This window comes from Streptomyces sp. NPDC058308 (assembly GCF_042880275.1).
Taxonomy (GTDB): domain Bacteria; phylum Actinomycetota; class Actinomycetes; order Streptomycetales; family Streptomycetaceae; genus Streptomyces.
Window position 1 is genome coordinate 57672 of the sequence record NZ_JBHVZA010000011.1, and the last position, 57160, is coordinate 114831.

The 57160-nt window shown below is 70.4% G+C and carries 51 protein-coding genes, 1 pseudogene and 1 riboswitch (2 of these 53 only partly in view); of the genes and pseudogenes, 13 read left to right on the forward strand and 39 right to left on the reverse strand.

The genetic code is table 11. The annotated features are described in order from the left end of the window. Both ACFVYL_RS17000 and ACFVYL_RS17005 read right to left on the reverse strand, forming a co-directional pair. On the reverse strand, positions 1-691 hold the 5' portion of the coding sequence (locus tag ACFVYL_RS17000) for a spermidine/putrescine ABC transporter substrate-binding protein (RefSeq protein ID WP_389716492.1). 473 nt of this gene lie to the left of the window's left edge; 691 of the gene's 1164 nt are visible here — the first part of the coding sequence; the start codon lies at positions 689-691; its stop codon lies off the left edge, out of view. A 389-nt stretch (positions 692-1080) separates the two neighbouring features. After that, entirely contained in the window at positions 1081-2520 is a 1440-nt protein-coding gene (locus ACFVYL_RS17005; protein WP_389716494.1) for a gamma-aminobutyraldehyde dehydrogenase, read from the reverse strand. 165 nt (positions 2521-2685) lie between these two features. Between ACFVYL_RS17005 and ACFVYL_RS17010 the strand changes: the two genes are divergently transcribed. The 6 genes and pseudogenes from ACFVYL_RS17010 to ACFVYL_RS17035 all read left to right on the forward strand — a co-directional run bounded on the left by ACFVYL_RS17010 (position 2686) and on the right by ACFVYL_RS17035 (position 8790). Continuing rightward, positions 2686-3231, forward strand: coding sequence for an Lrp/AsnC family transcriptional regulator (locus ACFVYL_RS17010; protein WP_389716495.1), 546 nt, complete (start codon positions 2686-2688; stop codon positions 3229-3231). Then, positions 3216-4595: an aspartate aminotransferase family protein gene (locus tag ACFVYL_RS17015; RefSeq protein WP_389716498.1), complete on the forward strand. Its 1380-nt coding sequence runs from the start codon at positions 3216-3218 to the stop codon at positions 4593-4595. The genes ACFVYL_RS17010 and ACFVYL_RS17015 overlap by 16 nt, the downstream gene beginning before the upstream one ends. A gap of 198 nt (positions 4596-4793) precedes the next feature. Next, positions 4794-5504, forward strand: a pseudogene (locus ACFVYL_RS17020) (ABC transporter ATP-binding protein); the annotation flags it as partial. A gap of 380 nt (positions 5505-5884) precedes the next feature. Continuing rightward, positions 5885-7063, forward strand: a complete 1179-nt coding sequence (locus ACFVYL_RS17025) for a hypothetical protein (RefSeq protein WP_389716500.1) — start codon at positions 5885-5887, stop codon at positions 7061-7063. Between the two features lie 99 nt (positions 7064-7162). Next, entirely contained in the window at positions 7163-7567 is a 405-nt protein-coding gene (locus ACFVYL_RS17030) for a VOC family protein (protein ID WP_389716503.1), read from the forward strand. A gap of 71 nt (positions 7568-7638) precedes the next feature. Then, a complete protein-coding gene (locus ACFVYL_RS17035; RefSeq protein ID WP_389716506.1) occupies positions 7639-8790 on the forward strand; it encodes an LOG family protein in 1152 nt (383 codons plus the stop codon). Between the two features lie 31 nt (positions 8791-8821). Here ACFVYL_RS17035 and ACFVYL_RS17040 read toward each other — a convergent pair whose 3' ends face one another. The 9 genes from ACFVYL_RS17040 to rpsB all read right to left on the reverse strand — a co-directional run bounded on the left by ACFVYL_RS17040 (position 8822) and on the right by rpsB (position 18737). Next, entirely contained in the window at positions 8822-9862 is a 1041-nt protein-coding gene (locus tag ACFVYL_RS17040) for an ABC transporter ATP-binding protein (RefSeq protein ID WP_389716508.1), read from the reverse strand. Further along, complete coding sequence (locus ACFVYL_RS17045; protein ID WP_389716510.1) at positions 9862-11553, reverse strand: ABC transporter permease; 1692 nt, start codon at positions 11551-11553, stop codon at positions 9862-9864. Before ACFVYL_RS17045 ends, ACFVYL_RS17040 begins: the two co-directional genes overlap by 1 nt. Next, complete coding sequence (locus ACFVYL_RS17050) at positions 11529-12614, reverse strand: thiamine ABC transporter substrate binding subunit (RefSeq protein WP_389716512.1); 1086 nt, start codon at positions 12612-12614, stop codon at positions 11529-11531. Before ACFVYL_RS17050 ends, ACFVYL_RS17045 begins: the two co-directional genes overlap by 25 nt. A 77-nt stretch (positions 12615-12691) precedes the next feature. After that, positions 12692-12808, reverse strand: a riboswitch (TPP riboswitch). 42 nt (positions 12809-12850) lie between these two features. Further along, a complete protein-coding gene (gene rlmN, locus ACFVYL_RS17055) occupies positions 12851-13957 on the reverse strand; it encodes a 23S rRNA (adenine(2503)-C(2))-methyltransferase RlmN (protein ID WP_389716514.1) in 1107 nt (368 codons plus the stop codon). A gap of 103 nt (positions 13958-14060) precedes the next feature. Further along, on the reverse strand, positions 14061-15170 hold the full coding sequence (locus ACFVYL_RS17060; protein ID WP_389716517.1) for a phosphatidate cytidylyltransferase: 1110 nt from the start codon (positions 15168-15170) through the stop codon (positions 14061-14063). Between the two features lie 32 nt (positions 15171-15202). Further along, a complete protein-coding gene (frr, locus tag ACFVYL_RS17065) occupies positions 15203-15760 on the reverse strand; it encodes a ribosome recycling factor (protein ID WP_361720724.1) in 558 nt (185 codons plus the stop codon). A 156-nt stretch (positions 15761-15916) separates the two neighbouring features. Next, positions 15917-16678 carry a UMP kinase gene (gene pyrH / locus ACFVYL_RS17070; RefSeq protein WP_389716520.1) on the reverse strand — a complete coding sequence of 254 codons (762 nt, stop codon included), beginning with the start codon at positions 16676-16678 and terminating at the stop codon, positions 15917-15919. 185 nt (positions 16679-16863) lie between these two features. Beyond that, positions 16864-17700, reverse strand: a complete 837-nt coding sequence (tsf, locus tag ACFVYL_RS17075; RefSeq protein WP_389716522.1) for a translation elongation factor Ts — start codon at positions 17698-17700, stop codon at positions 16864-16866. 101 nt (positions 17701-17801) lie between these two features. Then, the gene (gene rpsB / locus ACFVYL_RS17080; RefSeq protein ID WP_389716524.1) at positions 17802-18737 is read right to left on the reverse strand and encodes a 30S ribosomal protein S2; all 936 of its coding nucleotides are present in this window, start codon (positions 18735-18737) and stop codon (positions 17802-17804) included. 450 nt (positions 18738-19187) lie between these two features. On the opposite strand from rpsB, the gene ACFVYL_RS17085 reads away from it, so the two are divergent. Further along, positions 19188-19736 carry a peptidoglycan DD-metalloendopeptidase family protein gene (locus ACFVYL_RS17085; RefSeq protein WP_389716526.1) on the forward strand — a complete coding sequence of 183 codons (549 nt, stop codon included), beginning with the start codon at positions 19188-19190 and terminating at the stop codon, positions 19734-19736. 78 nt (positions 19737-19814) lie between these two features. Here the strand turns inward: ACFVYL_RS17085 and ACFVYL_RS17090 are convergent, their stop codons facing one another. The 17 genes from ACFVYL_RS17090 to ACFVYL_RS17170 form a co-directional block, all read right to left on the reverse strand. After that, the gene (locus ACFVYL_RS17090) at positions 19815-20372 is read right to left on the reverse strand and encodes a TetR/AcrR family transcriptional regulator (RefSeq protein ID WP_389716529.1); all 558 of its coding nucleotides are present in this window, start codon (positions 20370-20372) and stop codon (positions 19815-19817) included. Positions 20373-20476: 104 nt separating this feature from the next. Beyond that, on the reverse strand, positions 20477-21319 hold the full coding sequence (whiG, locus tag ACFVYL_RS17095; protein ID WP_361720710.1) for an RNA polymerase sigma factor WhiG: 843 nt from the start codon (positions 21317-21319) through the stop codon (positions 20477-20479). Positions 21320-21717: 398 nt separating this feature from the next. Beyond that, on the reverse strand, positions 21718-22875 hold the full coding sequence (gene dprA / locus ACFVYL_RS17100) for a DNA-processing protein DprA (protein ID WP_389716531.1): 1158 nt from the start codon (positions 22873-22875) through the stop codon (positions 21718-21720). Continuing rightward, positions 22872-24491: a YifB family Mg chelatase-like AAA ATPase gene (locus tag ACFVYL_RS17105; protein WP_389716533.1), complete on the reverse strand. Its 1620-nt coding sequence runs from the start codon at positions 24489-24491 to the stop codon at positions 22872-22874. Before ACFVYL_RS17105 ends, dprA begins: the two co-directional genes overlap by 4 nt. Then, positions 24491-24898: a YraN family protein gene (locus tag ACFVYL_RS17110; RefSeq protein WP_389716535.1), complete on the reverse strand. Its 408-nt coding sequence runs from the start codon at positions 24896-24898 to the stop codon at positions 24491-24493. The genes ACFVYL_RS17105 and ACFVYL_RS17110 overlap by 1 nt, the downstream gene beginning before the upstream one ends. 103 nt (positions 24899-25001) lie before the next feature. Further along, positions 25002-25310 (reverse strand): DUF2469 domain-containing protein, encoded by a 309-nt coding sequence (locus ACFVYL_RS17115; protein ID WP_005311352.1) that lies wholly within the window; start codon positions 25308-25310, stop codon positions 25002-25004. 55 nt (positions 25311-25365) lie between these two features. Next, entirely contained in the window at positions 25366-25905 is a 540-nt protein-coding gene (locus ACFVYL_RS17120; protein WP_389716830.1) for an NUDIX hydrolase, read from the reverse strand. 31 nt (positions 25906-25936) lie between these two features. Further along, positions 25937-26692, reverse strand: a complete 756-nt coding sequence (lepB, locus tag ACFVYL_RS17125) for a signal peptidase I (RefSeq protein ID WP_389716537.1) — start codon at positions 26690-26692, stop codon at positions 25937-25939. Positions 26693-26772: 80 nt separating this feature from the next. Continuing rightward, on the reverse strand, positions 26773-27735 hold the full coding sequence (gene lepB / locus ACFVYL_RS17130; RefSeq protein ID WP_389716540.1) for a signal peptidase I: 963 nt from the start codon (positions 27733-27735) through the stop codon (positions 26773-26775). Continuing rightward, positions 27620-28705 (reverse strand): signal peptidase I, encoded by a 1086-nt coding sequence (lepB, locus tag ACFVYL_RS17135; RefSeq protein WP_389716543.1) that lies wholly within the window; start codon positions 28703-28705, stop codon positions 27620-27622. Before lepB (ACFVYL_RS17135) ends, lepB (ACFVYL_RS17130) begins: the two co-directional genes overlap by 116 nt. Next, positions 28698-29420 (reverse strand): signal peptidase I, encoded by a 723-nt coding sequence (gene lepB / locus ACFVYL_RS17140; protein ID WP_389716546.1) that lies wholly within the window; start codon positions 29418-29420, stop codon positions 28698-28700. Before lepB (ACFVYL_RS17140) ends, lepB (ACFVYL_RS17135) begins: the two co-directional genes overlap by 8 nt. Before the next feature lie 45 nt (positions 29421-29465). Further along, on the reverse strand, positions 29466-29816 hold the full coding sequence (rplS, locus tag ACFVYL_RS17145) for a 50S ribosomal protein L19 (RefSeq protein ID WP_389716549.1): 351 nt from the start codon (positions 29814-29816) through the stop codon (positions 29466-29468). A 170-nt stretch (positions 29817-29986) separates the two neighbouring features. Then, the gene (gene trmD / locus ACFVYL_RS17150) at positions 29987-30808 is read right to left on the reverse strand and encodes a tRNA (guanosine(37)-N1)-methyltransferase TrmD (protein ID WP_389716552.1); all 822 of its coding nucleotides are present in this window, start codon (positions 30806-30808) and stop codon (positions 29987-29989) included. Then, the gene (rimM, locus tag ACFVYL_RS17155; RefSeq protein ID WP_389716555.1) at positions 30808-31395 is read right to left on the reverse strand and encodes a ribosome maturation factor RimM; all 588 of its coding nucleotides are present in this window, start codon (positions 31393-31395) and stop codon (positions 30808-30810) included. The genes trmD and rimM overlap by 1 nt, the downstream gene beginning before the upstream one ends. A 92-nt stretch (positions 31396-31487) precedes the next feature. After that, positions 31488-31727, reverse strand: a complete 240-nt coding sequence (locus ACFVYL_RS17160; protein ID WP_014176063.1) for an RNA-binding protein — start codon at positions 31725-31727, stop codon at positions 31488-31490. A 2-nt stretch (positions 31728-31729) separates the two neighbouring features. Next, the gene (gene rpsP / locus ACFVYL_RS17165; RefSeq protein WP_150186450.1) at positions 31730-32167 is read right to left on the reverse strand and encodes a 30S ribosomal protein S16; all 438 of its coding nucleotides are present in this window, start codon (positions 32165-32167) and stop codon (positions 31730-31732) included. 190 nt (positions 32168-32357) lie between these two features. Continuing rightward, on the reverse strand, positions 32358-32990 hold the full coding sequence (locus ACFVYL_RS17170; RefSeq protein WP_389716558.1) for a hypothetical protein: 633 nt from the start codon (positions 32988-32990) through the stop codon (positions 32358-32360). Between the two features lie 601 nt (positions 32991-33591). Here ACFVYL_RS17170 and ACFVYL_RS17175 point away from each other — a divergent pair. Then, positions 33592-34452: an SAM-dependent methyltransferase gene (locus tag ACFVYL_RS17175; RefSeq protein WP_389716559.1), complete on the forward strand. Its 861-nt coding sequence runs from the start codon at positions 33592-33594 to the stop codon at positions 34450-34452. A 64-nt stretch (positions 34453-34516) separates the two neighbouring features. Here ACFVYL_RS17175 and ftsH read toward each other — a convergent pair whose 3' ends face one another. The 6 genes from ftsH to ACFVYL_RS17205 form a co-directional block, all read right to left on the reverse strand. Then, entirely contained in the window at positions 34517-36457 is a 1941-nt protein-coding gene (gene ftsH / locus ACFVYL_RS17180; protein ID WP_389716561.1) for an ATP-dependent zinc metalloprotease FtsH, read from the reverse strand. Positions 36458-36607: 150 nt separating this feature from the next. After that, the gene (ffh, locus tag ACFVYL_RS17185) at positions 36608-38161 is read right to left on the reverse strand and encodes a signal recognition particle protein (protein WP_389716562.1); all 1554 of its coding nucleotides are present in this window, start codon (positions 38159-38161) and stop codon (positions 36608-36610) included. A 146-nt stretch (positions 38162-38307) separates the two neighbouring features. Then, positions 38308-40785: a [protein-PII] uridylyltransferase gene (locus tag ACFVYL_RS17190; protein ID WP_389716563.1), complete on the reverse strand. Its 2478-nt coding sequence runs from the start codon at positions 40783-40785 to the stop codon at positions 38308-38310. A gap of 99 nt (positions 40786-40884) precedes the next feature. Then, entirely contained in the window at positions 40885-41223 is a 339-nt protein-coding gene (locus tag ACFVYL_RS17195) for a P-II family nitrogen regulator (protein ID WP_389716565.1), read from the reverse strand. Continuing rightward, positions 41220-42584: an ammonium transporter gene (locus tag ACFVYL_RS17200; RefSeq protein WP_389716567.1), complete on the reverse strand. Its 1365-nt coding sequence runs from the start codon at positions 42582-42584 to the stop codon at positions 41220-41222. The genes ACFVYL_RS17195 and ACFVYL_RS17200 overlap by 4 nt, the downstream gene beginning before the upstream one ends. Before the next feature lie 334 nt (positions 42585-42918). Further along, positions 42919-44394, reverse strand: a complete 1476-nt coding sequence (locus ACFVYL_RS17205; RefSeq protein ID WP_389716569.1) for a hypothetical protein — start codon at positions 44392-44394, stop codon at positions 42919-42921. A 421-nt stretch (positions 44395-44815) separates the two neighbouring features. Between ACFVYL_RS17205 and ACFVYL_RS17210 the strand changes: the two genes are divergently transcribed. Continuing rightward, complete coding sequence (locus ACFVYL_RS17210) at positions 44816-45478, forward strand: bifunctional DNA primase/polymerase (protein ID WP_389716572.1); 663 nt, start codon at positions 44816-44818, stop codon at positions 45476-45478. 175 nt (positions 45479-45653) lie between these two features. On the opposite strand, the gene ftsY is transcribed toward ACFVYL_RS17210, so the two are convergent. Continuing rightward, entirely contained in the window at positions 45654-46877 is a 1224-nt protein-coding gene (gene ftsY / locus ACFVYL_RS17215; protein ID WP_389716574.1) for a signal recognition particle-docking protein FtsY, read from the reverse strand. Positions 46878-47076: 199 nt separating this feature from the next. Here ftsY and ACFVYL_RS17220 point away from each other — a divergent pair, with 199 nt between their 5' ends. Together ACFVYL_RS17220 and ACFVYL_RS17225 are read left to right on the forward strand one after the other, a co-directional pair. After that, positions 47077-48537 carry a purine-cytosine permease family protein gene (locus tag ACFVYL_RS17220; protein ID WP_389716577.1) on the forward strand — a complete coding sequence of 487 codons (1461 nt, stop codon included), beginning with the start codon at positions 47077-47079 and terminating at the stop codon, positions 48535-48537. Positions 48538-48660: 123 nt separating this feature from the next. Continuing rightward, entirely contained in the window at positions 48661-49644 is a 984-nt protein-coding gene (locus ACFVYL_RS17225; protein ID WP_389716579.1) for an LLM class flavin-dependent oxidoreductase, read from the forward strand. Between the two features lie 53 nt (positions 49645-49697). Here ACFVYL_RS17225 and ACFVYL_RS17230 read toward each other — a convergent pair whose 3' ends face one another. The 4 genes from ACFVYL_RS17230 to ACFVYL_RS17245 form a co-directional block, all read right to left on the reverse strand. Continuing rightward, positions 49698-51122, reverse strand: coding sequence for a sugar porter family MFS transporter (locus tag ACFVYL_RS17230; protein WP_389716581.1), 1425 nt, complete (start codon positions 51120-51122; stop codon positions 49698-49700). Positions 51123-51329: 207 nt separating this feature from the next. Then, positions 51330-54890 carry a chromosome segregation protein SMC gene (gene smc, locus ACFVYL_RS17235; protein WP_389716583.1) on the reverse strand — a complete coding sequence of 1187 codons (3561 nt, stop codon included), beginning with the start codon at positions 54888-54890 and terminating at the stop codon, positions 51330-51332. A 236-nt stretch (positions 54891-55126) separates the two neighbouring features. After that, positions 55127-55330, reverse strand: coding sequence for a hypothetical protein (locus tag ACFVYL_RS17240; RefSeq protein WP_055551056.1), 204 nt, complete (start codon positions 55328-55330; stop codon positions 55127-55129). A gap of 403 nt (positions 55331-55733) precedes the next feature. Further along, entirely contained in the window at positions 55734-56015 is a 282-nt protein-coding gene (locus ACFVYL_RS17245; protein ID WP_389716586.1) for an acylphosphatase, read from the reverse strand. Positions 56016-56144: 129 nt separating this feature from the next. Here ACFVYL_RS17245 and ACFVYL_RS17250 point away from each other — a divergent pair, with 129 nt between their 5' ends. Both ACFVYL_RS17250 and ACFVYL_RS17255 read left to right on the forward strand, forming a co-directional pair. Next, complete coding sequence (locus ACFVYL_RS17250) at positions 56145-57050, forward strand: CAP domain-containing protein (protein WP_389716589.1); 906 nt, start codon at positions 56145-56147, stop codon at positions 57048-57050. An 81-nt stretch (positions 57051-57131) separates the two neighbouring features. Continuing rightward, positions 57132-57160, forward strand: partial view of a winged helix-turn-helix transcriptional regulator gene (locus ACFVYL_RS17255; RefSeq protein WP_389716591.1) — the start only. The gene runs 352 nt beyond the window's last position; 29 of the gene's 381 nt are visible here — the first part of the coding sequence; the start codon lies at positions 57132-57134; its stop codon lies off the right edge, out of view.

Genomic DNA, 57160 nt, shown 5'->3' on the forward strand with positions numbered 1-57160 from the left:
TCTCGACCCTGTCGCACATCCGGTGGAAGTCGTCCGCATCCCACTTGGTGATGTCCACGCCGTCGCCCTGCAGGAGGAGCGCGAACGCCTCGTCGAGGCCCGAGAGGAGCGTGACCCGGCCCTTGAGGTCGTCGGCCCACAGGTCGGAGACCTGCTTGATCTCGCGGCCGACCTTCCGCTTGTTGTACGCGATGCCGGTGATGCCCGACTGCCACGGGACGGTGTACTTGCGCCCCGGGTCGAAGTGCGGGGAGCGCAAGAGCGGGTCCAGGTACTTGGTGACGTTCGGCTGCCGGGCCCGGTCCATCTCCTGCACCCAGCCGAGCCGCACGAAGCGGGCGCACATCCAGTCGCTGATGACGATGAGGTCGCGGCCGGTCTCCTGATGGTTCATCAGGGACGGGCTTATCTTGCCGAAGAACTCGTCGTTGTCGTTGATCTCCTCCGTGTAGCGGACGTCGATGCCGGACCGCTTCTCGAAGGCGTCCAGCGACGGGCGCCTCGTCTTGTTCTCGTCGTCGGTGTCGATGTACAGGGGCCAGTTGGCGAACGTGAGCTTCTTGTCGCGCGCCGAGCGGTCGCCCGCGGAGCGTTCGTCCGGCGCGATGTACGCGGCGGGCACACCGCACCCCGCGAGCGCGCCGACGGCGGCACCGCCGCCCAGGACGCGCAGCAGGGAACGGCGGGACACGGAGGAGGCTATGGGGTTCGCTCGCACCCCGGCAGCATGCGCCCGCGCGCGGGGCGCCCGCAATGGACGCAGCGTCGAGCCGCACCGCGTGGAGCCGACACCTTGTCGATCAGCCGGCGCCCGACACACCGCGTCCCTTACCCGGCGTACGTCACGCGGGCTTCAGCCACACGGGGGCGGGGAGTGGGTGCGCTGCGGATCTTTTGCAGAGAAGAGAAAGAAGGAAGCACACCACGGAGCCGCCCCCGCGTACACGACGGTACGCGGGGGCGGAATGCGAGTCACACGGTTCTCGCCGGGCCAGGGATCGCCCCTCAAGGGGCGCGGGGAACTGCGCGAGCAACCCCCACGGGCCGCAGAGGCAAACAGCGAGCAACCCGGCAGACGGACTAGCCTTCGATGGACGTCATCACGTGCTTGATGCGCGTGTAGTCGTCGAAGCCGTACGACGAGAGGTCCTTGCCGTAGCCGGACTTCTTGAAGCCGCCGTGCGGCATCTCGGCGACGAGGGGGATGTGCGTGTTGATCCAGACGCAGCCGAAGTCGAGGACCTTGGACATGCGCATCGCGCGCGCGTGGTCCTTCGTCCAGACGGAGGAGGCGAGCGCGTAGTCGACGCCGTTCGCGTACTCGACGGCCTGCGCCTCGTCCGTGAAGGGCTGGACGGTGATGACGGGTCCGAAGACCTCGTTCTGGATGATCTCGTCGTCCTGCTTCAGGCCCGACACCACGGTCGGCGCGAAGAAGTAGCCCTTGTCGCCGACCCGCTGGCCACCCGCCTCGACCTTGGCGTGCGCGGGGAGCCGCTCGATGAAGCCGGTGACCTGCTTCAGCTGGTTGGCGTTGTTGAGCGGGCCGTAGAGCACGTCCTCGTCGTCCGGCCGGCCGGTCTTCGTGTCGGCGGCGGCCTTGGCGAGGGCCGTCACGAAGTCGTCGTGGATGGACTCGTGGACGAGCACGCGGGTGGCGGCCGTACAGTCCTGGCCCGCGTTGAAGAAGCCCGCCACCGAGATGTCCTCGACGGCCTTGGCGATGTCGGTGTCCTCGAAGACGACCACGGGGGCCTTACCACCCAGCTCCAGGTGGACCCGCTTGAGGTCCTTGGACGCGGACTCGGCGACCTGCATGCCGGCGCGCACGGAGCCGGTGATGGAGGCCATCGCGGGGGTCTTGTGCTCGACCATCAGGCGGCCGGTGTCGCGGTCGCCCGTGACGACGTTGAAGACGCCGGGCGGCACGATGGAGCCGATGATCTCGGCCATCAGGACGGTCGACGCGGGGGTCGTGTCCGACGGCTTGAGCACCACCGTGTTGCCCGCGGCGAGCGCCGGGGCGAACTTCCAGACGCCCATCATCATGGGGTAGTTCCACGGCGCGACCTGCGCGCAGACGCCGATCGGCTCGCGGCGAATGATGGAGGTCAGACCCTCCATGTACTCGCCGGCGGCACGGCCTTCGAGCATCCGGGCCGCACCCGCGAAGAAGCGGATCTGGTCGACCATGGGCGGGATCTCCTCGGACCGCGTGAGTCCGATCGGCTTGCCGGTGTTCTCGACCTCGGCCGCGATGAGCTCCTCGGCCCGCTCCTCGAACGCGTCGGCGATCTTGAGCAGGGCCTTCTGCCGCTCGGCGGGGGTCAGGTCGCGCCAGGCGGGGAACGCGTCGGCGGCGGCCTTCATGGCGGCGTCGACGTCGGCCTGACCCGACAGCGGCGCGGTCGCGTACGCCTCGCCGGTCGCCGGGTTGATGACCTCGGTGGTCCGTCCGTCGGCCGCGTCCCGGAATTCTCCGTTGATGTAGTTGCGCAGACGGCGCAGCTCGGTGGTCACTTCCGCGGCCCTCCAAGTCAGATGTCCAGTGGATGAGACACCCACCCTAGTCGCTGCACCGACGCTTTCAACATACCCAGCGGCCCAGAACTGCGGAATCCGTGACGATTGAAGTCTCAGACAACGAATTTCATCGATCTGGCCTTGCGTAAGTGACGAGACGTCGTGCAGAGTGAGCTCGTGGCCAGTCGCAGCGCAGACCCCAACAGCCCCCGCGGCTCCCGCACCGGAAACCCGGGCGGGAGCGGCAACGGGAACGGCACTCCCCCCGTGGACGCCGTCTCCCTGGCGATCATCGAGCAGCTCCAGGAGGACGGACGCCGTCCGTACGCCGCCATCGGCAAGGCCGTGGGCCTCTCCGAGGCGGCCGTGCGCCAACGCGTCCAGAAGCTGCTCGACCAGGGCGTGATGCAGATCGTCGCCGTCACGGACCCGCTCACCGTGGGCTTCCGCAGGCAGGCGATGGTCGGCATCGACGTCGAGGGCGATGTGGACCCGGTCGCGGACGCGGTGGCCGCCATGCCGGAGGCCGAGTACGTGGTGATGACCGCGGGCTCGCACGACCTCCTGGTGGAGATCGTCTGCGAAGACGACGACCACCTGCTCGAAGTCATCAACAAGCGCATCCGCGCCCTCCCCGGTGTGCGCTCCACCGAGAGCTTCGTCTACCTAAAGCTCAAGAAGCAGACCTATATGTGGGGAACCCGATAGCCGTGAGCAAGGACCTCAGCCGAACCGCGTACGACCACCTGTGGATGCACTTCACCCGCATGTCGGACTACGAGAACGCACCCGTGCCCACCATCGTGCGTGGCGAGGGCACCTACATCTTCGACGACAAGGGCAAGAAGTACCTCGACGGCCTCTCCGGCCTGTTCGTGGTCAACGCGGGACACGGTCGTCACGAGCTCGCCGAGACCGCGTACAAGCAGGCGCAGGAGCTGGCCTTCTTCCCGGTCTGGAGCTATGCCCACCCGAAGGCCGTCGAGCTGGCGGAACGCCTCGCCGACTACGCGCCGGGCGACCTCAACAAGGTCTTCTTCACCACCGGTGGCGGCGAGGCCGTCGAGACCGCGTGGAAGCTGGCGAAGCAGTACCACAAGCTCACCGGCAACCACACGAAGTACAAGGTCATATCCCGCGCGGTCGCCTACCACGGCACCCCGCAGGGCGCCCTGTCCATCACCGGTCTGCCCGCCCTGAAGGCCCCCTTCGAGCCGCTGGTCCCCGGCGCGCACAAGGTGCCGAACACCAACATCTACCGCGCCCCGATCCACGGCGACGACCCCGAGGCCTTCGGCCGCTGGGCCGCCGACCAGATCGAGCAGGAGATCCTCTTCGAGGGCCCGGAGACGGTCGCCGCCGTCTTCCTGGAGCCGGTGCAGAACGCGGGCGGCTGCTTCCCGCCCCCGCCCGGCTACTTCCAGCGCGTACGCGAGATCTGCGACAAGTACGACGTGCTGCTCGTCTCGGACGAGGTCATCTGCGCCTTCGGCCGCCTCGGCACGATGTTCGCCTGTGACAAGTTCGGCTACGTCCCGGACATGATCACCTGCGCCAAGGGCATGACCTCGGGCTACTCCCCGATCGGCGCCTGCATCATCTCGGACAAGCTCGCCGAGCCGTTCTACAAGGGCGACAACACCTTCCTGCACGGCTACACCTTCGGCGGCCACCCCGTGTCGGCCGCGGTGGGCGTCGCCAACCTCGACATCTTCGAGAAGGAGGGTCTGAACCAGCATGTCCTCGACAACGAGGACGCGTTCTACCAGACCCTGCGCAAGCTGCACGACCTGCCGATCGTCGGCGACGTCCGCGGCAACGGCTTCTTCTACGGCATCGAGCTCGTGAAGGACAAGGCCACCAAGGAGACGTTCAACGACGAGGAGACCGAGCGCGTCCTGTACGGCTTCCTCTCCAAGGCGCTCTTCGAGAACGGCCTGTACTGCCGCGCCGACGACCGCGGTGACCCGGTCATCCAGCTCGCCCCGCCGCTGATCTCCGACCAGAGCACCTTCGACGAGATCGAGGGGATCCTGCGCCGGGTCCTCACGGAGGCGTGGACGAAGCTCTGACCGTCCGTACGGCCCGTCGTACGATTGAGTGATCAACACCGGCCCCGGGGGCGCCCGTTCGAGTGAGAACGGACGCCCCCGGGCCGCGTCGTTTCCGGGCATGTCCGCCCGAATCCATAGCGTGCCCAGTGACCGATCGGCCCCGCCTTCGTTCCCCCGTACGGGGGAGTCGAGCTGATCTGAACCGAGGTGTACGCCATGGTGGCCCCGCCGGACAACGACGTGCTGTGGGCACGCGCACTGCACGTCAAGCACAACGGCTCCCCCGCCCTCACCGGCGTCTCGCTCGGTGTCCGCGAGGGCGAGATCCTCGCCGTCAACGGCCCGCGCGGCTCCGGCAAGACGACGCTCCTGCAGTGCCTGTCGGGACAGCTGCTCCCCCAGCAGGGCGAGGTGTGGTTCAACAGCACCCCCGTCCACACGATGGGCCCGCTCGTACGCGAACGCCTGCGCCGCGACCGCTTCGGCTGGATCGACCCCGAACCGCGGCTCGTCCCCGAACTCACCGCCTGGGAGAACGTCGCGCTGCCGCTGATGCTGCGCGGCGCATCCCACCGGGTCTCCAAGCCCGCCGCCCTGGAGTGGCTGGACCGCCTCGACATCGGCATGTGCGCCCGCAAGCGCCCGCACGCCCTGCTGCAGTCCGAACGCCAGCGCATCGCCATCGCCCGCGCCCTGGTCACCACGCCGTCCGTGCTCTTCGCCGACGAGCCCACCGCCACGCTGCACCGCGCCGACCGGGCCCACGCCCTGCGCACCCTGACGACGGCGGCCCGCTCGCACGGCATCACCGTCGTCCTGGCCACGCACGACGCGGACGTCGCCACCCTCGCCGACCGCACGGTGACGCTGCTCGACGGACGGCGCGTGAACACGGTGCACCTGCCGGGCGCGGAGGGGATCGCGGCGATCGTGGGGGGTGCGGGGCGGGGGGCTGCCTCGGGGGCGGCTTCGGGGGCGGCTTCGGGGGTGGCTTCCGGTGCTGGTGCGGTTGGTGAGAGTGATGTGGTCAGTGCGGCCGAGGCTGCCGGAGCATCTGGCGGGGCCGACGCTGCGTCTCCTGCCGACGCCACGAGTCCAGCCGATACACCAGAGACACCCGCGACACCCGCGACACCCGATGCACCCGGTGCACCCGATGCGTCAGGCGGACCCGACCCGGTCGGCGGCTCCGCGGCCGTCGGCCCGGCCGAGGCCACGACCACGGCCACCACCGGCACCACCGGCACTGGCACTGGCACCGGCACCGGCACCGGCACCATCACTCCCGCCACGGAAGGCCGGGCCGCGTGCTCGCTCTCCGTCTAGCCCGCGGGGCGCACCCCCTCGTCCAGCTGCGGCGCCTCCTCGTGGCCGCCGCGTCCGCCGGCACCGGCTTCCTGCTGCTGTGCACCCTGGCGTACGCGATGGAGCATCCGGGAGCGGGAGCCGTGCTGCGTCTCGCGTGGTGCCTCGCGCCGATCACCGCCACCGTGTACTTCGCCGTCGCCGTGGCCCGCACCGACCCCGGCACCCGGCCGCGCAGCGGGCTCTCCGCGGTGGGCCTCGGCCCCGGCCGCCTGATGGTGCTCGCGGCGATCTCCACGGCCGTGTCCTGCGTCCTCGGCTCCATGGTGGCCCTGCTCTTCTTCCTGCACCTGCGCGGCGACATCAGGGGCCTGCCCTTCGACGGGGCGGCGACCGACCTGCTCGCCGGCGGCGAACCGCTGCCGCTCGCGGGCGCGCTGACCCTGCTCGCCCTTGTCCCGGTCGCCGCGTCGGCCGCCAGCGCCCTCGTACTGCGGCCGCGGTCCGTCAAGACCACCGGCGCGGCGGACGGCGCGGAGCCCGCCGCGGACCCGGACGCTCCGGCCCGGCCGCCGGGCGGCCTGCCCTGGGGCGTCGCTCTCCTTGCGGCGGGCCTCGCCGTCGAGACGTACGCGAGCGGCTCCGGCGGCCGGGCGAGCGGCGGCTTCCCGATGCCGGGCGGCGGCGCCGACGGCAGCCCGGTGGGTGTCCTCGCGGGCTGGGCCCTGACTGCCCTCGGCCTCGTGCTCGCGGGCCCGGGCCTCACCTGGCTCAGCGGGCGGATCCTGCAGGCGGTGCGGCCCGGCGCGGTACGGCTGCTGGCCGGACGTGTCCTTCAAGAGGAGGCGCGGCGCATCGGACGGCCGCTCGGCGTGCTGTGCGCGGTGGCGTCGGGCGCGTACGCGTCGCTCATCCTGTACGCGGGGCCGAGCCCGCGGATGGGGCCGCTCACCACGCTCGGCGGGCTGCTCGTCGCGGGCTGCGCGGTCCTGACCCTGGCCACGGCGGCGGTCGAGGCCAAGCAGTCCCGCTCACACACGACGGGCGCGCTGCTGCGGCTCGGGGCGCCCGCGACGCTCCTTCGCGGTTCGGCGGCGCTTCGCGCGGGCGCGCTCGCCATCGTGTTCGGGCCGCTGACCTGGATCGTCGCGGAGCTGGCCGCGCTGCCGCTGGCGCGCTGAGGGAACGTCACGAGAAAAGTTCCCGCCGGTCGATGAGTTCCGAGTCGAACGGATGTCTACCCCTCCGTAAGACACACGCACTCACCGGGAGAGACACTCATGTACCAGCAGATGATCTTCGTGAACCTGGCCGTGTCCGATGTCGCCGCGTCGAGGAAGTTCTTCACGGAGCTCGGCTACTCGATCAACCCGCAGTTCTCGACCGACGCGTGCGCGTGCGTGACGATCAGCGACACCATCGTCGCCATGATGCTGAGCAAGGAGCACTACGCGAACTTCACGCAGAAGGAGATCGCGGACGCCACGAAGACCAGCGAGACGCTGATCTGTCTGAGCGCCGAGAGCAGAGAGAAGGTCGACGAGCTCGTCGACAAGGCGGTCGCCGCGGGTGGCACGGCCGGCAAGGTCCAGGACTACGGCATGATGTACGGCCGCGCGTTCGACGACCTGGACGGCCACACCTGGGAAATCATGTGGATGGACCCGTCGCAGGTCCAGGGCTGAGACGCGGGGCGGAACGGCCCCGGCGCACCCGCGGGACGAACCCCGCCGGACCCCCTGCTTAGCATGGGCGGATGCAGCCGACTTCCGAACGCACGTCCGCCCCGCGACTTCCCGGCGAGGATCGTGAGATCGAGACCCTCGCCGAGTTCGACGACGTCTCCGGCCGTGGCGCCCTCGCCGGGTGCCGCGTCCAGGCCGTCGACCTGACGGAGCGGACCGCCGCGCTCCTCGCGGCCGACGTCGCGGGCGCCGTCTTCCTCGGCTGCCCGATGCGCGAGGACGCGGCGGCGAAGGTGCGGGCCGGCGGCGCGCTGGTCTTTCCGCCGGTCCCGGGGCTGCCGTTCAACCCGTACCGCGGTCTGCTGTACTCCCCCGACGACCTGTTCGCCGGCCTCGCCGACGGCGGGTACGAGGCGACGCCGGACGCCCACGCGTACGCCTGGTTCCAGCGGACCAAGGCCGACGGCGACGTCTTCTCGTCGATGCTGCGCGCCATTCACGACGACTCCATCTCCGACGCCCTCGACGAGCACCTGGTCGGGGCCCGGGTGGTGGGCGTCATGGGCGGCCACGCGATGGCCCGCGGCACCGACTCCTACGCGGGTGCGGCGCGGCTCGGCCGCGCGCTGGCCCGCGCGGGGTTCACGGTCGCCACGGGCGGCGGCCCCGGCGCGATGGAGGCCGCCAACCTCGGCGCCTACGCCGCGCCCCTCGACGACGAGATGCTGGACGACGCCCTCGAACTCCTCGCCAAGGCCCCGTCGTTCACGCCGTCGGTCACCGACTGGGCGCAGGCGGCGTTCACCGTCCGCGAGCGCTGGCCCGCCGGTGGCTCCTCGGTGGGCATCCCCACCTGGTTCTACGGCCACGAGCCGCCGAACGCGTTCGCCTCCCACCTGGGCAAGTACTTCGCCAACGCCACCCGCGAGGACGGCCTCCTGGCCCGCTCGAACGCGGGCGTCGTCTTCCTGCCGGGCGCGGCCGGCACGGTCCAGGAGGTCTTCGACAACGCCACGCCCAACTACTACGAGTCGCGCGGCGAACCCACCCCCATGGTCCTGGTCGACCACACCCACTGGACCGAGCACCTGCCGGTGTGGCCGCTGCTCCAGTCACTCGCCCGCGACCGCTCGATGGAATCGCGGATCGCCCTGGTGGACCGGGTGGAGGACGCACCGGCCGCGCTGCGAAGGCTCGGGGCGGTGTCGAAGGTGACGGGGTAGCGGCAGCTCCCCCTCAGCCCGCCCCTCCCCCTCAGCCCGCCCCTCCCCCGAGCACCACCACATCCCCCGCATCGAACGCGACACCCACCGTCTCGCCCACCCCCGGCGCTTCGCGCAACGCGCAGGCCGCCTCCAGGCGTGGGCCCTCCTTCGGCTGCAGGCGCACGGCGACGTGCGTGCCGCGGAAGGTCCGGGCCACCACCTCGCAGGGCAGTCCGTCGTCGAGGGGGACCAGGCGCATCCCGGCGGGGCGGACCAGGATCTTGTGCCGTCCGGCGGGTGTGCCCGCCGGTACCGGGATCCGGCCCCACACGGTCTCGGCGGCCCCGCCCTTCACCGTCGCGTCGACGACGTTGTCGAAGCCGAGGAAGCGCGCCACGAACTCGTCCGCCGGGTGCTGCCACACCTCAAGTGGCGTGCCGGACTGGGCGATCCGGCCGTCGCGCATGACGACGACGCGGTCGGCGAGCGCGAAGGCCTCGCCCTGGTCGTGCGTGACGGCGAGCACGGTGGTACCCAACTCGTCGAAGAGTTCCCGCAGTTCGACGACCAGACGTTCCCGCAGCGAGCGGTCGAGCTGACCGAGCGGCTCGTCGAGCATCAGGAGGCGGGGCCGCGGGGCCAGCGCACGCGCGAGGGCGACCCGCTGCTGCTCGCCGCCCGAGAGCGAGGCCACCGCGCGCCGCTGCGCGTTCGGCAGCCCGACGAGCTCCAGCAACTCGGCGACGCGGTCGGCCTGTTCGGCCCGCGACGCGCCGTGCATGCGCAGCCCGAACGCGACGTTCCCCGCCACGTCGCGCTGCGGGAAGAGCTGGTGATCCTGGAACATCAGGCCCACGCCCCGCTTGTGCGCGGGCACCCCGCGCTGGTCGCGCCCGCCGAGGAGGACTTCCCCGCCGTCGAGCCCCTGGAGCCCGGCGACCACCCGCAACAGCGTCGACTTGCCGCTGCCGCTCGGCCCGAGCACGCAGACGATCTCGTGCTCCTCGACCTCGAGGCCGACGGCGTCGAGCGCGGCCCGCGCCCCGAAACGTACCGTCGCCTCCCGCAGGCTCAGCAAGGCGTCCGTCATCAGAACTCTCCCGTGGTACGGCTCGTCCGAACGCGTTCCAGGAGCAACAGCGACACCGCGCACACCACCATGAGTATCGTCGAAAGGGCCATCGCCTGGCCGTAGTTGAGGTCCCCGGCCCGGCCGAGCAGCCGCGCCACGGCGACCGGCAGCGTCGGGTTGTCCGGCCGCGCGATGAAGACGGTCGCCCCGAACTCGCCGAGCGACACGGCGAAGGCGAACCCGGCGGCGATCAGCAGCGCCCGCCGCACCATCGGCAGGTCGACCTCCCGCCACGCCCGCAGCGGCGACGCCCCGAGCACCGCGGCGGCCTCGCGAAGGCGCCCGTCCACCGCGCGCAGGACGGGCAGCATGGTGCGTACGACGAAGGGCACGCCGACCAGCGCCTGAGCCAGCGGTACCAGGATCCAGGTGGCCCGGAGGTCGAGCGGCGGCTTGTCCAGGGTGATCAGGAAACCGAAGCCCACGGTCACCGCGGAGACCCCGAGCGGCAGCATGAGCAGCGCGTCGAAGCCCCGGACGAGGCGCCCGGCACGGCGCGTGAGCGCGGCGGCCGCGAGCCCTCCGATGACGACCGCGATGGCGGTGGCCACGACCGCGTACTCCAGGGAGTTGCGGACCGCCTCGATCGGCGGCACGAGGAAGGCGCCGCCGTCCGCCGAGGTCAGCTCCTTGTAGTAGGTGAGGCCGAAGCCGTCGGGACCGTCGAAGGAGCGCTGGATCAGCACCCCGAGCGGCAACAGGATCAGCAGGGCGACCGTCGCCATGACGAGTCCGAGCAGCGTCCACTGCCCGGCGCCGCGCGGTCGCCGCGCGACGGCCGACGCGTCCACGAGCTTCAGTGCGCTCTCGCGCCGCCTCGCCGTCCACGCGTGCACGGCGAGGATCAGCCCCACCGCCACGAACTGCACGATCGTCAGGACGGCGGCCGTCGGCAGATCGAGCAGCTGGGCGGTCTGCCGGTAGATCTCCACTTCGAGGGTGGAGTACGCGGGTCCGCCGAGGATCTGCACGACGCCGAAGGAGGTGAAGGTGAAGAGGAACACCATGAGCGCGGCAGCGGCCACCGCCGGCCCGAGCGCGGGCAGCGTCACCGTCCGCCACGCCGTCCAGCGCGAGGCGCCGAGCATCCGCGCGGCCTCCTCCTGCCGCGGGTCGAGCTGCGACCAGAGCCCGCCGACCGTGCGGACGACGACCGCGTAGTTGAAGAAGACGTGCGCGAGCAGGATCGCCCAGACGGTGGTGTCCAGGCGCACGCCCCACAGCTCGTCGAAGAGTCCGCCCCGCCCGATCAGCGCGAGGAAGGCGGTCCCGACGACGACCGTGGGCAGCACGAACGGCACGGTGACGACGGCCCGCAGCGCCTGCTTGCCGGGGAAGTCGAAGCGCGCGAAGACGTACGCGCCGGGGAGCGCGATCAGCAGCGTCAGCGCGGTCGACGCGAGCGCCTGCCAGGTGGTGAACCACAGCACGTGCCGGATGTCGGACTCCCCGAGCACCTCCGTGATCCGCCCGAACTGCCAGACGCCGTCGATGTGCAGCCCGCGCGCGACGATCGCCGAGACCGGATAGGCGAAGAAGAGCGCGAAGAACGCGACGGGCCCGGCCATCAGACCCAGCCGCGCCGCGCTCCCCCGGCTGAAGCCCGCGCGGGAGCGGGACTTCGTTACTTCAGTACGAGCGAGGTCCACGACTTGATCCACGGCTCGCGGTTGTCGGCGATCTTCTTCGGGTCCATGGTCTGCGGCTTGTCGACGCGCACGCCGTGCTCCGTGAACAGCTCGGGCAGCTTCGTACCCTCGCGCACCGGGTTCACGAACATGTTCAGCGGCATGTCCTCCTGGAACTCCTTGCCCGCGAGGAAGTCCAGGAGCGCCTTGCCGCCCTTGGTGTTCTTGGCGTTGCTCAGCAGGCCCGCGTACTCGACCTGGCGGAAGCAGGTGCCGGTCGCGACGCCGGTCGGCGCCTGTTTCGGCTGCGGCTTGCCGAAGAGCACCTCGACGGGTGGCGAGGAGGCGTACGAGACGACGAGAGGCCGGTCGCCCTTGGCCTTCTTGCCTCCGGCAGACCCGGAGAACTCCTCGTTGTAGGCCTGCTCCCAGCCGTCGACGACCTTCACGCCATTCGCCTTGAGCTTCTTCCAGTAGCTCTCCCAGCCCTTGTCGCCGTACTTCGCGGCGGTGCCGAGCAGGAAGCCGAGGCCGGGCGACGAGGTCGAGGTGTTCTCGGTGACCAGCAGGTCCTTGTAGGCGGGCTTGGTCAGGTCCTCGAAGGACTTCGGCGGCGCCAGCTTCTTGTCGGCGAAGTACTTCTTGTCGTAGTTCACGCAGATGTCGCCGCTGTCCACGGGCGTCACCCGGTGCTTGTCCTGGTCGACGCGGAACTCCGGCTTGATCTGCGCCGAGCCCTTGGCCTCGTACGACTGGAAGAGGCCGTTGTCGAGCGCCCGCGACAGGAGCGTGTTGTCGACGCCGAAGAAGACGTCGCCCTGCGGGTTGTCCTTGGAGAGGATCGCCTTGTTCACCGCGGCGCCCGCGTCGCCGTCCTTGAGGACGTGGACCTGGTACCCGGAGCGCTTCTCGAAATCCTTCAGCACGTCCTTGGAGACGTTGAAGGAGTCATGGCTGACGAGCGTCACGCTCTTGGAGCCGGACGTCCCTGAACCGCCGTCGGAACTGCCGCACCCTGAGACGGCGACGAGCCCGAGGCCCGCCGCCAGCGCGGTGAACGTGACCTTCTTGGTGGTGCTCACTGAAACTTCCTCCTGGGTGTCCAGGAAGAGACGCGGCCCTGCCCGCCGGCCAGGTGGCCGCGGGCAGGGCGCTACAGCTTGAGTCGTGCCCGAACTCCCTACCCGGAATGACCCGGGCGAGGTTCAGAGGGTCTGCGGCCCACCTGTCCAAGGTGCCGCACTCTCAGCGCTGTGGCGCTCCCCTGTCGGAAATATGCAGATGTGTGTACGAGGCGTACGCCCGCACGCCCGTCAGACTACCTCTCGGCCGCGGCGAGCTGGCCGCACGCTCCGTCGATCTCCTGGCCCCGGGTGTCCCGGATCGTGACCGGCACACCGTGGGCGGCGATGGCCGCCACGAACGCCTTCTCGTCCTCGGGGCGCGACGCGGTCCACTTCGAGCCCGGCGTCGGGTTCAGTGGGATCAGGTTCACGTGCACCGGCTTGTTCTTGAGCAGCCGCCCGAGCCGGTCACCACGCCATGCCTGGTCGTTGATGTCGCGGATCAGCGCGTACTCGATGGAGAGGCGGCGGCCCGACTTGGCCGCGTACTCCCAGCCCGCGTCGAGCACCTCGCGCACCTGCCACCGGGTGTTCACCGGTACGAGGGTGTCGCGGAGCTCGTCGTCCGGGGCGTGCAGCGAGATCGCGAGCCGGCACTTGAAGCCCTCGTCGGAGAACCGGTGGATGGCGGGCACGAGCCCCACCGTCGACACCGTGATCCCGCGCTGCGACAGGCCGAGGCCGTCCGGCTCCGGGTCGGTGAGGCGGCGGATGGCGCCGGTCACGCGGTTGTAGTTGGCCAGCGGCTCGCCCATGCCCATGAAGACGATGTTGGAGAGCCGCGCGGGCCCGCCCGGGATCTCACCGTCCCTGAGCGCGCGCATCCCGTCGACGATCTGGTGCACGATCTCGCCCGTCGACAGGTTCCGGTCGAGGCCGGCCTGGCCGGTGGCGCAGAACGGGCAGTTCATGCCGCAGCCCGCCTGGGAGCTGATGCACATGGTGACCCGGTCCGGATACCGCATCAGCACCGACTCGACCAGCGTCCCGTCGAAGAGCCGCCAGAGCGTCTTGCGCGTCGTGTCGTCGTCACAGCTGATGTGCCGCACCACGGACATCAGGTCGGGCAGCAGCGCCTCACGGAGCTTCTCGCGCGCGCTGGCGGGAATGTCGGTCCACTCCGCCGGGTCGTGCGCGTACCGCGCGAAGTAGTGCTGCGAGAGCTGCTTGGCGCGGAAGGGCTTCTCGCCGATGGCGGCGACGGCTTCCTTGCGCTCGGCGGGCGAGAGGTCGGCGAGGTGCCGCGGGGGCTTCTTGGCTCCGCGGGGCGCGACGAAGGTGAGTTCTCCGGGTACAGGCATGGTCCTTCCAGTGTCGCAGACATACGACAAGGGGCTCGCCGCCCTGTGGACAACGAACCCCTCACGTACATATGCGCAGGTCAGACGGTGTACGCCGGAACGCTCATCCCGATCCGACGAAGAGCACGAGCAGCAGCCAGACCACCGGCGCCGTCGGCAGCAGCGAGTCGAGGCGGTCCATGATGCCGCCGTGTCCCGGCAGCAGCGTGCCCATGTCCTTGATGCCGAGGTCCCGCTTGATCATCGACTCGCCGAGGTCGCCGAGCGTGGCGCTCACCGCGACCGCGAAGCCGATCACCAGACCCTGCCACCACGCGCCGTCGTCGATCAGGAACTGCAGGCACAGCGCGCCCGCGGCCATCGCGAAGGTGACCGCGCCGACCAGGCCCTCGCGGGTCTTGCCGGGGCTGATGCGCGGCGCCAGCTTGTGCTTGCCGAAGCGCCAGCCGATCGCGTACGCACCGGTGTCGCTGACGACGGTCAGGAGCAGGAAGGTGAGCACCCGCTTCGGACCGTCGTCCGCGGTGAGCATCAGCGCCACGAACGTGGCGAGGAACGGGACGTAGAAGGCGGCGAAGACCCCCGCCGTGACGTCCTTCAGATAGCCCTCAGGGGGCTCGGTCATGCGCCAGACGAGGACCGCGAGCGCGGTGAGGGCCATCGCGACCCACGCGCCCTCGGGCCCGCGCACGTACCCGGCGACGACCATCGCCGCGCCGCCCACCGCGAGCGGCACGAGCGGCGCCTTGATGCTCTTGCGCTCCTCGAGCCGCGAGGTGAGCTCCCAGAGGCCGACCACGACCGCGACCGCTATGACGCCGATGAAGACGGCCTTCACGATGAAGAGCGACGCGATGATCAGCGCGCCGAGTCCCACACCGACTCCTATGGCCGCACCGAGATCGCGGCCCGCGCTCTTCTTCTGCGGTGCCACCGGGGCGGGCTGCGGCTGAGGTGCGCTGGGCATGGGCTCCTGCGGAGGCTCGTCACGGAACAGGGGGCCGCCCATCGGAGTGGCCCCCCGGTCGTCGTCCTGGTCTCCGCCGTTCACGGGTACGTCGGGCACGATGGGCATGGGCTGCGTCTCAGACGGAAACAGCGCGTCCTGCGCATCGTACGCGGGACCTGGCGGGGTCGCCCCCTGACCAGGTCCGTGGTCGGGCGGCCCCCAATACCCGGCTCTGGGCGGCGCCCCCCAGGAAGAGTCGTTCACGGATCGGTTCCCTGATTCCTCGGACTCGAGACTCAGACTTCGAGCAGCTCGGCTTCCTTGTGCTTGAGCAGCTCGTCCACCTGGGCGACGTACTTGGCGGTGGTGTCGTCGAGCTCCTTCTCGCCGCGGCGGCCCTCGTCCTCTCCGATGTCACCGTCCTTGATCGCCTTGTCGAGGGCCTCCTTGGCCTTGCGACGGATCGACCGGATCGAGATCTTGGAGTCCTCGGCCTTGGTCTTGGCGACCTTGATGTACTCCTTGCGGCGGTCCTGGGTCAGCTCAGGGAACGTCACACGGATGATATTGCCGTCATTGCTCGGGTTGACGCCGAGGTCGGAGTCCCGGATCGCCTGCTCGATGTTGCGCAGCGCGCTCTTGTCGAACGGGGTCACCACGGCCATCCGCGGCTCGGGCACCGAGAACGAGGCCAGCTGGTTGATCGGCGTAAGGGCGCCGTAGTAGTCAGCCACGATCTTGTTGAACATCGCCGGGTGCGCACGGCCGGTGCGGATCGCGGCGAAGTCCTCCTTGGCGACCACGACGGCCTTCTCCATCTTCTCCTCGGCCTCGAGGAGGGTCTCTTCGATCACCACTTGCTCCTGCGTGTCTTGAGTAGGCCCGGCCAGCACAGGGCGGCCGGCTGCGTCGCGTGTCTTTCCTGCACGGTGTCCGACCGGCAGGGCTTTGTCCATCCCCTCAAAGGCCGTCTCGTATACGTCCCTTGAGGCTGGTCCAGGTCCCGGAGGTCAGGCCCGGTTTCCCTGGTCGCCCACGAGTGTGCCGATCTTCTCACCCTTGACCGCCCGGGCGATATTGCCTTCGGAGAGCAGCTCGAAGACGAGGATGGACAGTTTGTTGTCCCGGCACAGCGTGATCGCGGTCATGTCGGCGACCTTCAGGTCCTGGGTGATGACCTCGCCGTAGCCGAGCGCGTCGTACTTCACCGCGTCGGGGTTGGTCCTGGGGTCGGAGTCGTAGACCCCGTCCACGCCGTTCTTGCCCATGAGGAGCGCCTCGGCGTCGATCTCCAGGGCGCGCTGCGCGGCGGTGGTGTCAGTGGAGAAGTACGGCATGCCCATGCCTGCGCCGAAGATGACCACGCGGCCCTTCTCCAGGTGCCGCACGGCGCGCAGCGGGATGTACGGCTCCGCGACCTGCCCCATGGTGATGGCGGTCTGGACGCGGCACTCGATGCCCTCCTTCTCCAGGAAGTCCTGGAGGGCGAGGCAGTTCATGACCGTGCCGAGCATGCCCATGTAGTCGGAGCGGGCCCGGTCCATGCCCCGCTGCTGGAGCTCGGCGCCGCGGAAGAAGTTGCCGCCGCCGATGACGACGGCGATCTGCGCGCCGTCACGGACGACAGCCGCGATCTCGCGGGCGATGGCGTGCACCACGTCAGGATCGACCCCGAGGCCGCCTCCACCGGCGAACGCCTCGCCGGAGAGCTTCAGCAGGAAGCGTCCGGCAACTTTGTCGTCGTCACTCTTCGAGTCGGCCTTGGTGGTCATGTGGTTCTCGCTTCTCTTACTTGGCACACATGCGAAGAAGGCCACTGCCGGTGGGGTGTCGTTCGCATCCCATGCTCGGCAGCGGCCTCCTCGTCAGATCCTGCGGTCGTACATCGCGCACGAGGACCGTGCGCGGGCGACCGCTGTCGACCCTAGCGGGGTCTACCGTCGATCGCGGTACGGACTCAGATGCCGACCTTGATGCGCGAGAAGCGCTTCAGGGTGACACCGGCCTCGGCGAGAACCTTCTCGACCGACTTCTTGTTGTCCAGCGCGTACGGCTGGCCGAGGAGGGTGGCCTCCTTGAAGAAGCCGTTGACGCGACCCTCGACGATCTTCGGCAGCGCGGCCTCGGGCTTGCCCTCGGCGCGGGTGGTCTCCTCGGCGACGCGACGCTCGGTCTCGACGACCTCGGCCGGGACGTCCTCGCGGGAGAGGTACTTCGGCGCGAAGGCGGCGATGTGCTGGGCGATGCCCTTGGCGACGTCGGCGTCGGCCTTGTCCAGCTCGACGAGGACACCGATCTGCGGGGGCAGGTCGGGCATCGTGCGGTGCATGTACGCGGAGACGTAGGCGCCCGAGAACTGCGCGAAGCGGTCCAGGACGATCTTCTCGCCGAGGTTGGCGTTGGCCTCGTCGACGTACGCCTGGACGGTCTTGCCGGCCTCGATCTCGGACGCGAGCAGCGCCTCGAGGTCGGCCGGGGTCGTCTTGGCGATGTGGGCGGCGAGGTTGTTCGCCACGGCCTGGAACTTGTCGCCCTTGGCGACGAAGTCCGTCTCGCACTTCAGCTCGACGATGACACCGGAGGTGTTGTCGTCGGCGATGAGGGAGACCACCGCGCCGTTCTCGGCAGAGCGGCCCTCGCGCTTGGCGACGCCCTTCTGACCCTTGATGCGGAGCGCCTCGACGGCCTTGTCGACGCTGCCATCGGCCTCGTCGAGCGCCTTCTTGCAGTCCATCATGCCGGCGCCCGTGAGCTCACGGAGCTTCTTGACGTCAGCGGCGGTGTAGTTCGCCATGATCGAAAATTCTCTCTCGAAGTCTGAAAGATCTACGGAGGTCTACGGGTGAACGGCGGGGGCCGATCGGGCCCCCGCCGTCAACTACCGAACCTGTGAGGTCAGGCCTGCTCGGCGTCCGCGGCCGCGGCGGGGGCCTCGGCCTGCTCGGCGTCGGCAGCCTTCTCCGTCTCGGCGGACTTCTGAACCTCGGCCTCGGCCTCGGCCTCGGCGGCCTTCGGCTCCTCGGCCTTGGCGGCGTCCTCGGAGTCCGCCTTCTTCTCGCCCTCGAGCAGGTCGCGCTCCCACTCGGCGAGCGGCTCGCCGGCGGCCTTCTCGCCCGGCTTCTGGTCGCCCGTGGCCACGCCGGAACGGGCGATGAGGCCCTCGGCGACGGCGTCGGCGATCACGCGGGTGAGCAGGGTGACGGAGCGGATCGCGTCGTCATTGCCCGGGATCTTGTAGTCGACCTCGTCGGGGTCACAGTTGGTGTCGAGGATGGCGACGACCGGGATGTTGAGCTTCCGGGCCTCACCGACCGCGATGTGCTCCTTCTTGGTGTCCACGATCCAGACGGCGCTGGGCACCTTGGACATCTCGCGGATACCGCCGAGGGTCTTCTCCAGCTTGGCCTTCTCGCGGGAGAGGACGAGCAGCTCCTTCTTGGTGAGGCCGGACGCGGCCACATCCTCGAAGTCGATCTGCTCGAGCTCCTTCAGGCGCTGCAGGCGCTTGTAGACGGTCGAGAAGTTGGTGAGCATGCCGCCCAGCCAGCGCTGGTTGACGTAAGGCATGCCGACGCGGGTGGCCTGCTCCGCGATGGCCTCCTGCGCCTGCTTCTTCGTGCCGACGAACATGACCGTGCCGCCGTGGGCGACGGTCTCCTTGACGAACTCGTAGGCGCGGTCGATGTACGACAGCGACTGGAGCAGGTCGATGATGTAGATGCCGTTGCGCTCCGTGAAGATGAAGCGCTTCATCTTCGGGTTCCAACGACGGGTCTGGTGACCGAAGTGGACGCCGCTTTCCAGCAGCTCCCGCATCGTGACGACGGCCATAGCCGTTCTCCTTGAGAATCTCGGTTGTGCCGCGTGTGCCGGACGGCACTCGCGCCTGACGCCCGCTCCGCGCCTTGCCCACGAGGGACCGAGAGGCGCTGACACCGGCTGTTTCATGGCCTGGTGCCGGGGCGTGCGAAGTCGACCCGGTGACCCGGATCGCCACGAGAAGTGTACGGGACCCACGGAGTGGCCGGTGACGCCGCCGTCGATGCCCAGGTGACGGCGGTATGCGGGGCGGCCGCGGCCCTCACGACAGCCCCCACGAGCGGGGGAGCCGTTGTCCCCGACCGGTGATGCCGTTGTCCACGGACCGGGTGACCCCGTTGTCCACGGACCGAGTGACGCCGTTGTCCACGACCGGGTGACGCCGTTATCCACAACCGCCCGGTCATCCACAGATCCGGACCATGATCCCCATGGCGGGGCCCGGCGCGGGACGGTTCTCCCATGCGCCTGGAACTACTGCTGCCGGTGCTGGCAGCCCTGCTCGCAACCGCTCTGCCCACGCCCCCGCCCGCGACCCCGTCCCCGTCCCCGGCCCTGGCCGACGCCTGGCCGGTGGGCAGCCGCCCCAAAGTCGTCCGTGCCTGGGACCCGCCCTCGACCTCGTACGGCGCGGGTCACCGCGGCGTGGACCTCGCCGCGCCGCCGGGCAGTGCGGTGCGGGCCGTGGCACCGGGCCGTATCGCCTTCGCGGGCCGGGTGGCAGGCAGAGGCGTGGTCTCGGTGGAACTGGACGGCACCGGCGATCCACCCCTGCGCACGACGTACGAACCGGTGAGGGCGTCGCTGAAGAAGGGTGACGAAGTGGGGGCCAACGATGTGGTCGGCACCATGGAGCTCCCGACGGGCCACTGCCCTGGAAGCTGCCTCCACTGGGGCCTGCTCAGAGCCCGGACCTACCTGGATCCCCTGTCCCTGCTGCCCCCATGGCTTCTGCACCGGGGGCAGTCCCGCCTGCTGCCGGTGACCACCGGAGGTGAGGACCGGAGGTGAGGGCAGGGGGTGAGGACCGGCAAAAAGCCCTAACGGGCGAACCCGGGCAGTCCGCGGACCTCAGCCCCGAACAGGACCTCAGCCCCGCACACCACGCAGAGCCATGGCCACGGCCGCCTCGGTGATGGCGGTGGGCTCCTCGGCGGCGCCCAGCTCGATCCGCCGCACCGCCGCGTCCACGATGCCCTGGAGCAGCATCGCCGCCATGCGGGGCTGCTCGTGCCCCAGGTCCTCGAGCGCCTCGACGATCATCGCGATGAGGCCGCCGTGCGCGGCGCGGATCTTCTCCCGGGCCCCGGCGTCGAGCTCGCTCGCGGAGATGGCGACCACGGCCCGGTGCCGCCGGTCCCCCACCAGGGCCAGCTGTCGCCGCACATAGGCCTCGACCTTGCCCTCGGCCGATTCCGCGCCTTCCATCGACGCCGACACCTCCGCCGCCCAGACGGGGAAGTCGACCTCGCACAGCTCCTCCACCACGGCCGCCCGTGACCGGAAGTACTCGTACACGGAGGACCGGGCGAGCCCGGTGCGCTCGGCGAGGGCGGGGAAGGTCAGCGCCTCCGTACCGCCTTCGGACAGCAGGGAACGCGCGGCGTCCAGCAGGGCGCCGCGCTGCATCGACCGGTGCTCGGCCACTGAGGCCGCTCGAATCCTTGGCACAGCTCCACTTTACGGACGGGACGCCGCGCGCGGGAGCCGCTCCCGCGCGCACGCCCTCGGGCAGGGACGATTCAGCGCGCTCAGCGCCCAAAACTCGCCAGTTTCGCCCGCAGCTGCAGCACGGACTTCGTGTGGATCTGGCTCACCCGGCTCTCGGTCACCCCGAGCACATTGCCGATCTCGGCGAGCGTGAGCCCTTCGTAGTAGTAGAGCGTCACGACGGTCTTCTCACGCTCCGGCAGCGTGTTGATCGCCCGCGCGAGCAGCCGACGCAGCTCCCGGTCCTCGGCGACCTCCACCGGGTTGTCGGCCGCGTGGTCCTCGAGCGTGTCCATCAGGCTGAGCCGGTCGCCGCCCTCGCCGCCGACGTGCAGCAGCTCCTCGAGGGCCACCACGTTCGCCAGCGACAACTGGCTGAAAACCGCGTGCAGTTCCTCCAGCGCGATACCCATCTCGGCGGCGACCTCCCCCTCCGAGGGAGTCCGCCGCAGCTGCGCCTCCAACGTGGCGTAGGCCCGCTCGACATTGCGCGCCTTCTGCCGCACGGACCGGGGGATCCAGTCGAGCGCCCGCAGTTCGTCGATCATCGCCCCGCGGATGCGCGTGATCGCGTACGTCTCGAACTTGATGGACCGCTCGATGTCGAACTTCTCGATCGCGTCGATCAGCCCGAACACCCCGGAAGAGACGAAGTCGGCCTGCTCGACATTGGGCGGCAGCCCCACGCTCACCCGGCCCGCGACGTACTTCACCAGCGGCGAGTAGTGCAGGATCAGCTGCTCCCGCAGCCGCCCGTCGCCCGTCTCCTTGTACGACCGCCACAGCTCGTCCAGCGACGACGGCGCGGGAGGCCGCTCCCGCTCGCCGCTACGAGCGGCGGGGGGAACCGCTGCCCGGTCGGACCCTGAGGTGTGCTGGGGCATTCGTCGCCTTGAGCCGTTCTGCCGTGAACCGGTGATGTCGCGTGACCCGGGGAGGTCACCTGAACTGGGGAGGTCGCGTGTACGGGGGAGGTCGCGTGGATCGGTGGCCGCGCGCGAACCGGTCGAGTCGCCGGTGTCGCTCGCGCCGGTGCGATGGGGAGCGTGCGTGGAATGAATGAGGTTGTCCGTCTGGTTGCCTGTCCGTGCCGGAATCCTTGTGAGCGTAGCGTGACTGAAGTGTTGCAGTGAGCGAAGAGTAGGGGATCGCGCGGGCGCAGATACGTTCCGCTGGGCGCCCCAGGGAGTCGCCCCGGTTGCTCTGCGTGACGCTCTTGAACCGTCAACTCCGCGATTTCCCAAGGTCGTCGGGGGTCATCCGTCCGGCGGAACACGCTCGGTCACGATCCACCCCCCTCGGCGAAGACAGGCGGATTCACCTGGCGTGTCAACTGCCAGCCGTCGCCGTGTCGTTCGACGAACCCCAACGACTGAAGCTCGTACAGTCGCCCTATCGCGTCGTCCTCGGTCGTCCCGGCGCCGACAGCGACGTCCCGCACCACGGCACACCCCCGTGCGGGCAGGGCGGCCAGCACGCGCTGGGCTCCGGGAGTGAGCAGGTCACGCGGTACGACGGGGCCGCGCCGGGCCGGTGCCAGCTCCCCCATGTCGCCGACCAGTTCGACGACTTCGGCGGCATCGGTCACCAGGACGCCGTCGCCCCGCAGCAGTTCGTGCACCCCGCCGGAGAGGCCGCTGGTCGCGGGGCCCGGAACCCCCATGGCGAAGCGCCCCAACTCCTGAGCGCTGCGCGCCGTGGCGAGCGCCCCGCTGCGGTAGGCGGCCTCGACCACCACCGTCCCCCTGGTCAGCGCCGCGATCACCCGGTTCCGCTGGATGAACCTGCTCGGCGTCGGATGCTCGCCCGGCGGTAACTCGCCGACGACCAGACCCTGTTCCGCGATCCGGCCGATCAGCTCGGCGTGCCCGCGCGGATAGGGCCGGTCGACCCCGCAGGCCAGCACGGCCACGGTTGCACCCCCGGCCCCGAGCGCCCCTCGGTGCGCGGCACCGTCCACCCCGTACGCCCCACCGGAGATCACGACCCAGCCGCGCTCCGCGAGCCCCGCGGCGAGTGCGGCCGCCATGTGCGCGCCGTACTCCGTGCAGGCACGCGCCCCGACGACCGCCACCGACCGCAGCGCCCACATCCGCAGGGACGGCCGCCCCCGGACCCAGAGCCCGACCGGCCGCGCGTCCCCCAGGTCGTCCAGCGTCACCGGCCACTCCGCGTCCCCCGGGCACACGAACCTCCCCCCGACACCCCGCGCCACCTCCAGATCCCGCTCCGGCCGCGCCTTCGCCGCCCGCGCCCGCAGCCCCTCCCACCGCCGCACGGTCACCCCCGCCAGCGGTTTCTCCTCCCGGAGCCGTCGCAGCACCTCACAGGACCCCACCTCGCGCAGCCACCGCCCACCGATCGGGTCCCCCGGCTCCAGCACCCGCGTCAGGGCGACCCGGGCGAGCCGTTCGTCCTCCGGCGGCGGGGCGGCGCTCACGTCGGCGCTCCGATCGCCATCGGCACGCCGCGTGAGATACCGGTGCGCAGTTGCAGCGCCAGCGCGACGTCCTGGGCCGTGGGCCTGCCGTGACCCGCGAGGTCCGCGACGGTCCAGGCCACCCGCAGGACACGGTCCAGGCCGCGGGCGGTCAGGACGCCTCGCTCCAGATCCAGTTCGGCCGCGTCCAGCGCACCGGGGTCGGCCGGCCAGCGGGTGCGCAGCGCGTGCCCGGGGACCTCGCTGTTGGTCCGCCAGCCGGTGCCGGTCAGCCTGGCCGCCGCTCGCTCCCGGGCGGCGCGCACCCGGTCGGCGACGGTCTGGGTGGACTCTCCGCGCGTGCCGTACCCGGCCAGCTCGGACCGGGTGACCGGTTCCGCCACGACCTTCAGGTCGATCCGGTCGAGCAGCGGGCCCGAGAGACGAGCCTGATAGCGGCGGATGACTGCGGGCGGGCACTCGCAGCCGTCACCCAGCAGTGTGTGCCGGCCGCACGGGCAGGGGTTGGCCGCGAGCACCATCAGGAACTTCGCGGGCAGCCGCACCACCCCCGCGCTGCGCGCGATCACCACATGCCCCGATTCGAGGGGCTGGCGCAGGGAGTCCAGGGTCCGGCTGCTGAACTCCGGCGCCTCGTCGAGAAAGAGCACCCCGCGATGAGCGAGGGACACCGCCCCTGGCCGTGGGACCCCCTTGCCGCCGCCCACGAGCGACTGCATCGTCGCGGAGTGGTGCGGTGCGCAGTACGGCGCGATGTCCACCAGCGGCTTTCCCGGGGGCAGCATGCCCGCCACCGAGTGGACCGCGGTGACCTCCAAGGCCTCCTCCCTGGTCAGCCGGGGCAGCACGGCCGGCAGGCGCTCCGCGAGCATCGTCTTTCCGGCGCCCGGCGGCCCCTGCAGGAAGAGGTGGTGCGCCCCCGCCGCGGCCACCTCGACGGCGGTCCTGGCCGGTCCCTGGCCGACGACGTCGGCGAGGTCCAGTCCGTGGGTGTCGTCCAGGGCGTCGCTGAGGCCTGTGCCGATTCCGGTGCCGGGGACGCAGAGTCCCGCGAGCATCGGATCGGGCCGGCCCGACTCGTCCGGCTCCTCCATGGGAACCGGCTCGTCGGTGAGCACCGCGATGAGCTGCCGCAGGCTGCGCACGCCGAGCACGGACACGCCCGGCACGAGGGAGGCCTCGGCTGCCGTGCACTCCGGGACGACCACCTGCTCATACCCCGCGTCGGCCGCGGCGAGGACCGCGGGAAGCACTCCCCGGACGGGCCGCACCCGGCCGTCGAGGCCCAGCTCACCGATCATCACGATGTCGGCGAGGACCTTCGGGTCGATCCGCTCGGCCGCCCCGAGGACGGCGCAGGCCACCGCGAGATCGAAACCGCTGCCGCCCTTCGGCACCGATGCCGGGCTCAGCCCGACCGTGAGCTTCTTCTGGGGCCATTCACCGCCCGAGTTGACCACGGCGGCCCTGACCCGGTCGCGGCTCTCGGTGAGGCTCTTGTCCGGCAGGCCCACCAGCGTGAACGCCGCGACACCCGGCTCCAGATCGGCCTGCACCTCGACGACCACGCCCTCGACGCCGACCAGTGCGACGGAACACGTACGCGCGAAACCCATCAGGCCACCCCCCGCGCGTGCTCGACCACGGGGACGCCGCGCTGGGGGATCAGGACGCCGATCAGATCGATGCGGACACCGCCGGGCGGTGGGCCGCCGCGCTCCTCGATCCAGCGCTCGGCCAGTCTCCGCAGCCGCTCCGCCTTGGTCCGGCCCACGGCCGCCATCGGATGCTCGAACGGCGCGGTGCCGGCCCGGCCCGCCCTGCGCGTCTTGACCTCGCAGACGACCAGGGCCTCACCGTCCATGGCCACGATGTCGATCTCACCGGTTCTGCCCGCGCGCCAGTTGCGCTCCAGAACCGTCATCCCCGACTCGACCAGCCGCCGCGCGGCCAGATCCTCGCCGTACCTGCCGATCGCTCCCCGTGCGTTCATGTCGGCACCACCTCCGGCACCCACAGTCACGCGTCAGGCCGCACCTATTGGATCTTGGTGCACAACTCACCGGTTGTGGATAACTCCGCCACCCCTGCGAGTGAACTAACTCCACCGCGCCCCGGCTCGCCGCTCAGCTGCCCGGCAGTTCGAGATCGCTCTTATTGAGCTCCTCGATGTTCACGTCCTTGAACGTGAGGACCCGCACCTGCTTGACGAAGCGAGCGGGCCGGTACATGTCCCACACCCAGGCGTCCGCCATGGACACCTCAAAAAAGACCTCACCCTGGACCGAATGCACCTGCATCTCATAGTCATTGGTGAGGTAGAAGCGCCGTTCGGTCTCGATCACATATTTGAACAGACCGACGACATCGCGGTACTCCCGGTAGAGCTTCAGCTCCATCTCGGTCTCGTACTTCTCGAGGTCCTCGGCGCTCATGGCATGTTCCCCTTCAGCCGTGCGTCCCCCTATTGTGCGTCAGCCCCGCGAACCGCTACACGATTTCCGTGTCGAGGATCTCGGGCCGATCCGGGGGCCCCTCGTCGAGCAGTCTGCGAAACAGCCCGGCGAGCCTGGTCGGATACACCGTCTCATGAGCCTCGGTCAGTTCTCGGCACGTCCACCAACGTGCTCCGGCGACACTGCGTCTTTCCAGGTCGGTGAGCCCCTCGGCGACGATCGCCGTCTGCGACGTACGGGCCAGGTAGTACCACTCGTCCTGCTCCCAGCGCCGCCCGGCGAACGGAAAGGCGCAGACCCGCCGCCACAGGACGGGGCCGAGCTCGACCTCCGTGATGCCGGTCTCTTCCCGCAGCTCACGCAGGGCGGCCTGCTCCCGGGTCTCGTCGCCCTCCACACCGCCGCCCGGCGTGAACCACCAGTCGTCCGCCGGATCCCCCGGCTCGTATCCGTGCAGCAGCAGGATGCGGTCGCTCGGGTCGAGCAGGATCACCCGCGCCACCTTGCGCAGCGGCCGCCCCGAAAGCGATGCCCCGCAATCCCCGGCGATCACGGTCTCCTCGGCCGAGGACATATCGGTCGACGCGCCCTCGGCGGAGGTGTCCTCAGCCGGCACTCGCGGCCTCTCGCGTACGGTTCCTGCCGCGTCCGCGGCCCAGGCGCTTGGCCACCGGGCCGTACGCCGCACCGCCAAGGACGAGCACCATGCCCACCACGATCGCGATCACCACCATGCGCAGCGGCCCGGGCTGCGAGATGCCGCCCGGCATGTCCGAGAAGCCCTGGGGCCGTGCCAGCATGCCGAACTTGTCCATCGGCCAGGCCACCGCGTCGACCCGCGCCCGCACGGCGCTGCGCGGCACCGAACCGTGGTCCCCGTCGCCCAGGTGCACGCTGGAGTCCAGGGAGCCGCTGCGCTCGTCGCCGAGCAGGAAGAGCCGCCCCTCAGGGACCGTCGTGGTCGGGATACCGGTGGCCGCCGCGCCCTGGCCTTCGGGGAGATACGGTTCTGCGACTTCCTCGCCGTTGACGGTCAGCTTGCCGTCCTTGCAGCAGGCGACCTTGTCGCCGCCTATGCCGACGACGCGCTTGACCATCGGCAGGTCGCCCCAGGTCGACTGCTTGAAGACGACGACGTCGCCGCGGCGGACGTCGTCACCGTCGATCCGCTGCGCGAGCACCCGGTCCCCCGAGCCGATGGTCGGCGTCATCGATCCGGTGGGGACGGTGTACGGCTGGTACTGGACGGCGCCCCAGGCGAACCCTCCGAGGAAGAGCACACAGCCGAGGGCCACGGCGACGCCCGACAGCACGCTGCCGAGCCGTCCGCGGCCCTCGTCCGTACGACGTGTCCTGCTCATCCCGGTGCTCCCCCGTCTCGGAGACGACCCCGCCGTCCGTAGTCACGGACGGCGGAAGATCGGCGATCTGGGACGGCACCCTACCTGTCGGTACCTCCGCCAGAAACCCTCGCGCCCTGCGCGGCCGCGACCGTCAGGCGCCGCCTGCGCCACAGCACGATCGGCACCGAGCCCGCGAGACCGAGGACGCCAGGCGCCGCGCTGGAGAGCGCGTTGATGCCCGGCTGGTCGAAGGTGTCCGGCTTGGGCAGCGTGGCCCAGCGGGTGGGCGGCCAGGCGACCACGATGGCGCGGCCCACGACGTTGTCCACGGGGACCGCGCCGCCGCCGGGCTGGTTCTGGTGGTAGCGGGAGTCGAGCGAGTTCTGCCGGTGGTCACCCATGACCCAGATTTTGCCCTTGGGCACGGTCACCTTGAACTGGCCGCCCTGGTCGTCGACGCTGCACGGGGTGTTCCCCGCGAAGACGTACGGCTCGTTCAGCGCCTTGCCGTTGACCTTCACCGGGCCGGTGCCCTTGCACTCCACGGTGTCGCCGCCGACGCCGATCACGCGTTTGATGAGGTCCTTCTCGTCGGCCGAGGGCATCAGGCCGACCCAGCCGAGGACCCGCTGGATCGCGTTCGGGTCGGGCGTGGGCTCGCCGTCCAGCCAGTGGCCCGGGTCCCTGAAGACGACAACCTCGCCGCGCTCGGGCTCGGAGCCGAACCACGGCGTCAGCTTGTCGACGAGGACGCGGTCGCCCTGCTGCAGCGTGTTCTGCATCGAGTCCGACGGGATCGAGAACGCCTGGACCAGGAAGGTCTTGATGACCAGCGCCAGGACCAGGGCGATGCCGATGAGAAGAGGCAGCTCCTTCCAGAAGGAGCGGGGCTTCTTCTGCCGCTTGCCATCCTGCTCGCGCGTCGCGCCGTCGCCCTCCGCGACGTCATTCCCGGGGGTGGCACCGCCTTCGACGCCCTCGACGCCCGGCTCGTCGGATCGTTCCGGCCGCTCCTCGGGCCCCTCGTGTCCGGATCGTGCGCCGACCGCCAAATCCCCCACATCCACTCCTCAGTCCGTGCCGCCGCCTGCCCCAGATGCGATGCAGGCCCACCACTCCCATAACGAGCGGGAGTTCCGCAGGGGTCGGGAGCCGGATCAATCCATATCGATCGTCGGTGGCCACCCTATGCGACACACCTGTGGCGGTGTCCGATGCCGCACGCGCGTCGGGAACCGACGCATACGTGGCGGGCTCTTCCAGTTTGCGCCAGTGGCCGAAGGGCCAGGCGATGACCATCGCGCGCCCCACCACCTCGTCCTCGGAGACGGTGCCGTGGAACTTCTCGGTGCGGTGGAAACGGGAGTCGGCCGAGTCGCTCCGGTGGTCGCCCATCATGAAGAGGCGCCCTTCGGGGACCTTCACCTCGAACGCGAAGGCGGAGGGCTTGTCCCCGGGGTGGATGTAGGGCTCGTCCAGGGGGACGCCGTTGACGGTGACCTTGCCGTTCTTGTCACAGCACTTCACGGTGTCGCGGCCGACGCCGATCACACGCTTGATCAGGTCCCGCTCGCTGTCGGAGGGGAGCAGACCGATCTGGGTCAGGCCCTCCTTGAGCTGCTTGACGACCACCGGGTCGTCCTTCTTCTTGCCCTGTTCCTCTTCGAGCCAGTTGCCGGGGTCCTTGAAGACGACGACGTCGCCGCGGTCCGGCTTCGACCCGAACCAAGGGGTGAGCTTGTCGACCAGGACCCGGTCACCGATCCGGATCGTCTGTTCCATGGACCCCGAGGGGATCACGAAGGCCTGCACGAGGAAGGTCTTCAGGACCAGCGCTATCAGCAGGGCCACGCCTATGAGGAGCGGCACCTCCTTGATCGCCGAGCGTCGCCTGCGCCGCTTCACCTTCTTCGCGAGCTTGCGGCGATCGGCCCGGCCTGGCAGTACGGGGCCGTCGGTCGGCCGGGACCCCGTGGGCAGCCGGGTGTCCGCATCGTCGCCTGCGCCACGCGTCCGTCCTCGGTTACCCATGCGGGCCTCCCGGGTCCGGCACGCGCGCGTAGCCGTCGGGCCGCTCCAGGGACGTCCAGTGACCGACCGGCCAGGCGATCCAGTCGGCCCTGCCGATGACTTCGTCGACGGGGATCATGCCGCCGCCGGGCTCCCCGAGGTGGTCGCGGGAGTCCCGGGAGTCACTGCGGTGGTCGCCGAGGAGGAAGAGGCTGTCCTCGGGGACGACGACGTCGAAGGGAACCTGGGAGGGGACGTCCCCCGGGTACAGGTAGGGCTCGTCGACGGGCTCGCCGTTCACCTTGACCCTCCCCCGCTTGTCGCAGCAGACCACCCGGTCTCCCCCTGTGCCCACGACCCGCTTGATGTAGTCGGCGTCTCCGAAGTAGCCGCTGCCGTCGAAGACGACCGCGTCACCCCGCTGCGGCTCGGAACCGAAACGGTACGCCAACTTGTTGACGAGTACCCGGTCCCCGGACCGGAACGCGGGCTCCATGGAGCCGCTCGGGATCTCGAAGGGCTGCACCGCGAAGGTGCTGACGGCAAGCAGGAGACCCATGCACAGCAGGAAGGACAGGGTGAGCCTGCCGCCCGGCAGCCAGTCGGTCAGGGACGCAAGAACGGAGCGCGACCGTTCCTCCCTCTCCCCGGATTCCTCGGCGACGTGCGGGACGTCTCCGGAATCGGAGGATGAGGAGGAGCGGTCGCGCTCCGTGTGCTGTGCTTCGGTGTCCATCGGGGCCAGATGCTATCCGGCCCCGCTGTGGACCCGAGCGCGAGCTCAGTTGTCGCGCTTCTCCTTGATCTTCGCGGCCTTGCCGCGCAGGTCACGGAGGTAGTACAGCTTCGCGCGACGCACGTCACCGCGGGTGACGAGCTCGATCTTCTCGACGATCGGGGTGTGCACCGGGAAGGTGCGCTCGACGCCGACGGAGAAGGAGACCTTGCGGACCGTGAAGCTCTCGCGCACGCCGGCACCCTGGCGACGGATGACTACGCCCTTGAACTGCTGCACACGGGAGCGGTTGCCCTCGATGACGCGGACGTGGACGTTGACGGTGTCACCCGGGCGGAACGCGGGGACGTCGGTGCGCAGCGAAGCGCTGTCGACGGAGTCGAGCAGGTTAGCCATGATCGTCTGCTTTCTTCACTGATGCCACAGGTCATCAGCGGAACGTGGTGATGAGGATTCGGTAGCTGATCGCGTCGGGCGGGCGTCTTGACCATCTCCCGCTGACGCGGAGAGAGAACTTCGGCCGGTCCCCCTGTGGCAGGGGCGCACGCTGGACGTACAGCAGCGGCCTATTCTTCCACGGCCTGGGGGTCTCGCCCAAATCGGCCGTCGGGCCCCGGCCGCCACCCCAGGATCGAGAGCATCTCGCGGTCCTTCTTGTCGAAGGCCCCGGGGTCGCAACGCTCGATGAGGTCGGGCCTGTTACGGGTGGTGCGCCGCAGCGCCTCGTCCCGGCGCCAGCGCGCGATCTTGCCGTGGTGACCGCTGACCAGCACGTCGGGAATGCCGTGCCCGCGCCACTGGGGAGGCTTGGTGTAGACGGGGCCTTCCAGGAGGTTGGCCATGGCTCCGGGGGCGAAGGAGTCGTCCTGGTGGGACTCCGCGTTGCCGAGGACGCCGGGCAGCAGCCGCGCCACGGCCTCCGTGACGACCAGGACGGCGGCTTCCCCGCCCGCGAGGACGTAGTCGCCGATGGAGACCTCGTAGACGGGCATGCGGGTCGCGTACTCGTCCGTGACGCGGCGGTCGATGCCCTCGTAGCGCGCGGGCGTGAAGACCAGCCAGGGGCGCTCGGAGAGCTCCACGGCGAGTTCCTGGGTGAAGGGGCGCCCGCTGGGGGTGGGGACGACCAGGACGGGGCCGTGGGCCCCTGCCTCGTACCCCTCGGCGAGGACGTCGTCGAGGGCCGCGCCCCAGGGCTCGGTCTTCATGACCATGCCGGGGCCGCCGCCGTAGGGGGTGTCGTCGACCGTGTTGTGCCGGTCGTACGTCCACTCCCTGAGGTCGTGCACCTGGACGTCGAGCTGCCCGCGCGCGCGTGCCTTGCCCACGAGGGAGACGTTCAGGGGTTCCAGGTACTCCGGGAAGATCGTGACGACGTCGAGCCGCATTACGCCTTGTCCTCCGACGCCGCGCCCTCGCCGCTCTCCGGGGCCGCCTCTGCGTCCCGGACGGAGGCGATCTCCGCGCGGTCGTCGATGAGGCCCGGGGGCGGGTCGATGACCGCGCGCTGTTCCTCGAGGTCGATCTCGGTGACGATCTCGCCCACGAAGGGGATCATGACCTCGCTGCCGTCGGGCCGCTCCACGATGAACAGGTCCTGCGAGGGCAGGTGCGAGATCTCCGTGATCCGGCCGACCTCGGTGCCGTCCTCCAGGACGACGTCGAGGTCCATGAGCTGGTGGTCGTAGAACTCGTCCTCTTCCTCGGGGAGCTCTTCGGGGTCCACCTCGGCGATCAGGATCGTGTTGCGCAGCGCTTCGGCCGCCGTGCGGTCGCGCACGCCCTCGAAGCGCAGCAGCAGACGGCCGCTGTGCACCCGGCCGGACTCGATCGTCAGCGGGCCGGTGGCGGCGGGGTCGGTGGCGAGGACGGCGCCGGGGCCGAGCCGCAGCTCCGGCTCGTCGGTGCGGACCTCGACGGTTACCTCACCCTTGATGCCGTGGGCACGGCCGATGCGGGCGACTACCAACTGCACTGCGTTTCTCCTCATCCACGACTACGGGCCGGGGAAGGCCCTTGAGCCCTCCCCGGCCCGAGCCGGTGCTGCTGTGGTTCTACGAACCCGGTTCAGCGAACCTGGTCCACGTCGACGAGGTCGACGCGGACACCGCGGCCACCGATGGCGCCCACGACCGTGCGCAGAGCGCGTGCGGTGCGGCCGTTGCGGCCGATCACCTTGCCGAGGTCGTCAGGGTGGACCCGGACTTCGAGGACGCGCCCGCGGCGCAGGTTGCGCGAGGCCACCTGCACGTCGTCGGGGTTGTCGACAATGCCCTTCACGAGGTGCTCGAGAGCCTCCTCGAGCATGCTCAGGCCTCGGTCGACTCGGTGGACGCGGCCTCGGCCTCGTCCGCCTTCTTGTCAGACTTCTTGGCCTTCTGGGTGATGGCCTCACCCTTGGCGTCGTCGCCCTCGAGACCCTTGGTGAAGGCCTCGAACGCAGCGCGCTTGTCCTTGGGCTCGGCAACCTTCAGCGGCGCCGGGGCGGGCAGACCCTTGTGCTTCTGCCAGTCGCCGGTGAGCTTGAGGATCGCCATGACCGGCTCGGTCGGCTGGGCGCCGACGGACAGCCAGTACTGGGCACGCTCCGAGTTGACCTCGATGCGCGAGGGGTTCTGCACCGGGTGGTACAGACCGATCTCCTCGATGGCCCGGCCGTCACGGCGGGTACGGGAGTCGGCGACGACGATGCGGTAGTGAGGCGAACGGATCTTGCCCAGACGCTTCAGCTTGATCTTGACTGCCACGGGAGTGGTGTCTCCTGGTCTTGACGTGGGTGGGCACAACAGTGATGCCGCGTGGGGTTGCGGTACTCGAGTGCCCGATGGACGCGTCAGCCGGAGGAGAGAGGGGTCCTGTGCGACTGTCGAGTACAGCTAGCCATTGTGCCATACGTCGCCGGGGCGCCCGAATCCGGGCCGGACGCCCCGCTCCAGCTCAGCCCACGCCCACACTGACCGCTTCCGGGATGCGGAACGGCTTTCCACAGCCGCCGCACATGATCGGCGCCTGGGCGAGTACGGAAGGCACCACGCGGACGTTGCGCCCGCAGTCGCAGACCGCCTTCACGCGCACGCCGCCTCCGGAGGAACCGTGCCGGGCGGCCGGTCCCCGGAAGCTGCGCGCGGTGTCCGCCGTCGTCGCTGCGGTGTGCGCCTTCAGTGCGCGCTGCAGGCGGTCGATCGTCGGGCGATAGCGCTTCTTCGCCTCCGGATTGAGCGTGACCAGGGAGAAGCCGCTGCTGGGATGTGGCTCCTCGGAGTGATCCAGACCCAGCTCCTCGGCGATCGCGAGGAATCTGCGGTTGTGATATCGGCCGGCACGTGAAGTGTCGCGTACACCGCGCGAGGCGGCGATGCCATGGACTGCCTCGTGAAGCAGTCGCTCGAAGGAGAGCTCGGCGCCGCAGGCGGACGACGACTCTCCGATCAGGGATTCGGGCGCGGCAAGGTCGGGCAGCTCGGGGTGGTGCCGCTGAATGTCGGCCCACGCCTGTGCCAGCTCTGCGGCGAGAACAGGTGGTGTCGTGCTCACGTCGTGACAACGAGCCGAGTGCCCTGGGGGTTCCATTCCGGGGCATCCCAAATAATTTGCACGTACCCGTCAGTTGCCATTGATGCGTCCGGACGAGGGCGGGTGCGCTGATCTGCGGAGAAGCCTCACAGCTCACACCAAGCCGGTACGTAGTGGCGCGTACGCCCCGGCGCGTAGACCATGTCCTCGCGCCGGGTCTCGTGTCGCACGGGCGGGAGCGCGGGCCGGGGGCGGATGCGCTGATACCGGAGCCGCATCTCTCAGTTCCCTCGGCAGGGGCAGGCCGTGTTGCTCGGTGTCGCTCGGTGTCGCTCGGCCGAAGGCGGGCCACGACAGTGACGTTACCCGGGGTCTCATCGGCGTCCGGCACCGCCCCGCCCTCAGAGCCTGTCCTTGCCCCCACCATGCGCCCCGACGCCCGGCGCGCATGGTGGGGGCGGGGCTGCCGGGGCGTGGATCTCCGCCCCTCAGGGGGCGCACAACGGTGGCACGCAAGCATTGCCACACAACCCCTGGACTCCACGACGGATGCGGAGTTCTCTGGCATACGGGGGGAGTGCGAGCGCACTGCACGGGGGCGGACGAACCGTTGAATTCCGGCACGGCACTTAACTCTCGTTGGATTGGGGCGCTTTCGATGACACCAACACTCGTGCAGTCGCACCTCCCCCGCACGGGCGCTTCGCCCCGTGTGGATCTGTGTGCACGCGCGCGTGACTGGGCGGAGATCCAGGAACGGATGCTGGTCCCGCTCTATGAAGCGGTGTACGAACGGCTCGAAGTGGGCGGAGGCACCCGGCTCCTCGGCCTCGGCTGCGGCTCCGGACTCGCTCTGCTGATGGCGGTCTCACGCGGCGCCGCGGTCACCGGCCTCGACCCGGCGCAACCCGAACGTCTCGCTCTGGCGCGAGGACGCCTCCTCCCGGACGGCGCACCGCACGCACGCACGCGTGCGGACACCCGCCTCGTGGAAGGCGGCCCTGCGGACGCGGTGGACCCGGACCTGCCCGCGTACAACCTCGTCACCGCCATGCAACCCATCGGCTGCATGGCGGGCGACTCCGAAGGGCTGTCCGAGCTCCTGGAGGTGGCGGCGCCGCTCGCCCGGCGCGGCAGCCCGGTGGTGCTCGCCGGCTGGGGCCCTCCGGAGCGGTGCGCGACCTCCTCCGTCCTGCGGGTGGCGACGAAGCTCGCCGAGCCTCTTCGGTCCACGGGCAGCTGGCGCCCCGCGCTCCGGGACGACCTGGAGAAAGTCGCCCACCGGGCCGGCCTCAAACCCGACGGCTCGGGCCGGGTGGCGTGCCCCTTCGGGTACGCGGACGTGGAGAGCGCGGTCCGCGGGCTGCTCTCCACGGGGCTGTTCGACGCGGCGGTGGGCGCGACGGACCAGGCGCAGGTCGACAAGGAGCTGACGGAGGCGCTGCATCCGCATCGGCGCGGGGACGGGACGGTGTGGATGCCGAACGTCTTCCGCTATCTGATCGCACGCACTCCGTAGCGGTCTCGTGCCCTCTTCAGCGGTCACGTGCCCTCTTCCGTAGGCCCTCACCAGAGATCCCCGGTTACGTGGCGGACTCCTTGGCCGTCCGCGTGATACCCGCCACCCGGTACGCCTGCGCCTCCTCCAGCGTCTCGTTCTCCAGCAACGCCGTGGCCAGTGCGTCCAGTTGGCCCCGGTGCTCGCGCAGCTGCCGACAGGCGCTCTCGTAGCACTCGTCGACGATCCGCCGCATCTCCGTGTCGATCGTGTCGAGGGTTCCGGGGGCGGCCGCGAGCCCGTACGCCTGCTGGGCGTCGTTCGGCAGGGCCGAGAGGCGGCCCACCAGTTCGCTCATGCCCCAGCGGCCGACCATGCCGCGCGCGATGTTGGTGACCTGCTCCAGGTCGTTCTCCGCGCCTGTCGTGATGACTCCGTAGACGACGTGTTCGGCGGCCATGCCGCCCAGGGCGCCGGTGATGCGGCCCCGGAGGTACTCCTCGGTGTAGGCGTACTTGTCGGAGTCCGGGGTCGAGAGCGTCACGCCCAGCGCGCGCCCGCGCGGCACGATGGTGATCTTGCGGACCGGGTCGGCGCCGGGCTGCAGCATGCCGAGCAGGGCGTGGCCGCTCTCGTGGTACGCGGTGCGCCTGCGCTCCTCCTCCGGCATCACGAGCGGCCGCTCGGCGCCGAGCTGCACCTTCTCCATGGCTTCGGAGAGGTCGGACTGCGTGACCGCCTGCTGCTTGCGCTTGACGGCGACGAGGGCGGCTTCGTTGGCGAGGTTGGCGAGTTCGGCGCCGGTCATGCCCGGTGTCGTACGGGCGACCTGGGCGAGGTCGACGTCGTCGGCCAGCGGGATGGACCTCGTGTGGATCTTGAGGATGGCCTCGCGTCCGCCGCGGTCGGGCGGCGAGACGTTGACGACGCGGTCGAAGCGGCCTGGCCGGGTGAGGGCGGAGTCGAGGACGTCGGCACGGTTGGTGGCGGCGAGCACGATGACGCCTTCCGCGCCGGAGAAACCATCCATCTCGGTGAGGATCTGGTTCAGCGTCTGCTCGCGCTCGTCGTGCCCGCCCATCCCGCTGCCACCGCCCCGGGCGCGTCCGATGGTGTCGATCTCGTCGATGAAGATGATCGACGGGGCGACCTTGCGGGCCTCGGCGAAGAGTTCCCGTACGCGCGAGGCGCCCACGCCCACGATCATCTCGATGAATCCCGAGGCCGAGGCGGAGAAGAAGGGCACGCCCGCCTCGCCCGCGACGGCGCGCGCGAGCAGCGTCTTGCCGGTGCCCGGCGGCCCCGCGAGCAGCACGCCGCGCGGCATCTTGGCGCCCATCCTGCGGTAGACGTCGGGGTTCTTCAGGAAGTCGACGACGTCGTTGAGTTCGCCCTCGACCTCGTCGATCCCCGCCACGTCCTCGAAGGTGGTCCGCTTCGCCCCGGGCTCCAGCTCGACCGGCTTGGGCGGCGTCTTGCGCCCGAGCATGCCGCCCCCGCCACCCATCCCGGCGCTCATGCGCCGGGCGATGAAGATCCACAGCACCACGAGCAGCAGCATCGGGGCGAGCGAGATCAGGAGGTTGGAGAGGAAGCTGCGCTCCTGCACCACAGGCTCGGCGGTGACCGTGACGTCGTGCTTGGTCAGGTCGTCCCAGAGCTTGTCGTCGGCGAAGGCGGGGCGCTGCGTCGTGAACTTGGTGTACTTTCCCTTGTCGCCGTCCGGCTTGGACTGCTCCTTCTTGAGCTGCCCCTGGATCGCGTCGCCCTTGGAGTAGATCTTCGAGACGTTGCCGTCGTCGACCTGCTTGCTGAATTCGGTGTACGAGATCGTCGGCTCGTCGCCGTCGTTGAAGAAGGACAGGACGAGGTTGGCGATGAGATACACGATCAGAGCCGTGAGGATCAGGCCTCCCCAGCCGCCCGGCATCTTCTTCTTCGGCGGCGGCGTGGGTGCGGGCGGCGGGGCGCCCTCGGAGCGCCACGGCTGATCGGGCGCCTGGCGCGGCGGCACAGGGTTGCTCATATCCGGACGTTACGTCAGAAAAGAGGCCCGGGCACCCGCTCCGCATCCCCTGGGAAACGCCGAGGGCGCCCCTCCGTAGAGGGGCGCCCCGGTGACGTACGAGACGGAACAGTCCGTGATCGGCGGGCGGCTCCGGCCGCTCGCCGGACGTCAGCCCATGAACTTCTTGAACTCGTCGGGGAGCTCGAAGTCCTGGCCTGCCTGGCCGCCCGGCAGGCCGAAGGCGCCGCCGGCCTGGCCCGCCGCCTCGCGGCGCGCGGCGGCCTCCTGCTCCTCCTGCTTGCGCTTCATCGGGTTGCCCGACTTGCGCTTGCCCTTGGCCTGCTTCTGCTTCTTCTTCTGCTTGCCCGGGCCGCCACCCATGCCCGGCATCCCCGGCATACCCGGCATGCCGCCGCCCTGGGCCATGCGGGACATCATCTTCCGCGCCTCGAAGAACCGCTCGACGAGGTTCTTCACCGCGCTGACGTCGACACCGGAACCCTTGGCGATACGGGCCCGGCGCGAGCCGTTGAGGATCGTCGGCTCCTGACGCTCGGCGGGCGTCATCGACTTGATGATGGCGGCGGTACGGTCCACGTCCCGCTCGTCCAGATTGTTGATCTGGTCCTTGATCTGCCCCATCCCGGGCATCATCCCGAGCAGCTTGCTGATGCTGCCCATCTTCCTGACCTGCTCCATCTGGGCCAGGAAGTCGTCGAGGGTGAAGTCCTGGCCCTTCTTGGAGGCCAGCTTCGAGGCCATCTTCTCGGCCTCTTGCTGCGAGAAGGTCTGCTCGGCCTTCTCGATCAGCGTGAGCATGTCGCCCATGCCGAGGATGCGGGACGCCATGCGGTCCGGGTGGAACGCGTCGAAGTCGTCCAGCTTCTCGCCGTTCGAGGCGAACATGATCTGGCGCCCTGTGACCTGGGCGATCGACAGGGCGGCGCCACCACGGGCGTCACCGTCGAGCTTCGACAGGACGACGCCGTCGAAGCCGACGCCGTCGCGGAAGGACTCCGCCGTGTTGACGGCGTCCTGACCGATCATGGCGTCGACGACGAAGAGGACCTCGTCCGGGCTGACGGCGTCGCGGATGTCCGCGGCCTGCTGCATCAGCTCCTGGTCGATACCGAGGCGGCCGGCGGTGTCGACGATGACGACGTCGTACTGCTTCGTCTTGGCGAACTCGATCGAGTCCTTGGCGACCTGCACCGGGTCACCGACGCCGTTGCCCGGCTCGGGGGCGTAGACGCCGACGCCGGCGCGCTCCGCGACCACGCTCAGCTGGTTGACGGCGTTGGGGCGCTGGAGGTCACAGGCGACGAGCAGCGGCGCGTGGCCCTGCCCCTTCAGCCAGAGACCGAGCTTGCCCGCGAGGGTCGTCTTACCGGCACCCTGCAGACCCGCGAGCATGATGACGGTCGGGCCCGTCTTGGCGAACCGCAGGCGCCTCGTCTCGCCGCCGAGGATGCCGACGAGCTCCTCGTTGACGATCTTGATGACCTGCTGGGCGGGGTTGAGGGCCTGGGAGACCTCGGCACCGGCCGCACGCTCCTTGACCTGCTTGATGAACGCACGGACGACGGGCAGGGCCACGTCCGCCTCGAGCAGGGCGATGCGGATCTCGCGCGCCGTGGCGTCGATGTCCGCCTCGGACAGGCGGCCCTTGCCCCGGAGGTTCTTGAATGTCGCTGCGAGGCGGTCGGAGAGAGTATCGAACACGGCGGTCGCGAATCCTCGGGTCGGGGGAAGGGGGACAGGTCGCCTTCCAGACTATCGGTCGACCGCGGGTGCCCGGGGCTCCGGGCGGCTCTTCCTTCGCGAGCGGGGGCGAGCGCCACCGGGCCGCGGCCGCCCCTGGCCCGCGCTCAGCCCCGCAAGACCCCCTCCACCTCCCGGGCCACTCCCGCCGCCCGCTCCCCCTCCAGAGGAACTCCGTCCGCCCCCGTCACATAGAACGCGTCCACCGCGTTCGCCCCCAGCGTCGACACATGCGCACTGCGCACCACCACCCCAGCGTCCTCCAGCGCCCGCCCGATCCGGCGCAGCAGGCCCGGCGCGTCCTGGGCCCGCACCTCGATCACCGTCGCGAGCCGCGAACCCGCCGGGGCCACCGTCACCCGGGCCGGCGGTGCCACCGTGCCGCGGCGGCGCGGGTACGCCGCCTCCCGTTCCGCGAGCCGCGCCTCGATGTCCAGGGAGCCGTCAAGGGCCCGGACCAGATCGGCCCGCAACCGCGCCGCCTGCGGCATCGAGCCGTACTCCGCCGCCACCCGCCAGCTGAGCAGCAGCACCGAGGACGACTCGACGCCCGACGGCAGCGTCACCTCCCGCAGCTCCGCGGTCCGCACCGCGAGCCGGTGCAGCGCGAGCACCCCGGCCACCGCGGACAGCACTCCCGGCTGGTCCGGCACGGCGACCACCAGCTCGACGCCGAGCGGCTCGGCCTCCTCCTCGGACCCGGCGGCCTCCGGCGCGCCCTCCACCCGCGCCCGGAGCGCGAGGACCGGTCCACCCGTACGGAACGCCTCCATCGCGAGCCGCTCCTGCTCGGCCGTCGGCGCCGCGTCCTCGGCCTGCGCGGGTTCGTCCCCGGACAGCAGCGCGGCGACCCGCCGCACCAGGTCGGCGACCAGTGCCCCGCGCCACGCCGACCAGGCCGCCGGACCGGTGGCCAACGCGTCCGCCTCGGTCAGCGCGTGCAGCAGTTCCAGCGTCCCCACCGAACCCACCGCCTCGGCGACCCCCCGTACCGTCGCGGGATCGTCGAGGTCACGCCGGGTGGCGGTCTCCACGAGGAGCAGGTGGTGGCGCACCAGGCAGGCGACGACCGCCACGTCGCCCCCGTCGAAGCCGATCCGCGCGGCGACGTCCCTGGCGATGATCTCCCCGGCCGCGGAGTGGTCCCCCGGCCACCCCTTGCCGATGTCGTGCAGCAGCGCGGCCACGAGGAGCAGGTCGGGCCGTCCCACCCGCCGGGTGAGCTCGGCGGCCCGCACCGCCGTCTCCACCAGGTGCCGGTCGACCGTCCAGGTGTGGACGGCGTTGCGCTGCGGCCGGCACCGCACCCGCTCCCAGTCCGGCAGCATCCGCGTGATGAGGCCCTCGGCCTCCAGCGCCTCCCACACCTCGACCGTCGGCCGCCCCGCGCCGAGCAGCGTCACGAGCTGCTCGCGCGCCTCGGCGGGCCACGGTGTGGGCAGGGGGCGCGCCGCCGCGGCGAGGCGGCGCACGGCGTGCAGCGACAAGGGGAGGCCTGCCTGCGCCGCGGCCGCGGCGGCCCGCAGCGGCAGGACCGGGTCCCGTTCGGGCCGGGCGGCGCGGGCGAGCACGGCCTCGCCGTCCTGTTCCACGACCCCTTCGGCCAGCGGCGACCGCTCGGCGACGGCCCCCCGGCCGCCGCCGAGCAGCGTGCGCAGCCTCGGCCGCCCGGCCCGCGCCCGCAGCACGCGCCCGACCTCGCGCCAGGTGACATCGCTGGCGTACGAGACGACGCGGGCGGCCTCGTACACCTGCCGCAGCAGGGTGTCCGCGTCCAGCAGGCCCAGTTCGGCAGCGACCTGGTCCTGCTCCTGGAGTGCGAGCCTGTCGGTGGCACGGCCGGTCGTCAGATGCAGTGCGTCGCGCACGTCGAGGAGTTGCCTGCGGGCGTCGGCGAGCCCCTCGCGGGGCGCGTCCGCGAGCCACGACGCGGCGACCGCCCGCAGCGCGGTCGCGTCGCGCAGGCCGCCCCTCGCCTCCTTCAGGTCGGGTTCGAGCAGATAGCTCAACTCGCCCTGCCGTTCGGCCCGTTCCTCGCACAGCTCGCGCAGTTCGGGCAGCCGCTTCACCGCCTGGTTGCGCCAGTCGGCGAGCACGGACGTGCGCAGCGCGGCGGTCAGTCCCGGGTCGCCCGCGACGTGGCGGGCGTCGAGGAGCCCGAGGTGCACCTTGAGGTCCTCGCCGGCCGTCCTGCGCGCTTGCTCGGGTGTCCGCACGGAGTGGTCGAGGGCTAGCCCGAGGTCCCATACGGGGTACCAGAGGCGGTCGGCGAGCGCGGCGAGGTCGCGCCCGTCGGCGTTCCCGTCGTGCAGGAGGAGCAGGTCCAGGTCGCTGCGGGGCGACAGCTCGCCCCGCCCGTAGCCGCCCACGGCGACCAGCGCGGCGCCCCTGGGCACCCGGCCGGCCGGGGAGGACCCGGCCCGGAAGAGCCCGGCCAGCCAGTCGTCCGTCAGCTCGGCCAGGGCGGAACGGCGCGGCGGCCCGGACCGCGACTCCTCGTGGAGGAGCCGCAGCCGGGCCGCCGCGTAGCCGCTGGGTCCGGAGTCTTCGGTTGTCGCTTCGGTCTCTACGTCCACACTCGTCACCCAGCAGCTCCTGTTCAGTCCCGCTCAGTTCCCTGCATCACGCCTCGCACCCCGCACCCCGCGCCCCACGCCTCCCGCCGACACCTCACACCTCACGCCTCACAGCGCGTCGGGCCCCCGCTCCCCGGTGCGCACCCGGACAGCCGTGTCGACCGGGACGCTCCAGACCTTGCCGTCCCCGATCTTGCCGGTACGGGCGGCCTTCACGACGACTTCGAGGAGTTGTTCGGCGTCGCCGTCCTCGACGAGGACCTCGATGCGAATCTTCGGCACGAGATCCACCGTGTACTCGGCACCCCGGTAGACCTCGGTGTGTCCGCGCTGCCGTCCGTAGCCGCTGGCCTCGGTGACGGTCAGGCCCTGGACGCCGAAGGCCTGCAGCGCTTCCTTGATCTCGTCGAGCCGGTGCGGCTTGACGACCGCGGTGATGAGCTTCATGCGTCCACCTTCTTGTTCTTCTTCTGGACAGGAGCACCCGCGCCGCCCATGAGCGGGGTGGGGAGCCCGGTACGCGCGGCCGTGCCGCCGCCCGCCCCGCTGAAGTCGTACGCGGTCTCGGCGTGTTCCACCTGGTCGATGCCCGCGACCTCGTCGTCCTCGTCGACCCGCATCCCGATCGTCTTGTCGACGAGGAGGGCGAGAACCGCGGAGGCGATCAGGGAGTACGCGAGGACGGCGCCGACACCCGCGAGCTGCTTCCACAACTGGTCGAGGCCGCCGCCGTAGAAGAGGCCCTGGGCCTTGGACTGGCCGCCGCCGGTGGCGAAGAAGCCGACGAGGACCGATCCCGCGATGCCGCCGACCAGGTGGACGCCGACGACGTCCAGGGAGTCGTCGTACCCGAACCTGAACTTGAGCCCGACGGCCATGGCGCACAGCAGACCGGCGATGGCACCGATGGCGATGGCACCGAGCGGCGAGCAGGAGCCGCCCGACGGGGTGATGGCGACGAGGCCTGCGACGGCGCCGGAGGCCGCGCCCAGCGTGGTGAACGCGCCGTGGCGGAGCTTCTCGTAGATGAGCCAGGCGAGCATGGCGGCGGCGGTGGCGACCTGGGTGTTGACGAACATGAGCGCGCCGACGCCGTCGTCGTTGCCGAGCCACGATCCGGCGTTGAAGCCGAACCAGCCGAACCACAGGAGGGCCGCTCCGAGCATTACCAGCGGCAGCGAGTGCGGCCGCATCGGGTCCTTCTTGAAGCCGACGCGCTTGCCGATGACGAGGATCACGCCGAGCGCCGCGGCTCCGGCGTTGATGTGCACGGCGGTGCCGCCCGCGAAGTCGATGACACCGAGTTCGAAGGCCCAGCCGCCGGTGCCCCACACCCAGTGCGCGACGGGGAAGTACACGACGGTGGCCCACAGCGTGATGAACAGCGCCCAGGCCGTGAACTTCACGCGGTCCGCGAGGGCGCCGCTGATCAGTGCGGGGGTGATGATCGCGAACATCAGCTGGAAGACGGCGAAGACGTAGACCGGGATGGTGTAGCCGTCCCAGAGCTGGTTGATGCCGAGACCACTGAGGCCTACGTAGTCACCCTCCCAGCCGAAGAGACTGCCGTGGTCGCTGCCGAACGCGACGGAGAAGCCGTACAGCACCCAGAGGATGGTGACGATCCCCAGGCTGATGAAGCTCATCATCAGCATGTTCAGGGTGCTCTTGACGCGGACCATGCCTCCGTAGAAGAAGGCGAGTCCCGGCGTCATGAGCATCACCAGAGCGGAACAGATGAGCATGAACCCGGTGTTGGCGGCAGACAGCTCGGGGGCGTCTGCGGCGATCGTGATGCCTGGGGGCATCGGCGTCTCCTCGTCTCGTATGCGGCCCGTGCGGGCGAGGCGTGTGGGGTGCCGAGGGGCCCCTGCTCGGGGAGCGCGGGGCTGTGGGCCGGTCGTGCGCCAGACATTGGCGCAGCGCGGTTTCGGCGGGCGCCCCTCGGTGTTTCGCCGCAGTGACGAAGAGGTCGTGCGTGTTACGCGGTCATGAACTGCCGGGTCGCACGGGGTGCGGTTCCCTCTCCCGCGCGGGGCATGAGAACCGGCCGCGGCGGCCATCCGGCTGACCTGGCATGGGGGAGCCGAGTCGGGCTGTTCGGGATGGTCCTGCCGCGGCCGGGGCCGGTCGTGCCGGGCTTCAGACCGCTTCCGCGGTCTCCGGCATCTCGATGGCGAGCCGTTCGGTGATCTCCAGGACTTCGGCGACGTCACCGAAGTCCCGTACGGCGGTGTCGACGGTCTTGCGCAGCCGGGTGTTGACCCGCTCCGAGCGGACCTTCTTGGCGATGTTCAGGGCCTGTCCGGCGAGGACAGTGCCCTGCTCGGGCTCGCGCTGGAGCAGGTGGACGGTGGCCTTGCCGATGAGGTTCAGCGCGTACGAACGCTGGTGCTCGGCGTCCTTCTCGAAGAGCTCCACGGCGCGGTCCATGACGGGCTCGGCGAGCGAGGCGTACGTGGGGCTGCGGCCTGCCACATAGGCCAGGTCCCGGTACGAGTGGGCGTTCTCGCCGTTGAGCTCGGCCTCGGAGAAGAAGCGGATCCAGTCCGGCTCGGGCCCGCCGAAGTCCTCGGCGTCGGCGAAGGTGTCCTCGGCCATCCGCACGGCCCGCTTGCACTTGCCGGGCTGGCCCATGCTGGCGTACGCCCGGGCCTCCATCGCATACAGCATGGCCTGGGTGCGCGGGCTGGCGCAGTCGCGGCTGCCGTACTGCGCGAGGTGGACCAGTTCGAGGGCGTCGTCGGGCCGGCCGAGGTGGATCATCTGGCGGCTCATGCTGGAGAGGATGTACGACCCGAGGGGCTTCTCGCCCGCCTCCTTCGCGGCGTGCAGGGCGAGGACGAAGTACTTCTGGGCGGTGGGCTGCAGTCCCACGTCGTAGCTCATCCAGCCCGCCAGCTCGGCCAGTTCGCCCGCGACCTTGAAGAGGCGCTTGGAGGTGGCTTCGGGCTGGGGCTCCTGCAGCAGGTCCGTCACTTCGTGCAGCTGCCCGACGACGGCCTTGCGCCGGAGCCCTCCCCCGCACTGGGCGTCCCACTGCCGGAACATCACCGTCGTGGACTCAAGGAGGTCGAGCTCGGGCTTGGAGAGCCGGGAGGGGCGGCGCGGGACGGCGGCCTCGGGGTCCGGGGGCGCCGAGGCGGACGGCGAGGGCACCAGCCAGCGCTGCATGGGCTCGATGAGGGCGGGGCCCGCGGAGAGCGCGAGCGAGGTGCCGAGGAAGCCGCGGCGGGCGAGCATCAGGTCGCTGCGCGAGAACTCGCTCATGAGCGCGACCGTCTGCGGCCCGGTCCAGGGCAGGTCGACCCCGGAGGAGGCCGGGGTACGGTGCGCGGCGCGCAGGCCCAGGTCCTCGACGGCGACGACGCAGCCGAACCGCTCGGAGAAGAGCTCAGAAAGGATGCGGGGAATCGGCTCGCGGGGATTCTCGCCGTCCAGCCAGCGGCGCACGCGCGACGTGTCCGTCGAAATGTGGTGGGCACCCAGCTGGCGTGCCCTGCGGTTGACCTGGCGGGCCAGCTCGCCCTTCGACCAGCCGCTGCGCACGAACCAGGACGTGAGCATCTCGTTGGGGCGCTTCTCAGCGTTCACTCCGCCTCCGCCGTTGCCGCCCACTGGAACGCCCCCATCCCTCAAGCCACTTGGTCGTTGTCCACGCCAAGCCCTAACAGAATGCCGCGTCTTGCGGCTGTCCGTCCGGAGAATGTCACCCATCGAACAGGAAACCGACTTGCCTCCGGCATACCCACGGGTGCTCGAACTCCCAGGGCCATGCACCGAAAGTAATCCTACGATCACCCCTCTCGCGAGGGCGATTGCGGAAACGCCACCATTCGCCACCCCTTCGAATGAACTCCCGGACCGCCACAAGCGATTCACTTGACATAGGACGGACGAAAGTGGGCGGAGCGGAGTGCGACGGGGCGCACGACATCGGGCGCACCACCCGCCAATCCACCGAGCGCCGCCCCGCAACAGAGGGTCACGATCCCATTCCGTCACGTAACCGCGGCACGCTCGACCCGTTGGAGGGGGCATGGGCTTCACGATCGGCGGCACCCGGGGAACCGACAGGCCCCGGACCGGATCACGGCGGCGCGGCCGCACGTCGGACTGCACCACGGTCGCGGAGTACACCGGCCTGTGGGGCTGGGCTGCGGTGCCCGGCGCCCGGACCCTGGACGGTGCCTGCTCGTGCGGAGCCGCCGACTGCGCCGCCCCCGGCGCCCACCCGCTGGACTTCGCCCCCGAGGTCCCGGCCGGGGCCACGCTCGACGAAGTGGCCGACGCCTGGGCCGAGTTCCCCGGCGCGGCCGTGCTGCTTCCGGTCGGGCGCGCGTTCGACGTGCTGGAGGTGGCGGAGACGGCCGGGCGGCGCGCCCTGTTCCGGCTGGAGCGGATGGGGCTTCCGCTGGGCCCGGTGGCGGTCACGCCCGACGGCCGGGCGCAGTTCTTCGTCGCCCCCGGCGCCGCGACCGAACTCCCCCAGCTGCTCTACCGCATGGGCTGGGACGGCGCCGCCCTGGATCTGCACGGCCTGGGCCACGGCGCCCACATCACCGCGCCGCCGTCGGACCGCGGCGGCCTCGGCCCGGTCCGCTGGCTCCGCTCCCCCGCGCTCGACACGGCGACGCATCCGCCGCAGGCGCGGCTCCTGCTCGGCACGCTGGCGTACGTCGCGCACCGGTCCCCCGCGTAGCGCACGGGACGGCCCTCAAGGGACCGGGAACCGACCTTCCAGGAACCGGCCCTCCAGGGACCAGGAACGGAAGGGCCCCCTCGCACCTGCACCGTGCGAGGGGGCCCTTCTTCCTGCGGGAACTTCACGTACGTACGACGGCGCGGACCGGCCGGTCCCCGATCCGGTCCCCGATTCAGTCCCCGATGAGCGCGTCCACGAACGCCTCGGGCTCGAAGGGAGCCAGGTCGTCCGCGCCCTCGCCGAGGCCCACCAGCTTGACCGGCACGCCCAGTTCGCGCTGTACGGCGACGACGATGCCGCCCTTGGCGGTGCCGTCCAGCTTCGTGAGGACGATGCCCGTGATGTCGACGACCTCGGCGAAGACCCGCGCCTGCACCAGGCCGTTCTGGCCGGTCGTGGCGTCGAGGACGAGCAGCACCTCGTCGAGCGGGGCGTGCTTCTCGACGACGCGCTTGACCTTGCCGAGCTCGTCCATGAGGCCGGTCTTGGTGTGCAGCCGGCCCGCGGTGTCGATGAGGACGACGTCGGCGCCCTCCGCGATGCCCTCCTTGACCGCGTCGAAGGCGATCGACGCGGGGTCGCCGCCCTCGGGGCCGCGGACCGTACGGGCGCCGACGCGCTCGCCCCAGGTCTGCAGCTGGTCGGCGGCGGCGGCGCGGAAGGTGTCGGCGGCGCCGAGGACGACCGAGCGGCCGTCGGCGACGAGGACGCGCGCGAGCTTGCCCGTGGTGGTGGTCTTGCCGGTGCCGTTGACCCCGACGACCATCACGATGCCCGGCGTCTCCAGGCCGGACTCGGTCTTCACGGTGCGGTCGAGATCCGCGCCGACGAGCGTGAGGAGCTCCTCGCGGAGCAGGGTGCGCAGCTCGTCAGGGGTGCGGGTGCCGAGCACGCGCACGCGCTCGCGCAGCCGCTCCACGAGCTCCTGGGTGGGCGCGACACCGACGTCCGCGGTGAGCAGCGTGTCCTCGATCTCCTCCCAGGTGTCCTCGTCGAGGTGCTCGCGGGACAGCAGCGTGAGCAGCCCCTTGCCGAGCGCGTTCTGCGAGCGGGAGAGCCGGGCGCGCAGCCGGACCATGCGGCCGGCGGCGGGTTCGGGGGTCTCGATCTCCGGTGCGGCCGGTTCTTCGGCGACCGGCTCCTCGACGACGACCGGGGCCGTGGCCGACGGCTCGACGAGCGGGAGTTCCACCTCCTCGATCGTGCGGCGCGGTTCGTCGCGCGGCGTCTCGGCCTCTTCGCCGACCTTCGGTTCGGCGGGAGGGGCGGTGATGGTGGGCGCGGAGGACGGGGCCTGCGGGGGCAGCTGCTTCTTCTTGCGGCTGCCGATCACGAGCCCGCCGAGCGCGCCGATCACGACCACGGCGATGACTACAGCAAGGATGACGATTTCCATAACCCGTCCAGTATCGGCCATGCCACCAAGAGAGGCCCAGTTTGGAGTTTCCTCCAAAGAACATATGCCCTGGGAGGGCACTACTCGGACTAAAGTACGATGGAGGTCCCCGCATCAACGCGCGTAGAGTCCATCGCGAATCACCCCCACCGGCGGATCGCGACGTTGCGATCCGAGTGAGAGGCACGGACCCACCCCCATGAGCAGCACCACCGCCGAATCCGAAGGCGCCCTCGAGACGCGCGGCCTTGAGCCCGTCCCGGACGCCGAGCGCACGGGCAGGACCCGTGAGCTCTTCCCCACCTGGGTAGCGGCCAACATCAGCGTCCTGCTGCTGACCATGGGCGCGGGCCTGATCGTCTCCAACGGCCTGAACATCTGGCAGGTCCTGGTCGTCGCGCTCGTCTCGCCCCTGCTGAGCTACGGCATGGTCGGCCTGATCTCGATCGCGGGCAAGCGCGGCGGGTCGCCCGGCATGACGCTCTCCCGCGCGGTCTTCGGCCAGCGGGGCAACCTCTTCCCCGGCGCCCTCATCTGGGTGGCCCGCTGGGGCTGGGAGACGATCAACGCGGTCACCGGCGCGTACGCGATCATCACTGTCCTGAACATCTGCTTCGGCGTGGAGTCGAGCACCTGGCTGACCGTCGTCACCCTGGTCGCCTTCGTCACCTGCACGTTCCTGATCAGCGGCCTCGGCAGGAAGATCCTGCACATCTGCAGCACCTGGTCGACGTACGCCTTCGGCGCCTTCAGCGTCCTGGTGCTGATCTACCTCCTCGCCGAGACCGACTGGTCCGCCGTCTTCGACAAGCCCGCGGGCTCCACCGCGATGATGGTCGCGGGCGTCGGCACGATCGCCGCCGGCGGCATCAGCTGGGTGCCCACCGGCCCCGACTTCACCCGGTACCTGCCGCGCGCGGCCTCCAACAAGCCGCTCATCGGCCACGCCATCGGCGGCGCCGGCATCGTCGTCGTCCCGATGGTCCTGATGGGCGCCGTCATGGCGGTCTCCGACCCGAAGCTCTCCTCGGCGCAGGACCCGGTCTCCTTCCTCGGCGAACTGCTCCCGATGTGGATCGCGGTGCCGTACCTCCTCATGGCGCTCATCGGCATGCTGCTGATCAACTCCATGTCGATGTACTCCGCGGGCTTCACCGCCATGACGCTCGGCATCAAGGTCCCGCGCACCTGGGCGGTCAGCGTGAACGCCGTGATCAGCCTGATCTTCGGCTACATCCTGATGAACGTGGCGACCAGCTTCATGGGCTCGTTCATCTCCTTCCTCACGCTGCTCGCGGTCGCGTTCTCCGCCTGGATCGGCGTCTTCGGCGTCGACATGCTGCGCCGCAAGACGTACGACGGCGAGGCGCTGATGGACACCAAGCGCACCAGCGCCTACTGGTACAAGGCGGGCTTCGCCTGGCAGGCCATGACGGCGTGGGCGATCGCCCTGGTGGGGGGCCTGCTCTTCACCAAGGTCGACTGGTTCAGCGGCCCGCTCGCCACGTCCTGGATCGGCCGGCACGGCCTGGGCTGGCTGACCACGATCGTCATCGCCGCGCTGCTGTACGCGATCCTGCCGAAGACCCCGCTGGTCGAGCGGCCCGCGGCGGCCCCGGACGGCAAGGGCGAGGGCGACACCGAGCTGGTATCCGCCTGATCCTCGCCATCCTCGCCATCCTCGCCACGGTTCGATCCAACTCCCGTACGAGGCTATCCATCTGACATCGCGTCAACTAACGTCCCCCTTCGCCGCCCACGCACGGTGAAGGGGGACGTTCCCATGCCCGCCACAGTCGTACGTTTCAACCTCGTCGATCCCGCGGCGACGCCCGCATCCCTGAGCGAGCGCTACCGGACCGCCCTGGAGATGGCCGCCTACGCGGACGACCGCGGCATCTCCACCGTCCAGACCGAGGAACACCACGGCACGGAGAACAACTGGATCTCCTCGCCGTTCACCTTCGCGGGCGCCGTCTTCGGCGCGACCCGGCGCATCACCGTGACGGTGTCCGCGGTCATCGGCCCGCTGCACGACCCGCTGCGGCTCGCCGAGGACATCGCCGTACTCGACCTGCTGAGCGCGGGACGCCTGGTCACGGTGGCGGGGATCGGCTACCGGCCCGAGGAGTACGCGCAGGCGGGCGTCGACTGGGAGCACCGCGGAGGGCTCCAGGACGAGCTCCTGGAGACGCTGCTCAAGGCCTGGACGGGTGAGCCCTTCACCTTCCGCGGCCGCACCGCGCGCGTCACGCCGCGGCCCTTCACCCAGCCGCACCCGCTGCTCCTGGTCGGCGGCTCCTCGAAGGCGGCGGCCCGGCGCGCGGCCCGGCTCGGCCTGCCGTTCTTCCCCAGCGCCCACCTGCCCGAGCTTGAGGCGTACTACGACGCGCATCGCGCGGAGCACGGCACCGAGGGCTGGACGATGATGCCCGCCGCCGAGACCCCGCTCCTGCACATCGCCGACGACCCCGAGCGCACGTGGGCCGAGCACGGCGAGCACTTCCTGCACGAGGCGCGCACGTACGCCTCCTGGCAGTCCAAGGACATCCGCTCGGCGGTGAAGTCGTCGGCCACGACGGTGACGGAGCTGCGCGACGAGGGCGTCTACCGCATCCTGACGCCCGACGAGTGCGTGACGTACGCGAAGAACGGCGCGGGCAGCCTCGTCCTGCATCCGCTCTCCGGCGGCATGCCCGTCGACGAGGGCTGGCGCAGCCTGCACCACTTCTGCGAAAACGTACTGCCCCGGCTCAAGGACAAGTGAGCACGAGTCCTTCAGCCGGGGCAGCTTCCTGAAGAGGAGGGGGGCAGCGGGGTTTAGCCCATCTCCTCCAGGGCCTTGCCCTTCGTCTCCTTGACGAACTTCATGACGAAGGGGATCGAGATGGCGGCGAAGGCGCCATAGATGATGTACGAGCCGGTCAGGGACCACTCGGACATGCTCGGGAAGGTCTTGGTGATCGCGAAGTTGGCGAGCCACTGGGCGGCGGCGGCGACACCGAGCGCCGCGGCGCGGATCCGGTTCGGGAAGATCTCGCCGAGCAGCACCCAGACCACCACGCCCCAGGAGAGGGCGAAGAAGAGCACGAAGGCGTTGGCGGCGATGATCGCGGTCAGGCCCTGCGCATTGGGCAGCGAGACGTTGTCGCCGGAGCCGGTCTTGTACGAGAACGCCCACGCCATGGTGAACAGCGCGGCCGCCATGCCCGCGGAGCCGATGATCGCCAGCGGCTTGCGGCCGATGCGGTCGACGAAGATCATCGCGATGACCGTGCCGATGATGTTCACGATCGACGTCTCGAACGAGTACAGGAACGAGCTGGACGGGTCCTTGCCGATCGACTGCCACAGCTGGTTCGAGTAGTAGAAGATCACGTTGATGCCGACGAGCTGCTGGAAGACCGAGAGCCCGATGCCGATCCAGACGATCGGGAGGAAGCCGACCTTGCCGAGGAGGTCCTTGAAGGAAGGCTTGTGCTCCCGGTGCAGGCCCGTCTCGATCTCCTGCACGCGCGCGTCCAGGTCGATGTGCTGCCCCTCGACCTCGCCGAGGACCTTCTTCGCCTCGGCCTGCTTGCCGGCCGAGATCAAAAAGCGCGGCGACTCGGGGATGATGAAGGACAGCAGCCCGTAGAGCAGGGCGGGGATGACCATGACGCCGAGCATCCACTGCCAGGCCTCAAGGCCCATCAGCTTGCCGCGCTGGTCACCGTCGGCCATGTTCAGGATGCCCCAGTTGACCAGCTGGGAGACGGCGATGCCGATGACGATCGCGGCCTGCTGGAACGAGGCGAGCCGGCCGCGGTAGGCGGGCGGGGCGACCTCGGCGATGTACGCCGGGCCGATCACCGAGGCCATGCCGATGCCGATGCCGCCGATGAGGCGCCACATGGTGAGGTCCCAGGCCGCGAAGGGCAGGGACGAGCCGATCGCGCTGGCCGCGAAGAGCACGGCGGCGATCTGCATGCAGCGGATGCGGCCGATGCGGTCCGCGATGCGGCCTGCGATGGCGGCACCGACGGCACAGCCGAGCAGCGCGGTCGCAATGATCCAGCCGAGCATGTTGGCGTCGACGTCGAATCGGTGCTGGATGGCGACGGTCGCGCCGTTGATCACCGAACTGTCGTAGCCGAAGAGGAAGCCACCCATCGCGGCGGCCGCCGTAATGAAGATGACATGTCCGAGATGGTCCGGGTGGGCCTCTCTGGCTCCGGACTGGGGCGCCTGCGATGTGCTGGTCACGTGTACTCCTCGGGCCACCGGCAGCGCTGCCGGGGGTGGGGGCGAGCTCTTCAAGTGGCGCACAACTTCACGCCGCCCACCACCTGAAGGTAAAAGCAACGTTGCAGAGACTATGCCTTCAAGTTTCGAAGTCAATAGGGGGGCAGCTGTGAATTTATGAGCACCCTGAGCCCGCATAGGTTCAAGTCTTGAAGCGTTGAAGAGTGCCTAGCGGAGCCGTTGGCTGATCACCTTCGAGACGCCGTCGCCCTGCATCGAGACGCCGTACAGCGCGTCGGCGACCTCCATCGTGCGCTTCTGGTGCGTGATCACGATGAGCTGCGAGGCCTCCTGCAGCTCCTGCATGATGCGGATGAGCCGCTGCAGGTTGGTGTCGTCGAGCGCCGCCTCGACCTCGTCCATCACGTAGAACGGACTGGGCCGCGCCTTGAAGATCGAGACGAGCAACGCCACGGCCGTCAGCGACCGCTCGCCGCCGGACAGCAGCGAGAGCCGCTTGACCTTCTTGCCGGGCGGCCGGGCCTCGACGTCCACGCCGGTGGTGAGCATGTTGTCGGGGTCGGTCAGGATCAGCCGCCCCTCGCCGCCTGGGAAGAGCCGGGAGAAGACACCCTCGAACTCGCGGGCCGTGTCGTAGTAAGCCTCGGTGAAGACCTGCTCGACGCGCTCGTCGACCTCCTTCACCACCTGGAGGAGGTCGGCCCGCGTCTTCTTCAGGTCTTCGAGCTGCTCGCTCAGGAACTTGTGCCGCTCCTCCAGCGCCGCGAACTCCTCAAGGGCCAGCGGGTTCACTTTTCCGAGCTGCTGATACGCCCGTTCGGCTGACCTGAGCCGCTTCTCCTGCTCGGCGCGGACGAAGGGCACCGGCTTGCTCCGCGGATCATCGGCATCGGGCAGCTCCTCACCCTCGGCGGGGGGCGAGGCCGGTACGAGCTGATCCGGACCGTAGTCCGCCACGAGTCCCGCCGGTTCCACACCGAGCTCCTCCAGTGCCTTGGCCTCCAGCTGCTCGATCCGCAGCCGCTTCTCGGCACCCAGTACCTCGCCGCGGTGAACTGAATCAGTCAATTTGTCGAGTTCGGCCTTGAGGTCCCTGCCCCGGCCGCGCTCGGCCACCAGATCCCGCTCCCGCGCCTCCTTGGCACGCTCGGCCGCGGCCCGCTCCTCCTGCGCCCGTACGAGGGAGACCTCGACGTGGGCGAGCAGCTGGCGCCCGCCGGACGCGACGGCTCCGGCCACCGCCGCCTCGTGGCGCAGCCGGGCCCTGCGCTGTTCGGCACGCGCGCGTGCCTCGCGTTCGGCGCGGGCGGCCCGGTCCAGGGAGTCCGCGCGGCCCGCGAGCGCCTTGACCCGCTCCTCGTGCGTACGGGCCTGGAGCCGGGCCTCCATCTCGGTCTGCCGGGCGTTGGCCCCGTCGGCGGCGAGCCGGTCGCGCACGGCGGTGTCCGGCTCCTCCTCTCCTTCTCCCGAGGGGGACGCCTCCTCGGCGACGGCGAGCCGCTCGGCGAGTTCCTCGGCCTCCTCAAGAGCCCTGTCCAGCGCGTCCTGTGCCTTCGCCGCCGCGGCGGCGGACCGCTCGGCCTCCCCCGCGGCGCCCCGCGCCTGCCCGGCGAGCCGCCCCAACTGCTGCGCCACGGACGACTTCTCGCGGTCGGCGGCCCTACGCCGCTCCCCCAACTCCTCGACGAGCGCGGCGCATTCCTTGCGTCGCTGCCCGGCCCGCTCCTGATCGACGGCCAACTGCTCGCACTGCGCGCCGAGTTGTTCCAGCTCGGCGGCTGCTTCGTCGACGGAGGCCTGCACTTCGAGCAGGCTCGGCGCCCCCGCGGACCCGCCCTGCGCGAAGTGCGCCCCGAGCAGGTCCCCTTCGGCGGTGACAGCGGTCAGTGCGGGGTGTGCGTAGACCAGGTCCTCGGCGTCCTCCAGCGTCCCCACCGCGACGATGCCGCGCAGCAGCCGCCGCACGGCGGGCAGCAACTCCTCGGGCCCCCGTACGAGATCGGCGACCAGCGGCGGCCCCTCGGGGCGCTCCTCGCGCGCCTCGTCCGTGGCGCCGCCGAGCAGCAGCGCGGCCCGCCCCGCGTCCTGCTTGCGGAGCAGGCGGATGGCCTCGGCGGCCGTGCTCGGACCGCTCACGGCGATGGCGTCGGCGCAGGCACCGAGCGCGGCCGCGACCGGAACCTCGAAGCCGGGGGCCACGGTGAGCAGGGCGGCGGCCGGGCCGAGCAGCCCGGTGAGCTGCTCCCCGGCGGCGAGCAGCGCGCCGGTGCCGTCCTTGCGCCGCAGGCCGAGCGCGAGCGCGTCGTGCCGGGCGGCGACCGCGGCCCGCTTGCGCTCGGCGCCGGTCGCCGCCTCCCGCGCCGCGGCGAGCGCGGCCTCGGCCTCGGCGAGCTCCCGCTTCGCCGCGTCGTGCCGCTCGCCGAGCTCCGCGTCGTCGGCGTCGAGCCCGTCGACCTCGGCCTTGAGCTGCTCGTACTCCTCCTGGGCCGTGACCGCGCGCTCGGCGGCCTCGTCCCGGGCGGCGGCGAGCCGGTCGATCTCGGCCTGGGCGGACGCCGCCCGCGAACGCGCCGCGCCGACCTGCCCGCTCAGCCGGGCGAGTCCTTCGCGCCGGTCGGCGATGGACCGCGCCACGTCCTTGAGCCTGCGCTCCTCGACGGCCAGCTGCTGTTCGAGCTCGGCCCGGTGGGCGACCGTGTCCTCCAGGGCGTGTTCGGCGGCCTCAAGCGCGGCTTCGAGCTCGGCCTCCTGCTCGCGGATCCGGGCGGCCTCGCGCTCCATGTCCTCGGGGTCGCGGCCGCGCCGCTCCTCGGGGGGCGCGGCGGTGGCGCTCTTGACCCGGGCGTCGGCCAGCGAGACGGTGCCGCGCACCCGCTCGGCCAGCTGGGACAGCTCGTACCAGGTCTGCTGGGCCCGCTGCAGGCGCGGCGTGAGGCGCCGCACCTCTCCCTCCAGCTCCGCCTCGCGCTGCAGGGCGGCCTTCAGCTCGGCCTCCGCGCCCTCCTTGCGTGCCTTGAGCGCGGCTTCGTCGGCGACCTCCGCGTTCAGCGTCTCGCGCAGCCGTACGAGATCGTCGGCGAGCAGCCGCAGGCGGGCGTCGCGCAGGTCGGCCTGGATGACGGCGGCCCGGCGTGCGACGGCGGCCTGCCGGCCCAGCGGCTTGAGCTGGCGCCGCAGCTCGTCGGTGAGGTCCTGTACGCGCGCGAGGTTGGCCTGCATCGCGTCGAGCTTGCGCAGGGCCTTCTCCTTGCGCTTGCGGTGCTTGAGGACACCCGAGGCCTCTTCGATGAACGCGCGCCGCCCCATCGGGTCGGCGTGCAGCACTCCGTCGAGCTGGCCCTGCCCGACGATGACGTGCATCTCCCGTCCGATGCCGGAGTCGGAGAGCAGTTCCTGGATGTCGAGGAGACGGCAGGTGTCGCCGTTGATCTGGTACTCGCTGCCCCCGTTGCGGAACATGATCCGCGTGATGGTGACTTCGGCGTACTCGATGGGCAGCGCGCCGTCGGAGTTGTCGATGGTGAGGGACACCTCGGCGCGGCCGAGCGGGGGCCGCCCGGTGGTGCCGGCGAAGATGACGTCCTCCATCTTGCCGCCGCGCAGGGACTTGGCGCCCTGCTCGCCCATGACCCAGCTCAGCGCGTCCACGACATTGGACTTGCCGGAGCCGTTGGGTCCGACGACGCAGGTGATGCCCGGCTCGAACTTCAGCGTCGTGGCGGACGCGAAGGACTTGAAACCGCGCAGGGTAAGGGCCTTGAGATGCACGCCGTCGGACTCTACCTTTCAGTGGCCGTTTCACCGATGAAGGTGCAGGGCACATCAGACGGTAAAGGAAGCGGCATATGCGGGGACGGAACGTATGCGGGAGCGGGAAAGAAAGAAGGGACGCCGAAGCGTCCCTTGCAGATCTTGAAACAAGCGGCTGACACGAACAGCCTGACCGGTTGCTTATCAGGGACGCATGTGCAGAAAGTCCCTGTGAATTAGTGATCGTTTAGTGGTCAGGTGAGCGCAGGCTCCGCCTGGGGTACGTCGATGCTCTCGAGGAGCGATTCGTGAGAAGCGGCAGCCGCGAGCGCGTCGTTCTCCGCCTGAATCCGACCGAGCTCGGATTCCAGGTCCTGTACGCGCTGCTGGAGCCGTCGCATCTCGGCGAGGAGTCGCGGGTCGCTGCCGCCGACGTAACCGAGAAGCGCCTTTGCCATGATGGATGGTCCTCCACACTGAGTGACCGACCGAAGCGGTGTGGGTCGTGAGGGAATCGCACCCGCGGTGCTTGGCACTTGTTGTTCTGCTGGGGTCTTGCTGGCCGTTCTCACATGCCAAACAGCTAAGGTGCGCGGGGCTTCCAGAGTCTCACCAAAAAGTTTGACGGTCAACACGATCACACCCCGTATTGGCGGGCGACCCGGGGGCACGCGGCCCTGGAACGGGCGGCGGTGCTACTCCTTCGGGGCCCTGGGGGCGTGGAGATCATCCTTACCTGGGGAGCCTGCCACGGCAAGCGGTTCTTGGCAACCACCAGGCTTTTTCTGCCTCAGGCAGTTGCCCGGGACACGCGTCCCGCACCCCGTCGACCCCGTCCTGAGACGTCTCGCCCGGTCACGGTCACCGGATGGCGAAGGTCTCGTATATGCCACGTGGTGTGTCCCAGATCTCGGTGACTCCGTCGACCCGCCCGGGTGTGTCGCCCTCGCGGAGCCAGTCGAGCAGTTTCTGGCAGCCCACCCGGGGGCCTTCGGCGACGACCTGTACGCGGCCGTCCTCCAGATTGAGAGCAAAACCACTCAGGGAACCGATCTCCAGCGCCTTGGCCCGCGTGAACCAGCGGAATCCCACGGCCTGTACGCGTCCTCGCACCCAGGCGGTGAGTCGCACGTCTTCATTCATGGGTGCACGCTAACCGGCCAATTGCTCAGGAGGCACTTCGTGCCCATGCGCCATCGCGTACAGTCGCGACTCGATGAGCCTCACCCATATGGGTGAGTCACGTTGATCATAAGGACGAAAGGCCAGGAGATGGGACGCCACCGACGCTCCGGCGCTGGACAGGCCGCCGCCACCCCTGAGAACCCTCAGCACCCTCCGGGGACGGTGTCGCACCGCCGCAAGGGCCGCGCCTCCGCCCCGGTCCGCACGGGTCTGCTCGGCGTCTCGGCCGCCGTCGCGATGGGTGCCGTCGCGGTCGCCGCGGGCGTGCTCCCGGGTTCCGACAGCTATCAGCTGGGCGGCGGGAGCGACGCGGGCAAGGTACGCTCCGCGGCCGCGCCGACCGAGGTGGACGCCCAGGGCGGATCGGGTGACAGGGCCGAGCGCGCCGAGCCGACGCCGAGCCGTGGCACCGACCGCTCCGAGGCGCCGGCGCCCGCTCCCTCCAAGGCAGGCCCCAAGCCGTCGAGGACTCCGGCCCAGAAGCCGACGCCCAAGGCACCGAAGCCGCGCACCGAGCCGCACGCCGACGAGAAGAAGCCGGCGCCGCCGAGCCCGTCCCGTACGCCCGAGAAGAAGCCCACGACTCCCCCGGCGGACTCCCGGTCCTCCTCCGACGAGGTCAAGGCCGAGGCCGAGGTGATCACCCTGGTCAACCAGGAGCGGGCCAAGGCGGGCTGCCGTCCGGTGCAGGCCGACGACCGGCTCGCGGCGCTGGCCGGCGCCTTCAGCGCCGACATGGCCGAGCGCGACTTCTTCGACCACACCGACCCGGACGGCGCGACGCCCTGGGACCGCGCCGACAAGGCGGGCATCTCCGGCCTGGGCGGCGAGAACATCGCGCGCGGGCAGGCCGACGCCCGGTCCGTGATGGCTGCCTGGATGGACAGCCCGGGCCACCGTGCCAACATCCTCAACTGCGACTACAAGACCCTGGGCGTCGGCGTGCACTTCGCGCCGGGCGGCCCGTGGTGGACGCAGGACTTCGGCTTCTGACGGTCGCGCGGCACCGCTCGCGCTCCCCCTCACTCTTAGCACTAACCATTGGTTAGCGCTGCGCGGGAGTAAGGTATCCGCATGGAACCCACCGACCTGGCGTACGACGT

Excerpts from the sequence above, each read along its gene's own strand:
- lepB (WP_389716537.1), bottom strand. The coding sequence starts at position 26,692 with ATGAGCAGGACACGTCGTACGGACGAGGGCCGCGGACGGCTCGGCAGC.
- ACFVYL_RS17210 (WP_389716572.1), top strand. The coding sequence starts at position 44,816 with ATGGGCTTCACGATCGGCGGCACCCGGGGAACCGACAGGCCCCGGACC.
- lepB (WP_389716546.1), bottom strand. The coding sequence starts at position 29,420 with ATGGACACCGAAGCACAGCACACGGAGCGCGACCGCTCCTCCTCATCC.
- ACFVYL_RS17085 (WP_389716526.1), top strand. The coding sequence starts at position 19,188 with ATGCGCCTGGAACTACTGCTGCCGGTGCTGGCAGCCCTGCTCGCAACC.
- lepB (WP_389716543.1), bottom strand. The coding sequence starts at position 28,705 with ATGGGTAACCGAGGACGGACGCGTGGCGCAGGCGACGATGCGGACACC.
- ACFVYL_RS17225 (WP_389716579.1), top strand. The coding sequence starts at position 48,661 with ATGCCCGCCACAGTCGTACGTTTCAACCTCGTCGATCCCGCGGCGACG.
- trmD (WP_389716552.1), bottom strand. The coding sequence starts at position 30,808 with ATGCGGCTCGACGTCGTCACGATCTTCCCGGAGTACCTGGAACCCCTG.
- ACFVYL_RS17040 (WP_389716508.1), bottom strand. The coding sequence starts at position 9,862 with ATGACGGACGCCTTGCTGAGCCTGCGGGAGGCGACGGTACGTTTCGGG.
- ACFVYL_RS17200 (WP_389716567.1), bottom strand. The coding sequence starts at position 42,584 with ATGCCCCCAGGCATCACGATCGCCGCAGACGCCCCCGAGCTGTCTGCC.
- ACFVYL_RS17105 (WP_389716533.1), bottom strand. The coding sequence starts at position 24,491 with ATGGGTTTCGCGCGTACGTGTTCCGTCGCACTGGTCGGCGTCGAGGGC.
- rlmN (WP_389716514.1), bottom strand. The coding sequence starts at position 13,957 with ATGCCTGTACCCGGAGAACTCACCTTCGTCGCGCCCCGCGGAGCCAAG.
- ACFVYL_RS17220 (WP_389716577.1), top strand. The coding sequence starts at position 47,077 with ATGAGCAGCACCACCGCCGAATCCGAAGGCGCCCTCGAGACGCGCGGC.
- ACFVYL_RS17115 (WP_005311352.1), bottom strand. The coding sequence starts at position 25,310 with ATGAGCGCCGAGGACCTCGAGAAGTACGAGACCGAGATGGAGCTGAAG.
- ACFVYL_RS17250 (WP_389716589.1), top strand. The coding sequence starts at position 56,145 with ATGGGACGCCACCGACGCTCCGGCGCTGGACAGGCCGCCGCCACCCCT.
- ftsY (WP_389716574.1), bottom strand. The coding sequence starts at position 46,877 with ATGGAAATCGTCATCCTTGCTGTAGTCATCGCCGTGGTCGTGATCGGC.
- ftsH (WP_389716561.1), bottom strand. The coding sequence starts at position 36,457 with ATGAGCAACCCTGTGCCGCCGCGCCAGGCGCCCGATCAGCCGTGGCGC.
- whiG (WP_361720710.1), bottom strand. The coding sequence starts at position 21,319 with ATGCCCCAGCACACCTCAGGGTCCGACCGGGCAGCGGTTCCCCCCGCC.
- rpsB (WP_389716524.1), bottom strand. The coding sequence starts at position 18,737 with ATGGCCGTCGTCACGATGCGGGAGCTGCTGGAAAGCGGCGTCCACTTC.
- tsf (WP_389716522.1), bottom strand. The coding sequence starts at position 17,700 with ATGGCGAACTACACCGCCGCTGACGTCAAGAAGCTCCGTGAGCTCACG.
- ACFVYL_RS17035 (WP_389716506.1), top strand. The coding sequence starts at position 7,639 with ATGCAGCCGACTTCCGAACGCACGTCCGCCCCGCGACTTCCCGGCGAG.
- ACFVYL_RS17120 (WP_389716830.1), bottom strand. The coding sequence starts at position 25,905 with ATGTCCTCGGCCGAGGAGACCGTGATCGCCGGGGATTGCGGGGCATCG.
- ACFVYL_RS17160 (WP_014176063.1), bottom strand. The coding sequence starts at position 31,727 with ATGCTCGAGGAGGCTCTCGAGCACCTCGTGAAGGGCATTGTCGACAAC.
- ACFVYL_RS17175 (WP_389716559.1), top strand. The coding sequence starts at position 33,592 with ATGACACCAACACTCGTGCAGTCGCACCTCCCCCGCACGGGCGCTTCG.
- ACFVYL_RS17240 (WP_055551056.1), bottom strand. The coding sequence starts at position 55,330 with ATGGCAAAGGCGCTTCTCGGTTACGTCGGCGGCAGCGACCCGCGACTC.
- ACFVYL_RS17245 (WP_389716586.1), bottom strand. The coding sequence starts at position 56,015 with ATGAATGAAGACGTGCGACTCACCGCCTGGGTGCGAGGACGCGTACAG.
- pyrH (WP_389716520.1), bottom strand. The coding sequence starts at position 16,678 with ATGACCACCAAGGCCGACTCGAAGAGTGACGACGACAAAGTTGCCGGA.
- ACFVYL_RS17170 (WP_389716558.1), bottom strand. The coding sequence starts at position 32,990 with ATGGAACCCCCAGGGCACTCGGCTCGTTGTCACGACGTGAGCACGACA.
- ACFVYL_RS17195 (WP_389716565.1), bottom strand. The coding sequence starts at position 41,223 with ATGAAGCTCATCACCGCGGTCGTCAAGCCGCACCGGCTCGACGAGATC.
- rplS (WP_389716549.1), bottom strand. The coding sequence starts at position 29,816 with ATGGCTAACCTGCTCGACTCCGTCGACAGCGCTTCGCTGCGCACCGAC.
- ACFVYL_RS17030 (WP_389716503.1), top strand. The coding sequence starts at position 7,163 with ATGTACCAGCAGATGATCTTCGTGAACCTGGCCGTGTCCGATGTCGCC.